At 59.3% G+C, this 57,671-nt stretch carries 52 protein-coding genes (2 of these 52 running past the window's edge); 11 read left to right on the forward strand and 41 right to left on the reverse strand.

Annotation, left to right across the window (positions count from 1 at the left end; genetic code table 11):
• The 7 genes from ACVZUB_RS31040 to ACVZUB_RS31070 form a co-directional block, all read right to left on the reverse strand.
• Positions 1–4,076 carry the 5' portion of an AMP-binding protein gene (locus ACVZUB_RS31040; protein ID WP_482628880.1) on the reverse strand. Its footprint begins 214 nt before the window's first position, so the window shows 4,076 of its 4,290 coding nt (coding positions 1–4,076); the start codon lies at positions 4,074–4,076; its stop codon lies off the left edge, out of view.
• Positions 4,077–4,095: 19 nt separating this feature from the next.
• Positions 4,096–4,341 carry a phosphopantetheine-binding protein gene (locus ACVZUB_RS31045; protein WP_482628881.1) on the reverse strand — a complete coding sequence of 82 codons (246 nt, stop codon included), beginning with the start codon at positions 4,339–4,341 and terminating at the stop codon, positions 4,096–4,098.
• A complete protein-coding gene (locus ACVZUB_RS31050; RefSeq protein WP_482628882.1) occupies positions 4,338–5,465 on the reverse strand; it encodes a glycosyltransferase 87 family protein in 1,128 nt (375 codons plus the stop codon). Before ACVZUB_RS31050 ends, ACVZUB_RS31045 begins: the two co-directional genes overlap by 4 nt.
• Before the next feature lie 163 nt (positions 5,466–5,628).
• Positions 5,629–7,164, reverse strand: coding sequence for a long-chain-fatty-acid--CoA ligase (locus tag ACVZUB_RS31055; RefSeq protein WP_482628883.1), 1,536 nt, complete (start codon positions 7,162–7,164; stop codon positions 5,629–5,631).
• Positions 7,164–7,727, reverse strand: coding sequence for an FcoT family thioesterase (locus ACVZUB_RS31060; protein WP_482628884.1), 564 nt, complete (start codon positions 7,725–7,727; stop codon positions 7,164–7,166). Before ACVZUB_RS31060 ends, ACVZUB_RS31055 begins: the two co-directional genes overlap by 1 nt.
• Positions 7,728–7,731: 4 nt before the next feature.
• Positions 7,732–8,622 carry a (3R)-3-[(carboxymethyl)amino]fatty acid oxygenase/decarboxylase gene (gene scoE, locus ACVZUB_RS31065; RefSeq protein ID WP_482628885.1) on the reverse strand — a complete coding sequence of 297 codons (891 nt, stop codon included), beginning with the start codon at positions 8,620–8,622 and terminating at the stop codon, positions 7,732–7,734.
• Between the two features lie 159 nt (positions 8,623–8,781).
• Positions 8,782–9,798 carry a thioesterase domain-containing protein gene (locus ACVZUB_RS31070; RefSeq protein WP_482628886.1) on the reverse strand — a complete coding sequence of 339 codons (1,017 nt, stop codon included), beginning with the start codon at positions 9,796–9,798 and terminating at the stop codon, positions 8,782–8,784.
• Between the two features lie 253 nt (positions 9,799–10,051).
• Between ACVZUB_RS31070 and ACVZUB_RS31075 the strand changes: the two genes are divergently transcribed.
• From ACVZUB_RS31075 to ACVZUB_RS31090, 4 genes are read left to right on the forward strand one after another with little or no spacing between them, the layout of a single operon-like run.
• Entirely contained in the window at positions 10,052–11,389 is a 1,338-nt protein-coding gene (locus ACVZUB_RS31075) for a lipopolysaccharide biosynthesis protein (RefSeq protein ID WP_482628887.1), read from the forward strand.
• Positions 11,386–12,294 carry a glycosyltransferase family 2 protein gene (locus ACVZUB_RS31080; RefSeq protein WP_482628888.1) on the forward strand — a complete coding sequence of 303 codons (909 nt, stop codon included), beginning with the start codon at positions 11,386–11,388 and terminating at the stop codon, positions 12,292–12,294. Before ACVZUB_RS31075 ends, ACVZUB_RS31080 begins: the two co-directional genes overlap by 4 nt.
• The gene (locus tag ACVZUB_RS31085) at positions 12,287–13,300 is read left to right on the forward strand and encodes a glycosyltransferase family 2 protein (protein WP_482628889.1); all 1,014 of its coding nucleotides are present in this window, start codon (positions 12,287–12,289) and stop codon (positions 13,298–13,300) included. Before ACVZUB_RS31080 ends, ACVZUB_RS31085 begins: the two co-directional genes overlap by 8 nt.
• Before the next feature lie 52 nt (positions 13,301–13,352).
• Positions 13,353–14,363 (forward strand): thioesterase domain-containing protein, encoded by a 1,011-nt coding sequence (locus ACVZUB_RS31090; protein WP_482628890.1) that lies wholly within the window; start codon positions 13,353–13,355, stop codon positions 14,361–14,363.
• An 88-nt stretch (positions 14,364–14,451) separates the two neighbouring features.
• On the opposite strand, the gene ACVZUB_RS31095 is transcribed toward ACVZUB_RS31090, so the two are convergent.
• The 8 genes from ACVZUB_RS31095 to ACVZUB_RS31130 form a co-directional block, all read right to left on the reverse strand.
• On the reverse strand, positions 14,452–15,120 hold the full coding sequence (locus tag ACVZUB_RS31095; protein WP_482628891.1) for a DUF5134 domain-containing protein: 669 nt from the start codon (positions 15,118–15,120) through the stop codon (positions 14,452–14,454).
• The gene (locus ACVZUB_RS31100) at positions 15,110–16,684 is read right to left on the reverse strand and encodes a PepSY-associated TM helix domain-containing protein (protein ID WP_482628892.1); all 1,575 of its coding nucleotides are present in this window, start codon (positions 16,682–16,684) and stop codon (positions 15,110–15,112) included. Before ACVZUB_RS31100 ends, ACVZUB_RS31095 begins: the two co-directional genes overlap by 11 nt.
• Positions 16,685–16,798: 114 nt before the next feature.
• Complete coding sequence (locus ACVZUB_RS31105; protein ID WP_482628893.1) at positions 16,799–18,280, reverse strand: class I SAM-dependent methyltransferase; 1,482 nt, start codon at positions 18,278–18,280, stop codon at positions 16,799–16,801.
• Positions 18,281–18,388: 108 nt separating this feature from the next.
• Complete coding sequence (locus ACVZUB_RS31110) at positions 18,389–19,174, reverse strand: glycoside hydrolase family 16 protein (RefSeq protein WP_482628894.1); 786 nt, start codon at positions 19,172–19,174, stop codon at positions 18,389–18,391.
• A 62-nt stretch (positions 19,175–19,236) separates the two neighbouring features.
• On the reverse strand, positions 19,237–19,461 hold the full coding sequence (locus ACVZUB_RS31115) for a hypothetical protein (protein WP_482628895.1): 225 nt from the start codon (positions 19,459–19,461) through the stop codon (positions 19,237–19,239).
• Positions 19,458–21,614 (reverse strand): hypothetical protein, encoded by a 2,157-nt coding sequence (locus ACVZUB_RS31120; RefSeq protein ID WP_482628896.1) that lies wholly within the window; start codon positions 21,612–21,614, stop codon positions 19,458–19,460. The genes ACVZUB_RS31115 and ACVZUB_RS31120 overlap by 4 nt, the downstream gene beginning before the upstream one ends.
• A gap of 41 nt (positions 21,615–21,655) precedes the next feature.
• Complete coding sequence (locus ACVZUB_RS31125) at positions 21,656–24,043, reverse strand: glycosyltransferase (protein ID WP_482628897.1); 2,388 nt, start codon at positions 24,041–24,043, stop codon at positions 21,656–21,658.
• Positions 24,040–24,948, reverse strand: coding sequence for a glycosyltransferase family 2 protein (locus tag ACVZUB_RS31130; protein ID WP_070386777.1), 909 nt, complete (start codon positions 24,946–24,948; stop codon positions 24,040–24,042). The genes ACVZUB_RS31125 and ACVZUB_RS31130 overlap by 4 nt, the downstream gene beginning before the upstream one ends.
• 236 nt (positions 24,949–25,184) lie before the next feature.
• Here ACVZUB_RS31130 and ACVZUB_RS31135 point away from each other — a divergent pair, with 236 nt between their 5' ends.
• Positions 25,185–26,363, forward strand: coding sequence for an acyltransferase family protein (locus tag ACVZUB_RS31135; RefSeq protein WP_482628898.1), 1,179 nt, complete (start codon positions 25,185–25,187; stop codon positions 26,361–26,363).
• Here the strand turns inward: ACVZUB_RS31135 and ACVZUB_RS31140 are convergent.
• The 5 genes from ACVZUB_RS31140 to sigC all read right to left on the reverse strand — a co-directional run bounded on the left by ACVZUB_RS31140 (position 26,336) and on the right by sigC (position 31,224).
• Positions 26,336–27,103, reverse strand: a complete 768-nt coding sequence (locus ACVZUB_RS31140) for an ABC transporter ATP-binding protein (RefSeq protein WP_482628899.1) — start codon at positions 27,101–27,103, stop codon at positions 26,336–26,338. The two genes, ACVZUB_RS31135 and ACVZUB_RS31140, sit on opposite strands and share 28 nt — an antisense overlap.
• Positions 27,100–28,146, reverse strand: coding sequence for a FecCD family ABC transporter permease (locus tag ACVZUB_RS31145; RefSeq protein WP_482628900.1), 1,047 nt, complete (start codon positions 28,144–28,146; stop codon positions 27,100–27,102). Before ACVZUB_RS31145 ends, ACVZUB_RS31140 begins: the two co-directional genes overlap by 4 nt.
• 6 nt (positions 28,147–28,152) lie before the next feature.
• Positions 28,153–29,232, reverse strand: a complete 1,080-nt coding sequence (locus ACVZUB_RS31150) for an ABC transporter substrate-binding protein (protein ID WP_482628901.1) — start codon at positions 29,230–29,232, stop codon at positions 28,153–28,155.
• Positions 29,233–29,337: 105 nt separating this feature from the next.
• Complete coding sequence (locus ACVZUB_RS31155) at positions 29,338–30,411, reverse strand: hypothetical protein (RefSeq protein WP_482628902.1); 1,074 nt, start codon at positions 30,409–30,411, stop codon at positions 29,338–29,340.
• A 240-nt stretch (positions 30,412–30,651) separates the two neighbouring features.
• Positions 30,652–31,224, reverse strand: a complete 573-nt coding sequence (sigC, locus tag ACVZUB_RS31160) for an RNA polymerase sigma factor SigC (RefSeq protein ID WP_482628903.1) — start codon at positions 31,222–31,224, stop codon at positions 30,652–30,654.
• A 61-nt stretch (positions 31,225–31,285) separates the two neighbouring features.
• Between sigC and ACVZUB_RS31165 the strand changes: the two genes are divergently transcribed.
• Positions 31,286–32,071: a zf-HC2 domain-containing protein gene (locus ACVZUB_RS31165; protein ID WP_482628904.1), complete on the forward strand. Its 786-nt coding sequence runs from the start codon at positions 31,286–31,288 to the stop codon at positions 32,069–32,071.
• A 43-nt stretch (positions 32,072–32,114) separates the two neighbouring features.
• A complete protein-coding gene (locus ACVZUB_RS31170) occupies positions 32,115–34,373 on the forward strand; it encodes a heavy metal translocating P-type ATPase (protein WP_482628905.1) in 2,259 nt (752 codons plus the stop codon).
• Positions 34,374–34,441: 68 nt separating this feature from the next.
• On the opposite strand, the gene ACVZUB_RS31175 is transcribed toward ACVZUB_RS31170, so the two are convergent.
• The 3 genes from ACVZUB_RS31175 to ACVZUB_RS31185 form a co-directional block, all read right to left on the reverse strand.
• Positions 34,442–34,618, reverse strand: a complete 177-nt coding sequence (locus ACVZUB_RS31175; RefSeq protein WP_482628906.1) for a hypothetical protein — start codon at positions 34,616–34,618, stop codon at positions 34,442–34,444.
• A 221-nt stretch (positions 34,619–34,839) separates the two neighbouring features.
• The gene (locus ACVZUB_RS31180; RefSeq protein ID WP_482628907.1) at positions 34,840–35,421 is read right to left on the reverse strand and encodes a vitamin K epoxide reductase family protein; all 582 of its coding nucleotides are present in this window, start codon (positions 35,419–35,421) and stop codon (positions 34,840–34,842) included.
• Entirely contained in the window at positions 35,418–36,161 is a 744-nt protein-coding gene (locus ACVZUB_RS31185) for a DsbA family protein (protein WP_482628908.1), read from the reverse strand. Before ACVZUB_RS31185 ends, ACVZUB_RS31180 begins: the two co-directional genes overlap by 4 nt.
• Before the next feature lie 329 nt (positions 36,162–36,490).
• Here ACVZUB_RS31185 and ACVZUB_RS31190 point away from each other — a divergent pair, with 329 nt between their 5' ends.
• Together ACVZUB_RS31190 and ACVZUB_RS31195 are read left to right on the forward strand one after the other, a co-directional pair.
• Positions 36,491–36,724: a hypothetical protein gene (locus ACVZUB_RS31190; protein ID WP_482628909.1), complete on the forward strand. Its 234-nt coding sequence runs from the start codon at positions 36,491–36,493 to the stop codon at positions 36,722–36,724.
• An 82-nt stretch (positions 36,725–36,806) separates the two neighbouring features.
• Positions 36,807–37,130, forward strand: coding sequence for a hypothetical protein (locus tag ACVZUB_RS31195; protein ID WP_482628910.1), 324 nt, complete (start codon positions 36,807–36,809; stop codon positions 37,128–37,130).
• A 203-nt stretch (positions 37,131–37,333) separates the two neighbouring features.
• Here ACVZUB_RS31195 and ACVZUB_RS31200 read toward each other — a convergent pair whose 3' ends face one another.
• The 11 genes from ACVZUB_RS31200 to ACVZUB_RS31250 all read right to left on the reverse strand — a co-directional run bounded on the left by ACVZUB_RS31200 (position 37,334) and on the right by ACVZUB_RS31250 (position 48,221).
• Complete coding sequence (locus tag ACVZUB_RS31200; RefSeq protein ID WP_482628911.1) at positions 37,334–37,825, reverse strand: Rv2732c family membrane protein; 492 nt, start codon at positions 37,823–37,825, stop codon at positions 37,334–37,336.
• 115 nt (positions 37,826–37,940) lie between these two features.
• On the reverse strand, positions 37,941–38,312 hold the full coding sequence (locus ACVZUB_RS31205) for a MerR family transcriptional regulator (RefSeq protein ID WP_482628912.1): 372 nt from the start codon (positions 38,310–38,312) through the stop codon (positions 37,941–37,943).
• Positions 38,313–39,210: 898 nt separating this feature from the next.
• Positions 39,211–39,522, reverse strand: coding sequence for a WhiB family transcriptional regulator (locus ACVZUB_RS31210; protein WP_482628913.1), 312 nt, complete (start codon positions 39,520–39,522; stop codon positions 39,211–39,213).
• A gap of 578 nt (positions 39,523–40,100) precedes the next feature.
• Positions 40,101–40,979, reverse strand: coding sequence for an alpha/beta fold hydrolase (locus ACVZUB_RS31215; protein ID WP_482628914.1), 879 nt, complete (start codon positions 40,977–40,979; stop codon positions 40,101–40,103).
• Between the two features lie 43 nt (positions 40,980–41,022).
• Positions 41,023–42,645: an MFS transporter gene (locus ACVZUB_RS31220; protein ID WP_482628915.1), complete on the reverse strand. Its 1,623-nt coding sequence runs from the start codon at positions 42,643–42,645 to the stop codon at positions 41,023–41,025.
• A 74-nt stretch (positions 42,646–42,719) separates the two neighbouring features.
• Entirely contained in the window at positions 42,720–43,040 is a 321-nt protein-coding gene (locus ACVZUB_RS31225) for a non-heme iron oxygenase ferredoxin subunit (protein WP_283568479.1), read from the reverse strand.
• Positions 43,041–43,124: 84 nt separating this feature from the next.
• Positions 43,125–43,679 (reverse strand): 3-phenylpropionate/cinnamic acid dioxygenase subunit beta, encoded by a 555-nt coding sequence (locus tag ACVZUB_RS31230; protein WP_283568480.1) that lies wholly within the window; start codon positions 43,677–43,679, stop codon positions 43,125–43,127.
• Positions 43,676–44,974: an aromatic ring-hydroxylating oxygenase subunit alpha gene (locus ACVZUB_RS31235; RefSeq protein ID WP_283568481.1), complete on the reverse strand. Its 1,299-nt coding sequence runs from the start codon at positions 44,972–44,974 to the stop codon at positions 43,676–43,678. The genes ACVZUB_RS31230 and ACVZUB_RS31235 overlap by 4 nt, the downstream gene beginning before the upstream one ends.
• 62 nt (positions 44,975–45,036) lie before the next feature.
• Positions 45,037–46,263 carry an NAD(P)/FAD-dependent oxidoreductase gene (locus ACVZUB_RS31240; RefSeq protein ID WP_482628916.1) on the reverse strand — a complete coding sequence of 409 codons (1,227 nt, stop codon included), beginning with the start codon at positions 46,261–46,263 and terminating at the stop codon, positions 45,037–45,039.
• A gap of 7 nt (positions 46,264–46,270) precedes the next feature.
• Positions 46,271–47,146, reverse strand: a complete 876-nt coding sequence (locus ACVZUB_RS31245) for a VOC family protein (RefSeq protein ID WP_283568483.1) — start codon at positions 47,144–47,146, stop codon at positions 46,271–46,273.
• A 283-nt stretch (positions 47,147–47,429) separates the two neighbouring features.
• Positions 47,430–48,221, reverse strand: a complete 792-nt coding sequence (locus tag ACVZUB_RS31250) for an IclR family transcriptional regulator (protein ID WP_283568484.1) — start codon at positions 48,219–48,221, stop codon at positions 47,430–47,432.
• Positions 48,222–48,624: 403 nt separating this feature from the next.
• Here ACVZUB_RS31250 and ACVZUB_RS31255 point away from each other — a divergent pair, with 403 nt between their 5' ends.
• Complete coding sequence (locus ACVZUB_RS31255) at positions 48,625–49,377, forward strand: alpha/beta fold hydrolase (protein ID WP_283568486.1); 753 nt, start codon at positions 48,625–48,627, stop codon at positions 49,375–49,377.
• A gap of 8 nt (positions 49,378–49,385) precedes the next feature.
• Here the strand turns inward: ACVZUB_RS31255 and ACVZUB_RS31260 are convergent, their stop codons facing one another.
• The 6 genes from ACVZUB_RS31260 to ACVZUB_RS31285 all read right to left on the reverse strand — a co-directional run bounded on the left by ACVZUB_RS31260 (position 49,386) and on the right by ACVZUB_RS31285 (position 53,549).
• A complete protein-coding gene (locus tag ACVZUB_RS31260) occupies positions 49,386–49,937 on the reverse strand; it encodes a winged helix DNA-binding protein (protein ID WP_283568485.1) in 552 nt (183 codons plus the stop codon).
• Between the two features lie 815 nt (positions 49,938–50,752).
• Entirely contained in the window at positions 50,753–51,304 is a 552-nt protein-coding gene (locus tag ACVZUB_RS31265; protein WP_482628834.1) for a class I SAM-dependent methyltransferase, read from the reverse strand.
• A 446-nt stretch (positions 51,305–51,750) separates the two neighbouring features.
• Entirely contained in the window at positions 51,751–52,200 is a 450-nt protein-coding gene (locus ACVZUB_RS31270) for a MarR family winged helix-turn-helix transcriptional regulator (protein ID WP_482628917.1), read from the reverse strand.
• 57 nt (positions 52,201–52,257) lie between these two features.
• Positions 52,258–52,674: a PPOX class F420-dependent oxidoreductase gene (locus ACVZUB_RS31275; RefSeq protein WP_482628918.1), complete on the reverse strand. Its 417-nt coding sequence runs from the start codon at positions 52,672–52,674 to the stop codon at positions 52,258–52,260.
• 49 nt (positions 52,675–52,723) lie between these two features.
• On the reverse strand, positions 52,724–53,116 hold the full coding sequence (locus ACVZUB_RS31280; protein WP_482628919.1) for a nuclear transport factor 2 family protein: 393 nt from the start codon (positions 53,114–53,116) through the stop codon (positions 52,724–52,726).
• Positions 53,117–53,162: 46 nt separating this feature from the next.
• Positions 53,163–53,549, reverse strand: coding sequence for a VOC family protein (locus tag ACVZUB_RS31285; protein ID WP_482628920.1), 387 nt, complete (start codon positions 53,547–53,549; stop codon positions 53,163–53,165).
• 183 nt (positions 53,550–53,732) lie between these two features.
• Between ACVZUB_RS31285 and ACVZUB_RS31290 the strand changes: the two genes are divergently transcribed.
• Complete coding sequence (locus ACVZUB_RS31290; RefSeq protein ID WP_482628921.1) at positions 53,733–56,351, forward strand: excinuclease ABC subunit UvrA; 2,619 nt, start codon at positions 53,733–53,735, stop codon at positions 56,349–56,351.
• A gap of 552 nt (positions 56,352–56,903) precedes the next feature.
• On the opposite strand, the gene ACVZUB_RS31295 is transcribed toward ACVZUB_RS31290, so the two are convergent.
• Positions 56,904–57,671, reverse strand: partial view of a hypothetical protein gene (locus ACVZUB_RS31295; protein ID WP_482628922.1) — the 3' portion only. 30 nt of this gene lie beyond the right edge of the window; the window shows 768 of its 798 coding nt (coding positions 31–798); the start codon falls outside the window, past its right edge; the stop codon is at positions 56,904–56,906.

The following is a 57,671-nucleotide window of genomic DNA, read 5'->3' on the forward strand; positions in this document are numbered from 1 at the left end:
TCTGTCAGTGCAATCCACTCGATACACGTTCCGTCCGGATGCAGACCGTCGACGACATCGACGAACTCCGAGCAGGTGCTCGGCCCCAGCTCTACAACCCGGAACCCTCGCTGCTGTTTGACGACCAGGTCGACGATGCGCTCGGCGACGTCGTCGACGCATGAAAGTGGTTCTACGAGATCTACATCAGGGAATGCGCCGATGGCTCTCGATGCCTCCAGCACGGAGAGGAGCGGGTCATGCTGATTTCTGGGTCCTCCCGCTCGTGGGCCGAGAACTCTGCCCAGCCTGATGACAGACGCTGCCGAGGCTCGGGGTCCGAGAATATTCGAAACGAGATGTTCGGCAACCGATTTCGATGCACGATAGCCATCGGAGAATGTAGCGGGATCTGCCAGCCGTTGCCCTGTTTGAGGACTCGGCGATGCGCCGACGGTGGAGATCTGATGAAAGTTGGCAGTTCTCGCTGTCGTGCTCAGTCGCAGGAGGGAAGCCACCGCAACGACGTTGACCTGTCGCAGGCTCTCGTATGTACGTAGGGCGCTCACCACGGCAGCGCAGTTGACGATATCCGTCACGTCAGCCGCCAGCGAGTCCCACTCTGCCCCAGTCAAACCCAAGTCCGGTAGTGCAAGATCTCCGGTCACTATGGATACTCGATCACGCAAAAGGTGATGAAATCTGTCTCGGTCCGCTGCAGCGGAAATTCCCAGTCTCTCTGTTATGCGACGTTCGGCATCTGCGGGTTCTTTCTGACGCGTGAGCAGCACTATCCGCAGGTCGGTGGTCCGTAGGAGGGATGCAAGTACGTGGGATCCGATGTATCCCGTTGCTCCGGTGAGGAGGACCTTTCGTCGAGTTGGCGCTCCGCTCGTCCATTTCTGGAGTGAAATAACCTTCGAGAGCGAAGACAGATCTTCACCGACGCGGGCGGATACCGCGGTTGTTCGTCGGGTTGCGGCAGTGTGATCGATCGTGTTGGTTATGGCGTCAGCGAGCGATTCCACGGTGGGATAGGCGAATACGAGGTCCACGGGAACATCGAACCCGAACGCGATACTGAGCCTGTTGGCCACTACAACAGTGTGCAGGGACCCACCGCCGAGATCAAAGAAGTCGGCGGCGTGGTCGATGGCGGGCAGCGCGAGCACTTCTTTCCACACTTCTGCGACTCGCGTCGCGGTGTCGCCGCCGCGGCCTTCGTCCTGGACGCGCAGTCCAGGCGACAGGGGGGCCGTCTTCTGTATCTTTCCCGATCTCGTTCGTGGCAGTTCGGGAGTGGTCACTATCGTCAGGCCCACCGCGTGCACTGGGATATGCGTTTCGAGCGCCTTCCTGATCTCGGCCGATGGCAGTTGCGAGACCACGGTTACGGAGATGGTGGCGCTGATCTGCGATCCCGCGTTCGCTGTCACGGAAGCGTCGTCGATGCCGGGATGGGCTCGGAGATGCTCTTCGATTCCCCGCGGCGAAATTCGGTAGCCGGCAATCTTCACCTGGTCGTCACGGCGTCCGTGATAGCGCAGCGAGGCGTCGCTGGCGACGGAGACTACATCTCCCGTGTGGAAGACGTGGACAGGGCGATTATCGATCTCCAATTCCGAAAAGCCCGTTGACCTGACCTCTCCCAGGTAGCCGCGGGCAACAGGGGGGCCGGAGATGATCAGTTCTCCCTTGTCCGGGTCGGAAGAGAGGTTGTCGTAGTCGACGAACGCTCGCACTCCCGGCAACGGCTTACCTATGGGTGCGCTGTCGAACTGTGCGTATTTCTCGGTGTCGAGGTCGTGGGCGGTTACCGCGACGGTTGTTTCGCTCGGGCCGTATGTGTTGAGTACTCGTACATGGGCAAAGTGTTTCAGCCATTGGCGAGTCCGAACAGCTGATACTGCCTCGCCGCCGATGATGACAGTTCTGATGGTTTCCGGTAACTGCAGTGCGCCGGTGTCGAGTGCCAGCACGAGTTCGTGCCATAGCGCTGTGGGCAGGTCCAGAGCCGTCACCGACTCTGATCGACAGAGATTGAGGAGCTCGAGCAAAGACTTCCGGCTGTCGGCGGGGGCGATGACGAGCGTTGCGCCGACGGTCAGTGTCACGAAAATCTCTTCGACGCTGGTGTCTGCGTGGAGTGGTCCGAATTGCAGCACACGATCCGCTTGTGAAAGTCCGTACCGTTGTCGTGCGCTGGCGGCGAAGTGTGCGAGGGCCGAGCGTGAGATCGGTACTGTCTTCGGTTCGCCGCCCGAGCCCGAGGTGAGAACGACGTAGGCGTCGCGCTCGTGTCGTTCTGGTGTCTCGTCCGGCAGGTTGCGCGCTGCAGAATCGCCACCGAGTTCGGCCGATCGAGCAATGTCGATCAACATGACTTTGTCGGCGAGAGACGTTCCGAGAAGAGCGGAATGAGTTGCATTCGTGGACGTGTCGTCGACCAGGATCACATCTACTGATGCGCGTTCGATCATTCGGCCCAGCGTTTCGGAGGATCCTCGGTTGTCGAAGGCGACATAGGCCGCGCCGAGGCGGTGGAGCGCGAGAACGACGAGGATGTCGGAGCCGCGGCGGATCGGGAAGAACCCGACGCGGTGTCCGCCGACGACGCCGAGAGCGCTCAAGCTCGCGGCGAGTTCGGACGTAGCTGCACGAAGTTCTCGTCGTGACCAGGTTTGTCCACTGCTCGGGTCGGTTACTGCGGGTGCATGCGGTGACGTGTGTGCGAGGGTGTCGATCAGGCGCGAGCAGTCCTGCACCTGTGTCGTGAGCGGCTCTTCGGGCAGTGTGTGGAGGGACCTACCGAGCCGTGCCAGGAGGCAGTAGGGGTCGGCGATGATCTCGGTGAGCAGTCCGGTGAATTGTCGCGTGATGCTCTCGACTTCCTCGCTGCGGTATCGGCGAGGATTGGCATCGACACAAATTTCGAGGCTGGAGTCGAGGCCGCGGTGATAGACATCGAACGAGATGTCATCGACGGGGCCGGGGGTGAGGTTGTGGACGCGTGTCTCGACGTCGTCGATTGACAGGTGGTAGTCGAATGGCATGACGTTGACCACGGGGCCGAAGAGTTTGCGCTGTCCGCCTAGCATTCCGAGGTCACGACGTAGGTGCTCGTAGCGGTAGCGCTGGTGGGGCCGGGATTCACGCAGAAAGCGACTGATTCGCTGGGCGAGGACCGAAATCGTGTCCTCGGCCATGATCTGGATGGGAAGGGCGATCGCGTTGAGGTGGTTGCACGGTATGTCGAAAGCTACCTCTCCCAACCTGTTCATGACGGGCAGACCCAGTACCACGGTGTCGGAGTCCGTGTACCGGGACAGGTGCACCGCGACGGATGCCAGAATCATCTCTGGCCAGGTCACCCGTGCAGCTGTTGCTACTTCTCTGAGTAGTTCTGCCTGGTCTGCATCGATCGTCGTGCGGATGCGGTGGATCGTTGGTGCGGGCAGCGCGAACGTATCGGAGAACGAGGGAACGTTGTCCATGCCTCGCAGTCGATCCACCCAGAATTTCCGGTCTGCTGTTTTCCGGTCGCTGTTTTCGTAGTGTTGGTCCTCTGCGAGGACATCGGCGTATCGAGATCTGCTGAGTTCTCGCGGTGTCCGGGACTCTCGTGCAGTTGAATAGAGTTCTGCTACTCGGCGAGCGATGAGAGCGAACGAGTATCCATCCAAGGCCGCGTGGTGGGTCCGGTGGTACCACCAACACTCGTGCTGATCGATGCGATAGAGCACGTGCCGGGTGAGGTTGTCCGCTGTGAGATCGCGGAACACGCTCAGGTCGGAGTTCATCTGTTCGAGCGCAATGTCACGGGCAGCGTGCTGATCGGACAGGTCGATGTATTCGACGATTCCGGTGGCGTCACGGTGAATTGTCTGTTTGATTCCGTCAGCGGTGTCCACGAATCGGATGCGCTCGGCGTCGGTCTCGGAAACCATGGCCTCGAGCGCCGCCATGAAGGTGTCGTCGTCGACCGTTCCACGCAACTCGATGTACTCTCCGATGGTGAATGCTGGGTTGTTCGGCGCCAGTGTTTGTGCGTCGATCAGTCCTCGCTGGGCTTGTGTCACCTCGTGAATCGACAGCACAGGAATCTCCGTTCGTGGTTCATGTTTGCGCGATATCGTGTTCCGTGCACAGAACCGAGTACCAGTGTTCGAGCGTCAAATCCCTTCCGAGGGTGCCGAAGTCAACTGACATACCCGCGGCCCGCCACCGATCCACCAGCATTTGCAGCCGGATCGATTCGAGCCCGAGGTCGAGCAGATTCGTCTGGGGGGTCAGGTCCTCGGCATCGACGAACAGAACCTCGGCTATATCGTGGTCGATGCGTTTGCGCGTGAAGTGATTCATGTGTTCGATGATGTCAGCCCTGCCTGCGGACTCCGAGTTCGGAGCGGCGCACGAGCAGAGGTGTTCACGGGTGGGCTCGCAATGCACATCCACACCAGCACCAGCATCAGTCCGAGGACGTAAGCCGATCCGCCTATCGACTGCCACAGCGGGCGGTCGTACTGATAATTCGAGGTCTGAACGAAGAGCATCAGTTCGACGTACCAGGCAACGGTTCCGAGAATCCAGAGAGCTGCAAGGATTTTCCCGACTCGGGTGTGCCGCATCGGGCCATGCATGATCCATATCAACAAGGGGATGATCCACACCCAGTGATGGCTCCAGGCAAGGGGACTCAGTGCGCAGGTAGTGAGCTGAATGACGATCAAGGGTACGAAGTCGTCGTATCGATGTCGGTAGATCGCGACGATGGCGAGTGCGACAAGTGCGGTGGCGGCAAGAATCCACCACGTTCCTTGCCCGGCATCGTGTCCCATGAAGCGGCTCAGGGTTCCCCGGAGCGATTGATTGGCGACTGTTCCCACTCCACCGACCCGTTCGGGTACAGAAGCGATACCACCACCGAGGAAATAGTCGAACGTGTTCTGCGGCGAGATCGTCGTCGCTATCGCGATAGTCGCCGCGAACGTCACTGCAGCGGTCACCGCGGCCCCTACCCTTCGCCGAAGGAGGAAGTAGATTCCGGTCACAGCTGGTGTCAGTTTGAGTCCTGCCAGAAGGCCGACAATGATCCCCGACGTCGTATTCGCCCGAATGTATACGGCGACGAGTACTCCCGCCATGATGAAAACGGACACTTGGCCCTCGTAGAGGGTATGCCGGACGGGTGCTGTCCACAGGGCGGCGGCGGTCCACAGCAGCGAGATCGTCACCTGCGAGGAAGTCGTGAGTCTGTGATTGGTCACCAGCTTCAGGGCGAGCCAGATCGACGTCCACAGTGCAAGTCCCGTGGCGACCGACCACCCGATGGCAACGACGGGTAAGGGGATGAGCTGCAGAGGTCCGAAGATGATCGCAGCGAACGGCGGGTAGATGAACGGGATCAGAGTTCCGCCGTCACCGATCGGAAACAGTGACGTGTACAGACCTGGTTCCTTCAGCAGTCGACCGCCTTCGACATACACTCTCAGGTCGCCTGTGTAGAACGCTGGTGCTATCGAGTACATGAGCGCGGACAGCGCTAGAACCGAAGCGGTCAGGGCACTCAGTGCTACCGGGAGACTCGGTAGCCGTTTCCCGGGCCGCTGCGTTGACTCCGCATTCTCGAGAACATGACTCGGCACGGCGTCAATTGACCTGTCTGACTCGGTCCGACCAGAATTCGTCACGCAAGATTCTGCGAAGAATCTTTCCGCTCGGATTTCTCGGAATCTGTTGTACGAATTGATATCTGGTCGGGAGTTTGTACGATGCCAGATTCCCGGTCAGGTGCTTGGCCAAGTCACGCGTGGTGATTGTGGTGGTGGGTTCAGCGACGACGAACGCCAGGATCGTCTCTCCCCAACGCTCGTCCGGGATACCGATCACAGCTGCATCATGTACTGAAGGATGCGATGTCAGATGGTTCTCCACCTCGGCGGGGTACACATTTTCTCCGGCGACGATGATCATGTCTTTCACGCGATCGCAGATGAAGAGGTACCCGTCGCTGTCGAGATGCCCTGCATCCCCCGTACGTACCCATCCGGAAACGAGTGTGGCTGCCGTTTCTTCAGGGCGGTTCCAGTACTCGATCATCTGTGCCGGAGACCGTAGATAGACTTCGCCGATTTGTCCTTGTTCGACCGGTACGCCGTTCTCGTCGAGTATCTGGATGTCCACGCCGGGGTACGGCCGTCCAGCTGCGGCGATGCGAATCATGTCGACGTGGTGTTCCTCCGGTGGAAGACACAGTGCGGTGTTGCCGGTTTCGGTGAGTCCGTATATCTGAACGAGCTCGCAGTCGAAGGTTTCGATGGCACGGGCCAGGAGTCTGTGTCCGACAGGTGAGCCGCCGTAGACGATTTTGCGGACGGTCTCGAAGTCGGAGGGGTGCGCGTCCGGTTCCGAGAGCAACATCAGCATCATCGCTGGAACGAGGCACGTTGTCGTCACTGAATGTCGACGAATGGCCGCAAGTGCTCCTGAGCCAGTGAAGGTAGGAAGAAACACGTTTGATGCTGCGGCGTTCAACCCTTGAGTTGCCCACCAAAGGCCGCCGATATGGAAGACAGGGAGAGCGTTGAGGCTGATGTCGTCAGCTCTCCAGTCGATCCAGTCCAATTCATCCGATTTCAGCTGGTCGGCGATCGCGGTGAAGGTCCGCTCCGCCAAGACGACCCCTTTGGGTCGACCCGTGGTTCCGCTCGTGTACATCTGTGCCAATGGCGTTTCGGTGTCGTTCGATGAACGAATCGGCATCGACGAGGGTGTGTCTCGCCAGCGTTCGTACTCAGCACCGAGGTCGATGACCGTCTCGGGCCACGCAGACGTTGGAGCGCTGACCGCCTTGTCTACAAACAAGATTCGAGCGTCGCTGTCGCGGAGTATCTCGTCCAACTCGAGGGGCGCGAGTTTGGTGTTGAGCGGGACGGCGACCGCTCCGATCATGGAGCAGGCGTACAGCAGGTCGAAGAACGCTGCGGTGTCTCGTGCGAGGTACGCGACTCGATCTCCTCGCGATACCGATTGTGTGAGGAGCGAATTGGCAGCGCGAACGGCGCGTGCGTGCAGCTCACCGAAAGTCACTCGTTCGTGATCGTCGACGATTGCCACCCGATGTGGGACGGCGAGTGCATTTCGCGCGAGAATACCAGCAAGAGTGCGTGGTTGATCGTGTGTCATCAGAAGTCTTGTGCGCGTGGGGGGTCGAGGATGACGATGGACACGTCTCCCGATGCCTGCCCTCCGTTGTCGTCACTGAACTGGATGCGAGTTTCGACGGTGATCAAGGGTTGTGATCGATTTCGGAATCCGATGTCCATGATGGTCATCTCGCCGAAGTAGTTGCGTGAGTTGATCGGTTTGGAGTACTTGCTGCTCATTTTGTGTATCAGGATGTTCGGAAGTTGACGTGGCCAGTAGTCCGCGAGGGACCACCCGGAGAATTCCGGCAAAGTGGAATCCCGAATACACGCGGCCAGCGTGTAGTAGAAGAGCTGATTGTACGAGATATTGAATTCGACGGCGTTGAAGTGACCGGTCTCTTCGATGTAACACGACTCGGCGATCGAGAATTGTCCCCTCCCCACAACATGGGCATCGACGATGTCGACGCTGCTGCCTTTGAGGTAGACGCAACCTTTGCCGGCGTATGGCCGCATGGTTCGGTCGAGCAGTCCTTGATCCGAGATGGAACGGTCATCCTCGTTCACGGTCGAATCGAGTGATGGGAAATCAATCGTCATGGTCTCAAGCCGCCTTCGTAGGGGCCGAAAGCGGGTGGGCGTCGTGCACGGTGACACGGAAGGACACGGTCGCTTCGGGAGTGCTGGTATGGAGAGCGCGATGAATCAGAGTCCTGTTGTCCCACAGCAGGATGTCTCCGGGTTCATAGGACTGGAGGAAAATATTGGGGTGGGTGAACGTGAGGTCGAGTTGTCCGCTCGCCTCCAGCAGCTCTGTGAGGAGTTCTTTGGGCAGCGAATCGCCGCCTCGCCCCTCCATCGCGTACGTAAATGCTTCGGTGACGTAGAGGATCGGTTCTCCGGTGACCGGGTGACTCAATACCGTGGGCCACAACTGCGCCGGGGTCTTTTCTTCGACTTCTTCCATGATTTCACCGAGGGGCCGATATACATCGGTCGGGCGGATTTTGACGTAGCGGCGGGAGGAATTCCACGAATACGTGGAATCGACAGCGGCTTTCAGATCTGAGTTGAGACTGTTGTACGCCTGCGCCATGTCGATGAAGTACGTTCCGCGGTTTTGCGAGGGCAGGACCTGGGGATAGATCAACGTGATTGCGTACGGATCGGGCATGAACTGGTAGTCGCTGTGCCAGAACTTGCCGGTTTTGGGGACACCGACAGGCTTCCCTTCGGCGGGCACATTGGACGAGACGAAGATCTCGTCATGCTCTGGGTGGTGATACATCGGTTCGTAATACACAGAGGGAGTTCCGAATTCACGTCCCAGCGCGATGAAGTCGGGTGGGCTGAGCGCCTGCTCTTTAAGAAGTACGATCTTGTCGCGGTAGACATGGTTGCGCAATGTTGCATAGTCCGCGTCCGACGCTGTTTTCGGGTCGAATCCATGCACCTGGACACCCCGTCGAACATTCGGTTGCGGCGTGACGAGCATCGAACACCTACTTACTTGAGATAGTTCGCTCGGAGCCGGCTGCGCCCAACCTGGCCCCTGAACGGGTGAAGTCTGTCAGTGCAGTAGTCGACGGACTCGGCGGAATGGTTCCACCCCATCTGGTAACGATTAGATAACGAGCACTTGTTGCGGCGCCGACTACACGAACTTGGAGGCCAGTATGTCGAGGACTTCCGGATTTGCGATCATCGACAGGTGATCGCCGGGTACGTCGATGATCTCGCCGCCTCCAGCGAGGAAGCTCGGCCAAAATTCACGCTGTTCACGGGTGTGTTTCGTCAACAAAACCGTCGCATCCCCGCCCCACGGACGTAGGTGATGCCGGCGCTGGGCCCGTACGGCCAACTCCCAGAAAATATGCTTCTGAGTGCCCAGTCGATATCTGAGCATTCCCGCTCCCGCGAGTCGTGCATGTACTCCAATTCGCTGCCCGAGACTACGGATTCTCCCGGCGGTGGGCACAGCAGTATCTACGGCGTGTAGCTCGTTCACGAACGAGTCGTCGTGCTCTGTCCACGCTTTCAGAGAAGCATCTGCGTCGACGACGGTGTCGAGCATGATCAGCTCCGCGACCTGTTCACCGGCTTCTTCCAGCGCTCGAGCAACTTCCAACGCCACAATGCCGCCGAATGAATGCCCGAGCAGCAAGTACGGTCCGTGCGGCTGTACAGCACGCACCTCGCGCACGTGGCGCCGCGCAGCATGCGCTACCGTTCGCGTCGGCAATGCTCGGCTCTCTATTCCGTGCGCCTGCAGCGAATAGACCGAGATCGCCGCAGGAAGCGCCCTCGCCAAGGGAACGAAGTACGCACTCGTCGAACCGGCACCGGCAAAGCAGAAAACCGTCGGAGCGCGTGTGCCGTGCTGCAACTTCACGCAAGCGCTGGCACGTTGTGTAAAGCGTGCCCTGTGCGACGAATCGAGGCGCTCGGCCAACTCCGCCACGGTCGGATCATCGACGAAATCAGCGGCCGCGATCGAGGTAGGAAGCCTCGATCGAGACATGGCGATCATCGACTCCGCGGCAAGTGACGTCCCACCGAGATCGGAGAATCGGTCACCGGGACCGATCGGAGCAATCCCGAGCACCTCACTCCAGATACGTGCGATCTCCTGCTCTGTGAGATTCGGTTCGCTGTTAGAATTGACGGCCATATGACCTCCTGGTCACGAGAAGTAAGAACGTGCCGGCAGACCGCCACAGCACTGACTTCGGTGCGAATCATCTTGAGCCCGTTTGGGGAATCCCTGTCCGGGTATCGGCGCCGAGCACCTGTGCCATACACTACCCATGCGCCCTGCCGAGATTTCTTGCCCCGGAATACGAACTCGACAGACCATTCTGCCCGAGAGCTCCGCCGAGCATATGCGTGCTCCTGCGCTCTCCGCACTATGAAGGACCTCCTTGATGCCGAGCATCGACGGACAACATCGATCACGACCTTCCGCACCGCCGGAGCCCTCTGCTGCACGTCCGCGAATTTCCAACATGGAGATCGATTCCGGATCATTGATGCTCGCCAGCGTCGTCAATGGCTTACTCGGACTGGTTTTCTGGGCGGCCGCCGCGCGTTTGTACCCGACTGAGGAAATCGGACGCGCGACCACCGTGATCAACGCAGCGGTGATGATCGGAACGATTTCGAACCTGAGTCTCGGCCCACTCTACGAGCGTTTCCTCCCGCAATCCGGGGAACGGGGTGGTGCGTTGATCGTCAAAGGTCACCTTGTCACTGCATTGATCGCGATCATCCTCAGCGGTGCGTTCCTCGTATTCGGGCCGACCGAACACCTCTTCACCGATACGCTTCAGATGGCGCTGTTCCCACTGTGTTCAGTGGTGCTCGGAGCCTTCGCACTCGACGACTCGATTCTCGTCGGGCTCCGACGAGGACGGTGGGCCGCAGCGAAGAACATCTTCCACGCCACCGCGAAGCTGGTTGCCATTGTCGCCCTGTCCCATTCGGTCGATTCGACATTGATCGTCTCCGGCTGGGTGGTGCCAGCAGCCATCGCAGTCTGTGTCATTCAATGCGCAATCTTCTTCCGTGGCGGGTTTCTGCGACACCACCGCTCACTACAGGATCGGATGCCGTCGCGTGGTTCGCTGCTCAAGGATTTCGGTTCGCTGTACGGAATAGTCATCATCAACTCACTCGCACCGTTCCTCCTTCCTCTCCTGGTTGTGTCGACGTTGGGAGTGACAGAGGCAGCGTATTTTGCAATGTCGTGGACGATGATCTCGGCGGTGACGCTTGTGATGGCCATGATCTCAGGCCCCTTCGTCGCTGAAGCTGCCGCCAACCCCGAGGACCTTCGTGATCTGCTCCTGCGCCAGCTACGACTGTTGGCCGCCGTTGCGCTGGCAGGGTTCGTCTTTCTCGCCTTCATCGCGCCCTTCGCTCTGGGCCTGGTGGGGACGGAATATGCCGACCACGGGGCAGCTTTGCTCCGGTCCATGGCAGTGGTGCAGATACTGTCGATCCCTGGATTCGTCTTCGGCGGACTCGCACGGGTCTATCGGCGACTGGGATACGCCCTTGCCCTGCAGATCACCATCGCCCTTGCTGTCGTCGTGTCGGCCTGGCTGATGCTGCCGCACTTCGGTATCTCGTCAGTCGGCTACGCCTACGTCGGCGTCGAATTCCTCATGATCCTGGGAGTTGCTCTGCCCCTTCGCAGAATGGTGGCGGACGCCATGCACACGCCGTCTCCGCATCCCCATGTGACGATTGGAAACCGATGACAAAATCATCGCCTCATATCAGCGTTGTGATTCCGGCATTCAACGCCGAAGAATTTATCGTGCACGCCATCGAAAGTGTAGTGCGGCAGTCCTACTCGAACATCGAGATCATCGTCGTCGACGATGGGTCGCACGACGGCACTCGAGCGGCAGTGAACAGTTTCGGCGATCCTCGGATCCGGGTCATCACCCAGGGGCACCATGGTGTCGTCTCAGCGGCCAATCGTGGTTTCGACGAATCACGAGGCGAATACGTCGCTCGTGTGGACTCCGACGACGTGATGATGCCCGGGCGCTTGGCGGCGCAGCTTGGTTTTCTCGAGTCGCATCGCGATACGGCAGTGTGTGGCACCGCCTACGAGCTGTTCGGCGCAGCGTCGGGCTACGTCCGGATGCCTCTCTCGGACCGAGCGTGCCGTCAGCGACTTCTGCTGGCCACGTGCTTTGCTCAGTCTTCGGTCATGCTGCGAAAATCCGTCCTGGACAAGAACAGCCTGAGTTACCGTGCGCACACTGACGGGCTTGGCGAGGACTATCAATTGTGGTGCGAAATAAGCGAACACGGCCGAATGGCCAATCTCCCTATGCTCGGATTACGTTATCGCGTGCATCCGCACCAAGCCAGCACAATCCATTGGAATCGGCTGGTGTCGAACTATATTCGAATCTCCACCGAACACGCTGCACGTGCCGGTCGTCGCCCGTTGTCGCCCGCAGATCTGATGGCACTGACGAAGCCGATGTCGAAGACAACCGGTGATACATCTGCAACCAATCCCTCGATGACCGGTGTCATCCTCGCCGCCGCCCGAGCCGTCCGCCGCGCACCGGGTGTCGAGACCACTCGCTTCACCGCTCGGTGCGCTTTCGAACGCTTCTCCGAACTGCGAGCCCTCGATGAGTGATCGGGCATGTCCGCCGAAAGCTGCATCGGTCGACGTGGTAATACCCATGCACAACTGTGAGCACTACCTCGACGAATGTGTGAACAGTATCCTCACACAAACTGTCGTACCGACCACCGTTGTGCTGGTTGACGACTGCTCCACCGACAATTCCTGCGAGGTCGCCGAGCGCCTCGCCCTGAATTCGCAGGTAGATGTAGTTGTTCTGCGACTCGAGTCCAACGTGGGCCCTGGCGCCGCCCGCAATATCGGCTTGACCCGGTGCTCGTCGGAATTCGTGTGGTTCGTCGATGCGGATGACCGTGCCGATTGCAACTTCATCAGCACGATGACTTCTTCCATCGGGCACGCTGACTTCGGGGTCTGCCGAACGCGCCGCATCGATGAAGGCGGAGGACTCGATGAAATCGACGAGCCCCCATTTCTCAACAATTCGGTTTCGGGTACCGGATATGCGCATATGCTGCTGACCGGGCGCGCTCGCGCCTATCCCCCAACCAAGCTGTTCAGGCGCTCGCGCCTCGGATATGCACCATGGGACGAGCGACGCTGCTACGAGGACTTCGCTCCGACGCTGCGCATGTCATTGGCCGCGCGCACAGTGTCACTGGTCAACTGCCCTTTGTATCAGTATCGGAGACGCTCGAACTCCTCCTCGATGGTCTTCTCCGAAAACACATTCGGATTGCTGGCCATGCACGAGGACGTCCTTTCGCTACTCCACGAGAGAGGACTGCGCACTCAATGGGATCGACAGGTGCTCGACTTCACCTACCGTGAAGTACTCATCCCGCTTGCGAATATGGCGATGCGCGCAGAACACAACGATCCGGTCAGTTCGGTTGCCCGACAACTGATTTCTCGTGCTCGCGCGGATGTTTCGAACAGAGTCCGGCTCGCCGACCTGATGAAGCTTGCGACAGCGGGGAAACCGGGCATCGCCATCCGCGGGGCGCTCCTGACCGCTACTCCTGGCATCTATTCCCGGATTCTCCGCTGGCGCTGATCCACACACTGATTCGCATCGATACCTGACGAACATGGGAGAAGGAGGACGGGTGGGGAACGATAGTCCTACCGCAACAGCGCTCGCGCAGATATTTGAAGATGCCCTGGGTGTCACCGATGTAGTTTCCACCGACACTTTCGTCGAACTCGGAGGCAGTTCCCTCCAAGTCGTCGAAGTGCTCGCGGCGATACAACAGAGACTGTCCGTACGTCCGACTATCGGCGACTTCGCTGCTCATCCCAGCATCACTCAATTGGCAGACCGGATCGACCAGCTGGCGGCGAAACGATTCGGCGACGCTGGATCGATAGCGACCGCACTTCGCGAGTCATCCGGCACTGCAGATGAACCAGCATTGTTCTGTATCGCAGGCTCCGGAGGCAGCGTGTGGTCCTTTGTTCCGCTCGCCGCCGGTGTTCCTCCCTCATTACCTGTCTACGCGTTTCAGCAGAAGGGGCTCGAGTTCCGAGCACTGCCAGACTGGACCATGCGTCAACTCGTACGCCGGGTGACATCGATGATTCGCGAGATCCAGCCGCACGGACCTTATCGTCTGCTCGGGCACTCGATGGGTGGTGTGGCTGCGCTCGAAGTAGCGAGGCGACTCGAACGGGAGGGCGAAAGCGTCGATTTCGTCGTACTTCTCGATGCCACTGTGCCCACACGAAGCCGAAAGTCCACACCTCTGGGGGCAAGTGCGGACCCTCGAGCAGACCGCTGTTGGGCTTCGAGGATTCGGTTGTACGGCGATCTTCTCTCCGCCGGCCTGATCCGCCGGCCGCTGGGACGGCAGCAAGAAGTGTTCTACGAACTCGGATTGCGCGTACAGAACAACCACGAACTCGCCCCCTGGAATGGGCGCGTACTCATGATCGGAACGGCCGACACGATTCATGATCGTTCCTTCTGGAACGGCATTCTCCTCGGCGACGTCGCCTTCATCGAAACGTCCGGCGATCACATGTCAGTCATCAGGGACGAAAAGACCGTGCACGTGATTGCCGATGAAATCGCCGCGCAACTTCGTCGACGAACAGATCTTGACGACCACGAAATCTGAGCACAGACCGCGGAACGCGTTCGCCGGGAGCACGGCAGGGCGCTCACTACGAACAAGCATCGAGATGGCTGAGACGATGCGGGCGTGCTCACACCATGGCGGCCATCATGATCGCCATTCCTGCCGCCATCGCTACCTCACTGATCGAAGCGACGGAGGGTGTCGTCCAGAATCCGGACGTCGGCCGCTGGCGCTCGGTGAAGTAGCGATACAACCAGACAACCGTGGCGAGAGCGAAGACTGCGGCGAGGATACCGGTGATCGCAGTGATCCACGCAGGCATCGACTCTGCGGCAAGGCTGTGCCCACTATGCTCGGCGCCCATGTCCATACCGGGCATGGGCTCCGCAGCCTCACCGGCGGAGCCGGAGCCGTGGGAGTGGCCTGTCGAGCCTGGCAGCCACCCTGCCATGGAGATGATCATCCACAGCATCGACGCCATCATCAACACGTGGTACCAGCGCACCCCCCCGAGGTGCTCGTGATCGCCCGAGGCGACCTTGCCGGAGCTGTTTCGCCTCATCGCCGAGACGAAAAACCAGGCGAGAGCCGCAGCGAAGAAGATCGCTTGGACAAGCGGAATTCCGAAACCGCCAGGCCACGCCATTGCTGCCATGGACACGCACATGATCAGGTGAATCCCGTGATCGATACGTGCTGTTGTCGGCTCGGTCCGAGTCACGCGATATGCGCTGTATACGCCGGCGAAGACGAAGACTGCCGTGATTACCCATCGCAGGGCAGGATCAGTGATCACGGTGCTCCTCGGAGAGTTCGTACTGCTCTCGAGAGGGGTCATGCGCAGTCGTCGACGGTATCTGGGATCCGGCTCCGGGCACGGAAACACGGCTTCGGCTTCGTAGTCCGAGAAGGACGTCCACGGCAACGAAGGCTGCCAAGGATATGCCCAGAAGCGGTAGGTACCAGCCGAGAACGGCAACAACCAGTACCGCTGACACTGCCGCCCACACCGGCATGCGAGTAAGTGCACCACGTGGCGGCACCGAGCCGAATGACAGACCCGCCGCTCGCGGTGGGCGTCGGAGCCACCACAGTCGGTACCCACGCACGATCACCGAGATCAAACCGATGGCAGTCAGTGCGAGAAGAATCTGGTTGACCAGGCCGAAGAGAATGCCCATGTGTGCATCGATGGTCCAGTTCGTCATCTTCGCCATCACAGGCCAGTCGGCGAAGTCGACACGGTCGACCACGTTTCCTATCGCGGGATCGACTGCGACGGAGTCGTATCGGGTGGGCCAGTCCCGCTTGCGTTCGGATACCGTCCAGGCCGTGCTCGAATCTGCGGGAGGAAAGATCCGCAGGGGGCTCTGCAGGCCGGCGCCCCGAGCGGCCGCGTCGACTCCGTTGATGCCGACACCGTCGGTCATGACCTCGTCGGATGCTGGCAGTGCCGCCAGTCCGCCATGATCACCATGTGCACCAGCACCCGATGCCGACACATCGGGGGTCAGCGCGGTGGTCACCGCAGGACTTGTCCAGCTCAGGGCGGTGCGGACGTCACCGATGGTCTCGCCGGCATAGCGCGACCAGGTCAGTCCAGTCGCGGAGAGAAGGAGCAGCGCAGCAACGATCCATACGCCGACTGCTCCGTGCCAGGAAAGCACCCGCCGACGCCCGCTTTTCGACAGGTCCGGCAGCATCGCAGCCCGCAGAGATTGCTTGCGTTGACGAATTCGGGCGATCCACAGTACTAGACCGCCGAGAGCAACTACCCACAGCCAGCTTGCCGCGAGCTCGCTGTAGTTGCGGCCTACTTCACCGAGGTGGAGATTGCGGTGCAGTTCGTCGATCCAAGCGCGGACCGGTAGCCATTCACCGTACGTTGTCAGCGCGCCGCGAACATCGCCTGTGTACGGATCGACGAACACCGTGCGCCCGTAGTCCGGGGGAACATCGTCCACGGCGAGTATCACCCGGGTGGTGCCGTCAGGGGACGTCGGTGGGCGGACTTCGGTGATCGTGCCCTCGGGGTGAGCTGTCCTTGCTGCGGAGACTTGGTCGCTGAGAGGAATTGCCTGTTGGCCGACGTTTTCGACGGTCAATTCGTGGCGGTGAACGATCTTCTCGAGCTGGGGCGTCATGGTGTACAACAGTCCGGTGACCGCTGCAATGAGCAGAAAGGGTCCCACCAAGATACCTGCGTAAAAGTGCAGTCTCATCACGAAAGGCCTGATCCGAGTCCATAGGCCCGGTTCTCGGGCGGTGCGGGGCGAGGTCGAACCGGGTGTCTCCGGCTGCGCGGGATCGAGATGTCCTGTGGACATGACGGCACAAACTTTCTGCTCTGCGCGCCACATTGCTTGGCGTCTGGTCGTCCCACAAGTCGGTGGGACGGGCAAAAAGTTCCAGCCCTCGAACAAAAATTTCGATTCCGCTCTCCGGCGACCTATGCGAGGAAGCGTTTCGGCGACTTACATCCCGTCCACGGATGCGTAGCTACGAAGATTGCGTTGATTGTCTTCGAAGTTTCGGGGCAGAAGGACAGCAAGACCGGATAGGAACAGCTCTTCCAGAGTCTCCGGGTCGGCGAGGTTCTCTCTTGCGATCACACGGATGCGTGAAAGTGTTCCGCAGTCTCGGGAGGCGAAATTCACGTCCGGGCTCGCGTACTGTCGCCGACGGACCAATGTCACACTCGCCGCGGTTTCCTCGACATGAAAAGCTGGACTGAAGCTCAACAGCTCAGGTGACAAGCGGAGCCGGTCGACATGATCGAAACCTCGGAAGCGGTCCTGATCGACCGCCAGTACGTTGATCTCGACGTCACGAGGGCTGGACACAGCTTCATCGACATCGCCGGATTCGAAATTCCATTGCGGCGATAACAGGTAATCCGCCGGGGCCCCGGAGACATCGAACCCGAGGGATCGGTCCGTGACGATTCGTCGAAACATAGGAACGTAATCGCGGATGTGCTCGAGGAAATTCTGGCTGTAGCGGTAGTACCGGTAGGGATCGATACGCAACGCGCCGCTATCCATCGCCCAGATGGAATCGAACAGCGTCCATCCGGTCCTATCAGTCACGCGTACTGCTTCCTCGATGAAGAACTTTTGTGCCGGGATTTCGGGCAGACAGGTGGAGGAGAACACCCCGTCGAAATATCCGTCGACGAACGGCCAATCGAATTGGACGTCATGGCATATGAAGTCGGCGTCGGTCCCGATGAGTTCTCGCACCACCAGAAGGTTGGTCAGCTGTCCATCCATGCAGATGAGGTTGTCCGGCTGCGGGCCTATGCTGCCGAGCAAGTTTTCGAACACTCCGTGCCCACAGCAAACTGACAGTACTCGGCCACCGATCGGAAGGTGCCGAAGTGCGAGAGCGGTGGCGCTGGCCCGGACGGAAAAGAATCTTTGCAGGTAGTAGGAGTGGAGTTGCTCATCTCGGTGCCCGGCGGGGTCCCGGCGACGCGTGAGTTGTCGACCTGCGGTGCGAGCTCGATGCACCAACTGGTGTGCTGCTCGCACCGACCGTGCATTGCTCGGGCGTCTCATGCGGTCTCCGAGTGATCGGCGAGTTCCGATGTCGCCAAGCACCTCGAAGTCCGCTGCCGCGGTCAGTTCGCGGTCGATGGCGGGCGCGAGAATTCGATCGAGGTCGGTCGCGAAGTCGAGGTAGGTCGAATAGTGCCCGTTGATGAGTTTGGCAACGATCGGTGCATGTCGTGCGATCCATTCTTTGAGTCCGTCTACATCTCCCGCCCGCAGGTGTTCGATTGCCGTGATCTGCAGTGCGGCGTGCGGGGTCAGTACGTCTTCAGGTCCGCCGTAGTTCTTCGCAAGACTGAGTAGAAGCACGCCGTCGACCACAGGGAATTCGAAACTTTCCGAGCGTACAAGCCCGTATTTCAGCTCATCCGCTTCGGTTTCCACTGCGTGCGATACGGTCATCTCACTGCCGGTGTAGGGGCAGCGAAGCTCTGTGATTGTCGAAAGCTTCATCGCGTGGCCTCGTATGCTCTCAGCGGTTCATGGCGTCTCAATGGGCGCAGCGTTCGGTCATGCTGGGGCATAGACGCTCACCCAGTCGATTTCTATTTTCGTACTCGCAGGACTGCCTGCGACAGGGCAGCCGGGGAGTCCGTTTTCGACGGCCTTCTCGCAACCTCCGGCTTGCGCCTGCAAACCCAGCCACATCGGGATGTCGGGAACTCTGTCGCCTCGTTCCACGCCCCAGACCGCACCATTGAGCGTGTACCGGATTTCCCCGGGAACCCATTCCACTCCAACGGTATTCCACTGAGTAAAGTCGCCTGAAACAGATTGCTGATTCTTGCGTTGGATGCCATGGTCGTCCACCCAGTGCACGAAGGCATCCAGGTGCCGCCGGGGGCCGCCGAAGCTCTCCGCGAAATCGATCTCCGGGGGCCACTGTTCGTTCTGAGGCCAGAGCAGGAAGTGTAAGGTGACATCGTCACTGGCATCGGCCCGGAATCGGACGTCCCACTTTCCGTACTTCTGGGCTCGTGGCCAGTTCGATACGCCACCGGTTACCGTGCGCCCCCCTAGCTTCGTGCTCTCGAGCGTCAACATGCCGTCTTCGACGTGAACCTGTTCCGGTGACCACTGACTGTACTGGTCACCACCCGGCGTTCCCGAGTACCTACTCCATTGCCCTCCGAGGGTGGGGTTGGTGAAGTCGTCTCGAAATATTTGGCGCCAGCCCGGTATATCGCCTTGTGGGGCTGGAACTCCGGACGGCGGCTCTGGCGCCGTATCGACAGATCCGGCGGCGGCGAACGATGGCAGCTTCAGGTCGCACGAGACGACGAGGAGAGCGGCCACCCCTACAGTTGCGAGAGCGGTGGCTATCCGCATCGACCGCCGCGAGAACCGCTCACGAGATATCACGTCATTGCTCCCATCCGTAAAACAGTGGCCACAATGCCGAGGCAGACTGACAGACCGATCGCCGAGTTGAGCACCGGATGCGACATCCGATACTTGTCCGCGCTCCCGTCGGCCGGCACGCTCCGCTCGCGCACGAGCGACGCCACTCCCAGGAATACCAGTGCAATCGCGAAAGCAATGGCACCGGCTGGCCCGATAACAATTTCCCACAACAACTTCAATTACCTCCCGTCGGTGTGAAGGTGATCCGCTCCAGAACGCGGACATTCGTGTTTTCTTCCTTGATGCGGTACATGCCGCTCTCGACAAGTTGGTCCGCGAAGTCCCACAGCCATCCGGGCGGCACCAGACCCGGAATCTCCAGTGCGGCAGCTTGACTCGAGGTCAAGAAGATGTAGTCGGCAGGAAATTGGGAGACGCAGTCGAATGTCCATACTCTGCATACGCCGCCGTCGGGCCACCTCATCTCGCCCACTCGGCTCATGCGCAGAACGCCTTCTCCGTTCGGCGGCAACATCGTCGTTCCCCTGGGCGCTTGGTCCAGCAAGGACCGAGCGGCAGAAACCACCTCGTGCGGGTTCCGTTCGAAAGCTGTGTTCAGGCCTCTGGTTGTCGTGAGCATTACGGAGGCCAGGAAGAGGGCTGCAACCAACCCCACGATGCTCAGCGTTGTGGTGCGTGGGATCACACGCATGATCGCTGCCGCGGCCAGGGGTGCAAGCACTGGCATCGAATAGACAAAGCAACGCAGGATGATTTCCCCGCCGTAACTCTGCGCCAGAACCAGGGTGAACGGCGCGATTACCAGTACAGCTGATGCCGGCGCCAGTTTGTGTCGACGGAGCAGCCACCATCCCGCGGTCGCGGTGAGCGCGATCGCGGCTGTCCATGCGATCCGCACGTATTGCATTTGGTGGTACGCACCGTCCCCGGATACTCGTGCACCTACACCGGACTGCAGCGACGAGCCCACCTTTCCCAGATCCCCCAGGATCACGTGTAAGTGGCCGGTCCAGTAGTCAGGCGCGCCGTAGCTGAGCCACCATACGAACAGGACTCCCACGGTGAGGGCGAGTGTGCGATACCGGATCATCCCTACTGCTGTCAGCAGTATCAACGTCACTATCAGCAGGACAGGTGTCAATTGGTGCGTGACCACCATCGCTGCGGCTATGACGACAAGTGTGCCCTCGACTGCGATCGTCCGGCCTGCACCGAGACCTGCGGGGCGCCCCGGTATTCGGCGCATCATCGTCGTCGCTTTCGCGCGCCATGTCAGCGCGGACGAGACGGGCAGTCTCGCGCTGTGCACGGACCACAAGAGCACGGACACGATGCTCAGGTACAGCACCATCGCGACTGCCTGCGGGGCGAAGTAGTCCTGCTGAAACCAGTTACCGCACAGGTACACGGGGACACCGACCCATGCAGTGCGGAGATTGTTCGTCACCATCGCGCCGACGATGTAGACCGGAACCATCATCAGCACGGAGAAGAAGAGCGGACTCCACAGCAGCAGTGCAGAGGCATCCGGCAATCCCGCGACGTCGACCAATGCTGCGCCGCCGTCGAAGAATCCTGACCAGCTGAATCGTGCATCAAGGCTCAGCGGGAGTGCGTGGAATTGACCGATGTAGTCGATGAAACCGACGTGGACCCAGGCGGTTCCGACCACTGCGCCGTCGTCGGCGACGCTCACACTCTGATACAGAATGGTGGCCAGGGCGATCGAGGACACTGCGCATACGATCGCGTCAGGGCCTCCGCGGCGGCGTACTCCGGCAGCAAAGCACACCAGGGTCAGTGCGAGCGCGCAGAAGTATCGCCACGACACCACGGCGATGAGTCCACGTGCGCCGACCGCGTCGAGGTCGATGATTCGTGTTTCCCATATCCACAGGGCCAGCGCGGTCAGCAAAGCGAACGTGCTGCCCAGGCGAAGCGTCGACGACATGGAGCTGCGTGTACCGGCGACCAACGCCGACCACAACCACGTGGGAGAGAGCTTCAGTGAATAGATTCGACTGCACACTACGGTCACGCACAGGGATGCGACGGTGATGGCGAAGCACATTCCGACTGGGGACCAGAAGCCTATTTTGATCTGCGCCAGGCCGGAGAGCAGATGCACAGCCAATGACACCGCCACGGCAACTGTCACCGAGATGGGTCTGTTCGGCAACCGAAGAAGTGCTGCCACTGGAACTCCGGGTACAAGAACCAGATAGATCACCGACAGGGCAACACGAAAACCGCCCCCCAGATCGGTGGCTGCAAGTATCGGGGTTGCTACTGACACAAGCACCGAGACAGCCAAGGTCCACGCCAGAAGGTACTCGTCCGGGGCTCGCGCCGGTCGAGGTGCACTAGACATCGAGGGGGAGTCGGCGCCGCCGCTGTGTTCGCTGAGAGCTCTCACCGACCGATTACCATCTCTCGCGTCGTATTCGCTCTCGAATCCTCCGCTGGTGACAGACTGAGTGTGCCGTTGGGAAGTCGGCGTCTGTCGAGGACGAAGCCGATATAGCTCCTGATGAAATGTGCGGGCCCCAAGGCGTATCCGGCCAGCTCTATCACTGTCAGTGACACCGGGTAGGTCGGGGACTTCCCATGATTCTTCTCCGAACGCGGATCAGACAATTCGGCAATTCCACGCGGAATGCCCTGCACGACGTGAGCGAGTTCGGCTGGTCCACGAACGGCGTGTCGGAGCAGGTTGCAACACATACCTACCCCGTATGCGTACATCTGTCGGCGAAGCTCCCGGTAGCTGTCGCGGTGATGGTGGTAAACGACGGCTGCTGGAAAGTAGATCAGTGAGCTGCCGGACAACACCACTCGCCTGAAGATATCCAAGTCTTCCCCACCTTTTGCCGGGGTGCCCGTACCCAGGAGTTCGTCGAACCCGCCGTTCTCCAGTAACCATGTCCTACGGAATGCCATGTTGTTTCCGGAACCGAATTCACTTCCGGTATAGGGGTATACAGGTCCTCTGCGCCCATCGCGGGACAGTGGATCCGCACTCGAATCGTGATGGGGCCAGGCCATGGTCTGGAATCCCTTCTCGAACCCGGTGCTCTCTTCGAACCATTGGTGTGATCGGGAATCGATCGCCGCTGGAAGCACCAACCCGGTCACGCACGCAATGGTCCCCGTGGTGTCGGTGCAGAACACCCCGGTGACGCGTTCGACCCAGTGCGGATCAGGCTCGGCGTCGTCGTCGGTGAACAAGATGATCTCGTCTGTGGCTGAACGTATTCCGGCGTTGCGCGCGGCGGAAACACCGCGCCGGCGCTCGCGAACAACCGACAGGCGCGGGTCGCTGCATCCGCTGAGCAGCTCGTCCACTTTTCCGCTGTCCGGGTCGTTGTCCACGACGATGACACGAAGGGATGCATGTGACTGAGCCAGGATCGATCGGAGAGTGCTTTTCAGACGCGGTTCTCGGCCGAGCGTACAGACGACGACGGTCACTGGGATCGGCGGCGGAACCATGAACCTTGGGTTGACCGCGTGGTCTCGCAGTATGCTCAACTCGTGCGATAGTGCGCTCGCAGATTCGAGATCGATTTCTCGCGAGGGAAGTACGAGTTCGAGGTGCTCTCGTAGAGGGCCTCCGAACTCGGCCCTGACCGCGTTGAGGAACTGCGCGTGTCCATGCAGATCACTGCCTGACTCACCGACAGAGTGCAGAACACCCAACGGGCTTCCTTGCACTGTCACGAAGTAGCTGCAATCCCTGGCTTCGACGGCGCCGAACACGAATTCCTCTGGCAGTTCTGCGAGATCCACCGTTATACGGGGGATCGATTCGAATACCTCCGGTGTCGATCGGCGGCGCCGTCTAGACCGCGCCGTTGCAGCGTGGGTCTTTGATATTCGCGCAACGATCCACCCTGATGCTGTGGCCGCTACCCCGATAGCTGTCCATGCTGCACGCTGCAGTCCGTCGACATCGCCTCGCGAAACCTCGTAGGCGTTGCGGACGATACCTGCCGGAAGTGCCACCAGCAGGTATCGGCGTTCGCTGGCCAGTGCTCGTTCGGGTCCGACCAAACGTGACAACTCGAATTTCGATCGTCCCTCGTCGAAACAGCGGCGGACGAAGTATTTTCTCGAACACCGATCTGCGCTGACGTGGTGGGAGACTCGCGCTCCGCTGATCCGTACGACAGCGCCCGGAGAGGACGTTCCGTGAACGCGGATTCCCATGTCCGTTTCTTCGCAGCCGGCAAGGGCGGACCCGTTGCGGCCCAGGTCTGTGTTGAAACCTCCGACATCGGCCAGGCATGACCGCCGGATGGCCATGTTCGCGCCGATCGGATTGCGAATCGGGCGGCCGGTGGCCGGCATCCCGACGTAGTCGCACCCGACTACCCATCCGAACTCCGGGGGAAACCAGTTCGGGGGTCTTCCGGAGTTTGTCGGCCACGATGGTGCGACTTCACCACCGACCATCATCACGCTGTCATCGACAAATGCAGCGCGAATTCCGGACAACCACCTCGGATCAGGTATCGCGTCGTCGTCGAGAAATGCGATCACTGTCGACGTGGATTGTTCGATACCGATGTTGCGGGCACCGGACAGTCCTGATCTCTCACGGTTTTCGACAACTGTGACTCGTGGAAACGATGTGCAGGCGCGCTCGTACAGAGCCCGACAGTGATCGACTACGAGCACTATCGAATCGCCGGTGCGAAGTTGTTCTTGGGTGGCACGAATTCCATGCTCGATGGTCGCCCACCGCTTCTCGGTGTGGCAACACATGACTACCGATATCGACAGATCAGCGACGATCAAGTGGCCTCGCCTTGAGTGAGCATGCGCGCGTTGACAATCCCCAATCCCGATGTCGGTGGTGTTTCGCGATGTAGGCGCAGGGTGGAGAGCGCTTTTCGTCGTTCTTGATCGAGGTTTTGCAACGATTGCACTGTTGCCCCGTGTGAGCGTTGACGTCGCCTTTCGGTCAACAATGTCTTCAGTACTCGTTTCCCGTCTCGCCAGGCATCGAGGTTGCTCACTCCGTGGATGCGAGAGCATTCTCTGCTCGCTACTTCTCGAACGACCAGTCCGCTGCTGGCGATGCGGCAGTTGATGACTGTTTCGATTTCGAATCCATCGCCCCACTGCATGCCGGTACCGGCAGGGCCGCTGGTGGGTAGATCGAGGACCGGGAGCACGTCACGCCAAAATGCGTTGTACCCGTAGCACAGATCGGTGTAGCGGGTGCCTAGTATGCGGTTGGCCAGCACTGTCAGCGCCCGATTTCCTGCGCCCCGGAGCACGGTGATGTCGTCGCTGCCGCCGCCTGCGGCGCACCGTGTTCCTTTTGCGAAGTCGGCGCCGCTCATCAGCGTTGAGACGAAGAGGTCGATCTCGCGTGCATTTGCCGATCCGTCACCGTCGAACATGACGATGATGTCTCCTCGCGCGGCCTCGAATCCGCAGATCAACGCGTTGCCCTTGCCTGCGCGGGGTTGAGTCAACAGTGTTGCGTCCGGACGCATCTGACGAACAAGATCGACTGTGCCGTCGACGGATCCGCCATCGACGACGACGAGTTCGTACTCCCGGGGGATGGTGGGAAGAACTCGTATCAGGTTCAATTCCTCATCCTTGACAGGAAGAATCACGCTCACTGTCGGATTAGGTGTCGCTGAACGCGTGTGGCTCGCTGTCGCGACGCGGTCGTTCAGGGAATCCATCGGCCTACCTTCGGGGAACGTATGTGCACAACATGTTTGGCAGAATTGGGGGCAAGAGTGAATCCTCGAGCCTCGAGAGACAAGTCGGCCCGGTGTTGGCGAAAGTTCCCGAGAATCGACGTTTATCCGAGAATGCGGTATCAGTTGACTCTGTGGGGCGTGCGCCCATAGTCTGCGGTTCACGATCGTCTGGAATTGGCGATCGGTCGACGAAACTCGAGGAATCTTTCGACCCGATGACTTTTCTTCCTCTCAGCAACAATCGGTTACATTCCCGCATCCACTACGTGGATTCACTACGGGTGCTACTGATGTTTCTCGGTATTCCCTTCCATGCGGCATTCGTGTATTCAGGGCTGCCCTGGTACACCGGTGAAAACGGCAATCCTGTGATCAGTGCGGTCGCAGCTTTCATCCATTCGTTTCGCATGCCCGCTTTCTTCTTGGTGGCCGGGATATTCGCCGCGCGCGCGATCAACAAGACGACCTTGGGTACGTGGATGCGATTTCGGCTCCGCCGCTTGGCGGTTCCGTTCATCGTGGGCACGACGATTCTGGGTCCGCTTCAACTCTTGATCATCGCGAAGACGCAGACTGGCCCGCCTGATCTCGTAGGGCGGTGGACCCAAATGCTGGTATTTCCGTCGTTGTGGGTCTTCCAGCTGTGGTTTCTGTTGAATCTTCTGATTTACTCCGCAGTTCTGGCTGTGTGTGTGTTGGTTTTCGGGCATGCTCGCACCAGCGCCTTTGTCGACAGATTCATCGAGGTGTGCACTCCGGGTCGCGCGCGGATCTTCTTGGCACTGGCTGCGTGCGGCACTGTGGTCACTGTGCTTTGGGCTGCAACGGTATTCATCGGAATCGACAGTGTCGCGTTGGGCTTTGTCAGCACTCGTTTACTCCTGCTTGACGCGCCAACTTTCGCGTTGGGTGTCGCGATCGGATATCGAGACGACCTACTCGCGCGCTTCAGCTCGTGCCCTGCGACTACTGCGGCAGTGACTGTTGTGTCGGCGATGTTGTTGGCGTGGATCGCTGGAGTCGACAATTTGGTTGCCGAGTTCGGGGAGCATTTCATGATTCCTGTAGTAGGTATCGCTATGGCGTCGGTGCTGATGACGGCTGCGAGGAAGTTCCTCGGGGCCAGTACGCGCATCACGTCGTACCTCGCCGATGCTGCAATGACCGTGTACGTCTTTCACAATGTGCTCATCTTGGCTCTCGCGCTGGTACTGCTGAACTACGCACTTCCCGGCCCCGTCGAATACGTCGTCATCATCGTCATCACCACTGCCGCTTCACTTCTGATTCACGCAGTGATATCCCGTGTGGGCATCTTGTCCGTGTTGTTCAACGGCCGACGGAGGCGTCGCGGCTCTGCAGTGCCTCAGCCGGGCAGTGCCATCACCACATGAGGGTTTTTGGTGACGGGATGTGAGAGCACGTGGGCTTCCACGTCGAAAACCTGCCGGATCAATGTCGGCGTGAGTGTCTCTCGCGGGTTTCCGAAGGCCACGAGCTCACCGGATTGGAGTACCCCCACTGCGTCGGCATGAGCGAGGGCGTGGTTGAGGTCGTGGACAGCGAGTAGCACGGTGACGTTCAGGGCAGAGAGCAACGCAAGTAGTTCCAACTGCGCTCGGACGTCGAGATGGTTGGTCGGTTCGTCGAGGATGATGACCGGTGCTTGTTGTGCGAGTGCCCGCGCCAGGAGGACTCGTTGTCGCTCTCCCCCGGACAGTGATGAGAAATAACGGTCGGAGAAAGCCGAGACATGAACCGTGTTCATTGCATCTCGAACGATCTCGCGGTCTTCGTCGTTGTCGGTTTCGAAGTATCCCTTGTGCGGCGAACGTCCCATCGCCACGATCTCTCTGACCGTGAAATCGATTCCGTCGCCTTGATGTTGAGTTACCACTGCGCGGTGCTTGGCAACCGCTTTCACGGGGGTTTTCCAGATATCGTCCCGCCCGATGTAGACGGTACCCACGGTCGGTTTGAGTGCCCGATAGATCGCGCGGAGCAGTGTCGATTTTCCGGATCCATTGGGTCCCACCAGTGCTGTCAGAGAGTTGTTTTCAGCGACGATGCTGATGTTTCGAACCAGGGTGTTGTCGTCGATTTCGACGGTGACGCCTTCGGCGCTGACTTTCATGTGCGGCTTTCGGCTCGGCTGGTCTTGAGTAGCCAGAGAAAGAAGGGGCCTCCGATGGCGGCAGTGAATATCGTCAACGGATACTCGTTGGGTGGGTCGATTCCCCGGGCGACCAGGTCGATCAGCACCAGGAACGCGGCCCCGAAGAGCGCAGCAACCGGGAGTAGACGCCGGTAGTCGGCGCCGACGAGGAACCTCGCGATGTGAGGGATCATAAGGCCAACGAAACCGACTCCGCCGGCCATACTCACCGCCACTCCGGTTAGGATCGCGACGACGACTATCAACAAGATGCGCAACCGGTTCACGTTGACACCCAACGCTATCGCGTCGTCGTCGCCCATTGCGAGGGCGTTGAGATTGCGGCCTTGAAACGTCAGCCAGAGTGCACAGCCGATCACCGCGATTGCAGGCACGGCGAGCTTGCCGAATTCCGCGCCCGCGACGCTTCCCATCATCCAGAACAGTATTCCCCGTACCTCGGCAGGCTCGGAGTGCAACTGCACAAGGCTTGTACCTGCCAGGGCCACTTGTCCTACGGCAACTCCGGCAAGAAGTATTCGGGTTCCGGTGAATTGGCCGGATCGATGAGCGAACAACAGCACGATGATCAGTGTGATCATCGCGCCGCTGAAGGCTGCTACCGGAACCCCTACCGCTCTGAGGATCGGTGCCGTGCTCGAGGACATTGCGATGACGGCCGCCAGAGAAGCGCCTGAAGACACTCCGATGACGAACGGATCGGCGAGCGGGTTGCGGATCATTCCTTGGAGAACAGCCCCGGCGAGAGAGAGTGCGGCCCCCACGAGGGCCGCGTACACCACCCGAGGGAATCGTAGTTTCCAGACCACCATCTGGTACAGCTGATCAGGTTCGGGACCGATGCCGAGAACTTTGTAGCGCAGCACTGCCCAAACTTGATCGATGGGCACGGATATCGAACCGAAGCAGATTCCCGCCAGTGCTGCAACTGCGAGCAGAACGGTGCACGCGACGAGGACTATTCCGACAGGAAGGCGTGCCAGTTTTCCGGGTGCGGCCACGTGCTATCAGAAGACGTCAGGATGCGCTGCGCGAGCTATCTTTTCGACCGCCGCAGCATTGGCGGGACCGAGGTAGATTCCGTCGGACACCTTGACGTAGGACTTGTTCTGGGATGCGCTCCACTGGGGGTATGCCTCGAATAGCTTTGCGGCCTCGGCGTCGAGGTCCTCGTTCGGGCGGTAGGCACCGATAACGAGGACGTCGACATCGGCAGCTGCCAATTGTTCCGCGCTCAAACTCGAGGTAAGTCCCCATCCTCCGTCTGGGAATGTGGGTTCTCCACCGGCCGAGCGGATCACGGAGTCGTAGATGTTGCCGGAGAAGATCGCGGGAAGTCCGTTGGCGTTCATCACTGCCATGTCGGGGAACGCGATCAGCATGTTCTTGGCAGGAAGATCGCGCACTGCGGTTTTCACGCTGTCGATGCGCCCTCTGAGCTCGGCGGTAACCGTCTCCGCCTTGTCCGGCACGTCGAAGATCTGGCCGAGCAGGGAGATGAACTCCAACGACGAGTCCACCGATCCTTGTTCGTAGCGTTTCTGTTCTTCGTCGGTCACGCCACTCGGTTTGCCGTATGCGCAATTGACGGGGTTGACGATGGAGTTGATTCCGGACTCCGCCAACACTTCTCGGCTCGCGAAGCCGAACTTGCTATCGAATCCGCCTGAGAAGGTGGAGATGACAAGGTCCGGCCGTAGCGCCAGCGCTTGCTCGGCGGGCACATCGAACGCCGCATTGAGGGACAATCCACCCTTGGGCAGAGCGTCGACCTTCTGCTCCATGCCTGGAATATCGGAAACCCCGTAGTACTGCGTGTTGGCGATGACCGAATCCTGCAGTCCCAGTTCGATCATCGTTTCCGCCTCACCGACGGACGCACCTTGCAAGATCAGCACACGACTCGGGGGTTGAGTGAAAGTTTGCTGGTATCCGCAGTTGTCGATGGTGAGCGGATATGAGATGGAGCCTTCACCGACGCTCTGCTGGGGAGCAGTCGACGCAGTCTCGGTACTCGAACACCCTGTGGAGACAACAGCAACGACAACTGCCGTAACCCCCATGAGTTTCCAGGCGCGCTTGGTCATCAGACTTCCTCGGTTCGAATATCGGCGCAGATCACGCTCGGCAATAATGCTTTCGACCTACTAGTCGAGTTCGGTTGGTGATCAGTTCCAAACGCTTTATAACATTTAGGTCACGTCAGTGGTTGCGTCTCGACGCCTGCGCCGTCGCGATCTCCACCTGATCGCCACCGCGGCACCGAGGATGCAGGCCCCCGCCGCTACCATCTCCATCGAGGGGATGGCCCACAGCACTTGCTGTACCGGCGGTGCGACAGGCGGGTTGGGAACGTCGAAGCCGCTGACACGGTTGGGCACGAAAGCCACTCCGGCGCCGAACCGCACCAGCGGCCACACCCCCGCGATTGTCGCTTCGCCGGCGAACGTGGATTCCGGGACCAGTTCGACCAGCGCGAGCGCGTCAGGCGATGCGTCAATCCTGTGTGAGTAGAGCCCCTCCAATCCGGGAACGATCGTGCCTGCGACGGTCATGTTTCCCGAGTTCGTCACGGTGTATTTGATGTGTGCCGAACCTGGACCGATCCCGAGATCAGCGCGCGTGTATCGGGCTGAGACAAGATCTATGGTGACCTCGGGCTGAACAGGGCCCACCACTCGGGCGTTGATTCGCAGATACTGAACTTCCTGGGGAAGTCCTTCTGCACCAGAACTTTTGACGAAACGGGCTTCGAGCGCCATGGTCTGATCGCCGACATCGGCGTTGGGCGGCGCACTGATCGTGTACGAGATGACGGATCGTTCGCCACCGGGGATGGTCAACGATGTCGGAGTTTGGAAGTTGATCGAACTCTCGCGACCATCCGAAGTTTCGGGCGGCGCGTTCCACGTCAGCGCTCCGGCCTCGTCCGTCGAAGCCACGACAACACGAAGGTCAAGTCTGATCGGACTGGAGGTGAAGTTGGCGATCGCGGCATGATCGACGACATCTGAGGCGGGGACGAGCGCCTGATGCACGCTTACTCTGTCCATGACGCCGTCAGCGTCGGAAGGCATGATGGACCACGAAATCTGTTGCGGTTCCGAAGAAGTGGGAATAGACGGAATCTGCGCCGAGACTGAACTGGCACCTGGGACGAGAATTCCGATGATGGCCAGTGCGCCGAGAAGGGCACGAACAGGCTTGTTGGCGAGTAGATTTCGCCGTTGCACAGGCGCATCGCCTGTTGCGGTCGTGTTGCTCATTCATCTCACCCTGACGTCAGATCGGTTCCAGGGGGTTCACCGTTGTTTCAGTAAGCCACGACGTCTCGGTGGCGGTCCGCGTGCGTGGGCCACAGGAGGGGTCGGGTCTGAAGGCCAGAACCCGAGGAGAGGCTAGCGCACCGAGGTCAGATCGAACATCGGCGCGCATGCGGCGGGGATCTGACCACTCACGGTTCCTACGCGACGTACGGCCCGAATCAGGTCACGCACGCTGACGGGTCAGGCGAGTTCTTCTCCGGGCGCGCCCAATCGATTCGCGGCCACGAGTTCGCTACGGGCGCGCGCGACACGAGAGCGTACCGTCCCGATCGGACACCCCGCCACCTGCGCAGCCTCTGCATAGGACAACCCGAGGACCTGCGTGAGAATCAAGGCCTCACGCCGCTCGGGATCGAGCGCAGCCAAAAGCATGTTCACTTCGACTATCTCTTCGTACCGAGGCCCCGCCGAAGAACGCTGCTGATCGGCCGCTACCGTCCAATCGACACTGTGCGCGATACGTGGACGCGCCATTGCCGCGCGAACCTGATCGACAACCACACGACGAGCAATCGAGAGCAGCCATGTCCGAGCCGACGACTGTGCAGCGAACCGGGGAAGGCTCTTGATCGCCCGCAAGAACGTCTCCTGGGTGAGGTCGTCAGCACTGGACACCGTGCTCAGATGAGCGACGAAACGCCACACATCGCGCTGCGTCTCGCGGATGAACGCCTCCAACGCGCGTGCATCACCGCGTCCCGCTTCGAGAGCAAGCGCGGTCACCCGATCATCGATGTCCTGCTGATTCGCCACAAGCAGACAATAGCCGGGACCTACCGGGAACTTTCCGACCGCCCTACGCGACAATCTTCATGTGGACTGCGAAGTAGCTCGAGAGGCCCTCTCCGCGCGGATCGACGGAGAACGCGAGTTGGTGCCGTCGGCGAGGGTGGACGAACACCTGACGGAATGCCGCGAATGCTGCGCCTGGCACGCCAGTGCAGTCGAGATGGCTCGCCTGCTCAAGGTGCGCCCGTCAATGCACACTCCCGATCTGACGAAGGACATTCTTCAGCAGGCAGGTATACAAGCGCAGCAGCAACGCGCCCACCGTGTCCGAGACTGGATATCGGGCGGGATGCATCTTCGGGCGGTCCTGGTGACGATCGGCCTCGCCCAGACAGCGCTTGGTCTCGCTCAAGTATTCGGCGTGCACTTCGGGATGCTCGCCGGCCACGCACACAGTACGGACGGTATGACCGCTGCCCCCGACACGAGCGCTCATCTGTTCAACGAGAGTACGGCCTGGAACATCGCGATCGGTATCGCACTTGTGGTGGCCGGCGTTCGCACTCGAACGGTGTCAGGCTTGGTGCCCATTCTGTCTGTTTTCGTGATGGTGTTGACCGGTTTCGTGATCTCGGATGCGATCTCGGGTCAGGTCACGCTCTCACGGATAGCTTCTCATCTGCTCGTAGTAGCGGGGTTGGCTGCTGTCGTTGCAGCGAATCGACACTTCCGTCAGCAGGGCACTCCCCCACCCGGTCGTACTGTCAATTCGGTACCGACGCCGCTCTCCGAGCTCGCAGATCTACCGACTGGGGCGAAGTTCGGGCGTAGTCGAGGACATCTGAGGTCGGCCGACGACCCTGCTGCTTGACGCCGATTTCGATTCGCCACGCTTGGACATGGAGTTTTAACGAATGACCCTGGAAACCTCAGACCCCTTGGACATCGCGCGACCTGCACGGCGGGTCTCACTCAGCGTGTCCGGCATGACCTGCGGAGCCTGCGCATCACGCGTCGAGAGAAAGCTCAACAAGGTCGACGGGGTGGTCGCATCGGTGAACTACGCCACCCAGATCGCCACCATCGATGCACCGCCGACATTGAGCACCGAAGATTTGTGCGACGTCGTTGTAGTGGCCGGATACGGTGCCGCCGAATACGTCGATCGCGCGTCGATGACCACCGAGCCCGAAGAAGCACATATTCGTGATCTGTTTCGTCGGCTGGTCGTCGCGCTCATCCTGTTCGTTCCACTCGCTGATCTGTCCGTGATGTTCGCAGTGATACCGGGTACGCGGTTTCCACTGTGGGAGTGGGCACTGGTCGTTCTCGCTGCACCGGTCGTCCTCTGGTCGGCATGGCCATTTCACAAATCGGCATGGAAGAACGCCAAACATCGCACGGCCACCATGGAGACCTTGATCTCCACCGGAGTCATTGCCGCCAGCGCATGGTCGGTGTACGCGATATTTTTCAGAACCTCGACCTCGGTCGAACACAACGGGGTCTGGGCAGCGATCACCTCGAGTGATTCCATTTACCTCGAAGTTGCCGCCGGCGTGACGGTGTTCGTTCTCGCCGGTCGATACTTCGAGGCGAAGGCGAAGCTCAAAGCAGGTGGCGCGCTGCGCGCACTTGCGGCGCTGGGCGCCAAGGACGTGTGCATCATCACGCGAGACGGTGACGAATTCCGGATTCCGGTCTCCGAGCTCAAGGAAGGCCAGAAGTTCCTTGCCCGCCCTGGCGAGGTGATCGCGGCCGATGGTCTCGTCGTGCAGGGCAGCTCCACCGTGGACATGAGCGCGATGACGGGCGAATCCATCCCGGTCGAAGTGAGCGAAGGCGGGGCTGTCGTCGGTGGAACGATCTCGCTGAACGGGCGTCTGATCGTCGAGGCCGCGGCGGTGGGTGCCGACACCCAGCTCGCCGGCATGATTCGGCTTGTCGAGCAAGCGCAGACCGGCAAAGCCCAGTTACAGCGACTGGCGGATCGCATCGCTGGGGTGTTTGTCCCCACCGTGTTCGCCATCTCGTTCGCCACTCTGCTCACGTGGCTGTTGTTCGGAGCCACAGTGGACAAGAGCGTCAGCGCCGCACTCGCCGTGTTGGTGATCGCATGTCCTTGTGCCCTTGGCCTCGCTACCCCGACGGCGTTGATGGTTGCGTCCGGCCGCGGAGCTCAACTGGGCATCTTCATCAAGGGATATCACGCGCTCGAAGCAACGAAGAGCGTCGATACCGTGGTGTTCGACAAGACCGGGACGGTCACCAACGGCACTCTGACGATCGCAGACATCACCGTTCGTGAAGGCGATGACAGCACAGAATTCCTGCGACTGGTCGGAGCGGTCGAGGACGCATCAGAACATCCTGTTGCCATTGCGATCGCAGCAGCAGCCCGCTCGGGTGAGAGCGGCACGCTTGCTGCCGTAACGGGATTCATGGCTCTTCCGGGTCTTGGTGCGCGGGGCGTGGTGGACGATCACGTGGTCGAAGTCGGTCGCGCACGATTGTTCAAGGACCAAGGCATTGCTGTCCCTGCAGAGCTTCGGAGTGCGCAGCGGGCCGGTGAAAGCCTCGGGCATACGGTAGTTTTCGCGTCGATCGACGGTCAACTGCGGGGTGCGATTGCGGTCTCGGACACCATCAAGGCGTCGGCTCCGGCAGCGATCGAGCAACTGCAACGCTTGGGGTTGAGAACACTGATGCTGACCGGTGACAACGCGTATGCAGCGCAGTCGATCGCCGAGCAGGTCGGGATCGATGAAGTGATCGCCGAAGTCATGCCCGACGGCAAGGTCGACGTCGTACGTCGCCTTCAAGATCAAGGCTACGTCGTTGCCATGGTGGGAGACGGTATCAATGACGGTCCTGCTCTTGCCACCGCTGATCTGGGTCTCGCTATCGGGGCCGGCACAGATGTAGCGATCGGCGCCGCCGACATCATTCTTGTCCGCGACGACTTGACTGCCGTCTCCGATGCTCTCGGGCTTGCCCGCGCGACGCTGCGGACTATCAAGGGCAATATGTTTTGGGCGTTCGGTTACAACGTCGCTGCAATTCCGATTGCAGCGCTGGGGCTACTCAACCCTCTGATCGCTGGTGCGGCAATGGCGTTCTCGTCATTCTTCGTCGTCTCGAACAGCCTACGTTTGCGCAAGTTCAACGGGTAGAAACAAAACATAGTGCCGATGTTCGGTGTCCGCCGAACGCTATTGGGCCGAGAGAAGGGTCGATCCGATCAGGCGGGAAACGCTTTTCCTCCGTAGAGGAAGGCAACTGCGGCCGAGAGCAACACGAGGAACGTGACCGTCACCCAGCGTCCGTCCCTCCACCCGCTGGCTCCTTTGGAGACGAGGACCGCGGACATGAGCAAGATGATCATCACCGCAATGTAGAGATACTGACCGATGTTCATTTCCGAACTCTTTCTCCGCGTAGGGCTTTGAGCCGAGTCATCGGACAGCTTTCCCATGGCGCTCGGGCTGCAACGGTGTGAGTGGTGAGAGCGTCATTGTCTGGCCACCACCGGTGATCGTGGACAGACAATGCTGCCCCGTCCGCGGTGATCGATCACCAGGTCGGTCATTGCGGCAAAGTCGCACTCGTTCGACCACCGACAGTCGTTGTCCCAGTTCACTAGAGGATCGTCATCCAGTAGTCCTCGAAGCGGACGAACACCAGGACGAACACCAAGGCGAACCACAGCGCCACAATCGTCCATCGCCAGTTGATCACCGAACGCACGGCCACGTTTGGTGCGTGTCCGAGAGCAGTGCGGGTCACGATCGCGAAGATCGGAACAGTGACAGCCCACACGACCATGCAGTACGGGCAGAGTGCGCCTATGCGATACAGACTTTGGAAGATCAGCCACTGAATGAAGACGACCCCGAGCGTCGTGCCGGCGAGCAGCGAAACCCAATACCACCGGGGCAACGTCACACCGCCCAACGTGAGTACACCGGTAGTCACGACGATGGTGAAGGCCACGATCCCGATCAGCGGATTGGGGAATCCGAAGGCTGCTGCCTGCGGGGTGATCATCACCGAGCCACAGGAGAGGACCGGGTTGATGCTGCAGGAGGGGACGTAGTTCGGATCCGCCAGGAGCGCGAACTTCTCGACGGTCAGTATCAGTGCAGCGGTCAGTCCGGCGGCGCCGCCGAGGGCGAGAAACCATGCTGCTCCCCGCCCGAGCGCGGGAGGTTTCTGATTCACTGCTGTGCTGCGGTTACCGCAGCTTGCAGCCCGCTCGGTGAAAGGTCGCTGACTGCGCTGCCGTTCACCTTCACCGTGGGAGTACCGGAAATTCCCTCGTCGAGCATGGAATTGGTGTTCGCCGACACAGTCTCCCGGTATCTGCCTCCGGTGATGCAGTCCGCTACATCGTTCGACGACGCACCTGCGGATTTTGCTATCTCCACCAGCTGCGGATCGGTCAGTCCGGATCCGCCCTCCGGCGGTTGTTGCGCGAACATCGTCGTATGCCATTGTTCGAATACTGCGGAGTCGGTCGCCGCGACGCAGTAGGCAGCGTTGGCGGCCCTCGACGAATATTCGGTAGAGGACATGCGGTCGAGAATGGCAATCGGGCGGTAATCCACAGCAACGGATTCCGTACTGTTGGCTATCTCACTCAGGGTTGTTCCGCTCTGCGCCTCGAACTGTTTGCATGCCGGGCATTGGAAGTCTTCGACTGCTTCGACGACAACCCTCGCGTCGGCTGGACCGATGCGGATGGAACCATTCTCGCTCACCGCGGTCGGTTGCGGGGCGGAACTCGCATCGTTGGCGGATTTCTTTGCCACGACGCTGATTCCGATGGCCACGACAAGTCCGATGAGCACTGCTGCCACCGCGATCTGGATCAGTATGTTTCGCCGTCGGTCTGCACGACGATTCTGTTCGACGAAGCTGACGCTTGCACGTCCAGTGTTCTTTCCGGTGTTCTTGCTCAACGGGTCGACTCCCGATCCAAGGGGGTGGTCATGCTTCTGTCGTACACAAGTCGGTTCAGTGCGCGGAAAAGTTCCCACGAGTTGACCTGCACTTTCGCTGCGCTCGGAGGGTGTATTTCCGACTACGCGCAGTAGTAGCCTGCTTTCGACAGACCCTTGTCGTGGGACCAGCAGTTGATGCCCGCCGCAGGTGCCGGAAGTATCCCGGATCGATGGAGACGAAGTGAACGAGTCGGATCACGCCGTGCATGATCGTGTGCCGAAACCCGCGGCGACAGTTCAGTATCTGCTGTTCGCGGGGGGTGCTTGCGTGCCTGATCGTCGCGACTGTGGTGATGCTTGCCGGCGGTGAGCCGTACGCCGCGGCAGGGAACTCCGATCCCGGACGTGCCGCCACTCTGGCGTATGCGTTTCTTCGTCTGGTGGCGGTGCTGGCAGGAAGCTTGACGTTGGGTTCACTTGCTTCGCTGTCTTCTTCGCTTCCCCGACCTCTGCGTGGAGGGTCGATTCCGATGGGTATGCGGGGGCTCTCGTTGCCGAGCGTGCCTCAGCAATCTGGTTGATCGCAGCGATTGCTCTGGTTCCGGTTTCCGCAGCGGATTCAGCCGGAATGACGACGAGTGAAGCGTTTCGGCGCGGTGCGGTGTGACGCTGGTCGAGGCGACGGAGAAGCCGGAAGCATGGATCGTCGTGGCGGTCCTGGCCGCGTTCGTTGCCGAGGGGACCAGGACCGCGCTGTCGTGGAATTCGTTGCTCGGGCTTGCGGGGTTCTCGGCAATCGCCGTCCTACCACCGATGTTGGTCGGGAATGCAGGGGAAGGGCCGAACCACGATTTGGGAAACGGTGCCGTAATCGTGGTCCCCATTGCCGTCTCTGTCATGACGAGGGTGAGTTGGTCGGTATTCACCCATGTCAGACCGGCGGCAATCACGTCGAGCTTGTTGTCCGAAGATACTGCATTGCACTGACTTTGGCCTATATTGAATCTGTCGTGATGGCAATGGTCCTGGGCTGGAACTTGATCCCGGCGAGAAATCCCACGATTCCGATCTCGATGCCTACAACGCGACGCTCACGAACTTGTCACAGAATCGATGACAATTTTCGTATTCGCTTCACATGTAGAGCATTTCGCGGACTTATGTTAGTCCCGGGATAGCGCAGTTGCGATCTACGGACCTCGGCGAGGCACTGATTCTGCGGCGATGTAGAGCCACCGGACCGTCATGATCGACAGCGTCGAGGTACAAATCAACAGTCCGATGTTTGGTACATCGCCGAGTGCGCTCTCGTCTCGCGAATCGAGTGACCACACCGCGAGTACCCCGAAGACGATCGACAGCGGACACACACACGTGGCAACTATCATTCCCACGTTTCGGCCGGTCGCTCGCGCAAGAACGGCAACGAAGACCGCAAAAGTCGCCGCGAAGAAGACCGACGTATAACTCAAGACCCGAAGTGGTTGCTGCTCGACGCCGCACACATTCGCTATCCATCCCCACATCGCGCTTGATCCTGGATGCGGCATGACGAGCACGACAGCTATACATCCGAGAGCAAAATGAAATAACGTCCGCGTCAGCCGTGGATACGCCTGCTTGAGAACGCGTCTCTCGATCTCGGCGAGCACATCTCGGTACTCGATCAAATTTCCGTCCACGACTCCCCGCTCTGCTGTGGCCTTCTCGGAAGTAGCACGGCACCATCGACCGTCGAGTGTTCTGCAATCGTGGACAGCAGTCGTTCCCGGTCACGCCAGTCAGGCTTCGACCAACTCAGCTTGCGCGCGCATGCTCGACGACCAGTTGGGATCGCACGCGAGAAACCATCTGTCTCTGCTGATTTAAACGAATTATTGCCGATTCGAGTTCTCGATCAAGTTCGTCGAGCAATCCGTTCCCGCTGGTGTCTCCGGCGACCAATTCGGCCATGCTGCTCAGCGGAATTCCCAGCGCGGAGAGTCGTTTGATCCGGAGAACGTGAATCAGGTCGTGGTTCCCGTAGTGTCGATAGCCGTTTGCCAGCCGAGGAGGTTCGGCGAGAATTCCTATCTGATGGTAGTGCCGCAGAGTAGGGACTGACACACCAGCTCTGTGGGCCAATTGAGCGCTGTTCATCGGGAAAGTTTCGTCCTCTCTGGATCGCATCGCCTTCAATGACAGTGGTCGACAATCGGAGGACGAAAGTTCCCGAAACCACCGAACACCCTCGATGATGCTGCGGAGAGAACCTTCTTCTTCAACTGTCTCAGGACATCTCGATACTCCGAAGGCCGTCTTTCAGCTGTCCAGTCGCTTCGACTCGTCGCTATGCCGTCCGTCGGGGCGCGCTCAATAGTGGTCGAACACATGAGGACTAGGCTCCCCGTCACCGGCAATTCAATCGACGCGATCACACCATCACAGGGTCTGCGGCCGCAGAAGGTCCCGTCGACTCGGAGGGTCGACGGGACCTTGACGCATCCATTGCGAGCGGATGCGATACGCAGAATACAACGGAAGGGAGTCCGAGCGGATGGTCTGATTCCTGCCCTAGTGACTGCACACGCAATCAGAACACGCAACGCAACGTCGAATCGAAGCCGGTCAAGAAGCTCACAACTATACAAAGCAGAGTGACGTGAATGACTGCGAACCGCACCACCATGGCGTTCAAATCGATGATCACCGCGCCGAACATGGGGAAGCGCTTCGAGCCCATACCCCTCGCCAGGGCCTACGATGAATGGAAAACGCAGCCAACAGGTCGGTAAATGAACCCGAACGGCCCTCGTCCTCGACTTCGCAGCTTCCCTTGACTCGGTACACCGTCATCTAATAAAACTCGGCGTGAGATTCTCGTTGGCGGTCGTGACAGTCGCACAGCATTCGATATTCGCGAAGGCCGCCGGCGGCGAACATTCTCCTGCCCGCGATCCACGATCGCTGCTGTCGGCTCACCAGCTACCTGACAGGTCCCGCGATACGCACGAAACACCCCTCGGCCCGGACTCTTCGCACTCATACCCCAGGAGGACATTGCCCCGCCGTGAGCTATAACCCGAATCTACGGTTGTTGCGCTGCAGTCGTCTTCCTTCCACCGCAACCTCGGCGGCGATCATTCTCAGCGGTGCCGCCCCACACTCCGTATGTGTTCGGCACCAGGGAGGCAAAATCCAAACACTGGATCCGAACAGCGCACAGATCGCAGATCTGTTTGGCCGCGCGTTCCCGGCGTACCCGTGCGTGAGCAGTTTCATCCTTATCGTCAGGTGCGAAGAAAAGCTCGCCCCCAAAAAACCGGCATTCCGCCTCGGCTTGCCATGCCCATCCCTCTGGGATCGGACGCAGTATTCGTGAAGTCACGGGACGCACCATAAGAGCACTATTCCTTTGGAACAAAATGCAAATCGAGGGCTCATGTCTGCTTTTTCACCAATCGCGCAGTGAATCACCGAGACGCAGAGCAGAATCGATCGCACGCTGAGCTCGATCGAGAACAACCATCCTATCGTTACCGAACGCAATAATATGCCGATGTCCTAGCCCACAGTAGTAACCTTCCACGTCGGCGTCGGGGAGGAACAGTCCCGCAGATCGGTCTCGAAAATTCAGGGTCGTAGTCGTCGAATCGACAAGAACCACTCCCTCACTAACAACTGCTCTGCGTTCGGTAATAACATCAAGCTGGTCCGAACCGTTGCGAATTGGAGCGTTCTCTACTGACGCGTCGGAGAATGCGGATGCAAACCGCACTGCATTTTCACGGTTATCGAATACTTCATCGTGCAGGAGTTCAAGACTCCTAACAATATAAACGGTGGGCGCCCTCAACGACGCGCTGTAATTCACATCCGCACCTCTGTAATATTCGGTGGAACCTCGGTTTATGAAATTACCAGAGCGGTGAAATTCGTCTGTTAATGCGATCCCGAGGAGATATTTCTACGCTTCTTTCACAATCCCGAGCTGATATGGTCGACCAACCATCGAGTCGTGATCTTATTAAAATCATCAGCCAATTCATATTGAACCCAATGGCCACAGTTGCGGAAGACATGCAGTTCACTGTTTGGATAATTCCGCATCAGTGAAGCACTGCTGTCAAAGGACGAAAACCGATCGTGCGCGCCATAAAGAACAAGGACAGGATGGGGCACTGCGCCCAACTGCGACGTGTAGTCCACGTGGAGAGGTTGACTCTCCACGATGGCTGCGCGCTGCCCGCGCGCATCGGCCTCCGAAGCGTCTTTCCAACGGATATCGACGAAGTCATCGTCGGCAATCGATTCGTCGAAGAAGAAGAGTCGCATCACTTGCTCCATCTTCTCCCTGGTTGGGTGTCGAAAAATGTCAAAGAGCAGAACAGTGCCCGTCGCGGGCATTGGGTCGAAAATGGAAGCGCCGGCATGACTACCCATGAGGACTAGCGCCTCCAGCTGCTCGGGGTGATGAACCGAAAAAGCGATTGCATCCATGCCCCCCTTCGAATTCCCGACGAGCGAGGCTTTCTCAATTCGCTTCTCTTGAAGGAATCGTGACAGAATTTGTGCGTCGAACTGCGCGACATCAACGTCGGTTAACACTATCGAGTCCGAGCCACCATAGTTCGGCATATCTATGAGAATGACATGAAATTCTTCAGAGAAGGGTTCTATATTTCGGTGGAAGTTGAACCAACCGCTGGCACCAAGACCTCCACCGTGGAGGAATACCACCACTCGGCCATTGGTAGTTCCCGCCTCGTGATAGTGAATTCGGAGGCCATCGATATCGATGTAACTCTCAGTGTTTTCATATGTCAGCAAACCGCTTTGCGTATTGGAATGAAACATTTTCTTTTTCTCAATTCTTTGGACATCAAAGGGCGACCATGATTTATTCTATAGGGGTTTTGTTCTCACGTTTACAGGAGGGAACCTCGTCCAATGATGGAGAAGACATGGAAGGTTTTACCTCGTTCACGCAAACAGTAGGAGACACGGAATATTTTGATCTTAAAAAGACTGTAGCTACAAGCAGCGCTACTAGGCTCACGATCGCGCCAGCAACGGCGACCCAGTGGAAACCTGTTGTATACGCACGCTGAATATGAGCCACAGCTTGGTTCATCGTTTCAGCCGGCATGATGGATCGAATGTCTGCTAAGGCTGCGATCGGAGAACTATAGGTGGCTTCGGCTCGATCCGCGTCGGGACGCGCGATTTCCGAGTGATAGGCGGTGACGGCTAAGCTACCGAACACCGCTACTCCCAGAGCATTGCCCAAATCTCGCGAAATGTTGGTCATCGCGGCTGCTCCGCCCGATCTGCTCGATTCTGCAGACGCTGTCATCACCAGACTGGTTGTCAAAGGAACTATCAGGGACATACCGATAGAGAAGACAGTGACAGATATACCGAACATATAGTAGCTAGAATGAGCGTCGAGCAGTAGGAAGGATCCAAACCCGAGAGCACAGAAACCAGAGGCCACGACTGCGGTCAGTCTTCCACCTAGAAGATTGACTATTTTCGGTGTCGCAGGTGTCAGTGCCATAACCACGACTGCGTAGGGTAGCAATGCGAGGGCTGACTCCAAGGGCGAGTAATCAAGTGCCGTCTGCAACCACAACAAACTGACGTACAGCACTCCGTAGTACGCAACGAACACCATCATCATCATCCCAAAACCTACGCTGAATCGCGCATCGCTAAACTGATCCAAGGCGAGAAGCGGATTCTTCGCCGCTCGTTGCCATGCGATGAACAAGGCCAGTAAGGCAAGCGCAACGGTTATTGTGATCAACGTCTGCGGTACCAACCATCCGACATGTTGAGCGTTGATCAATGAATACACCAGAAGACCAATTCCGGTCAATGACAGCAACGTACCGAAAAGATCGATGCGTTGATGTATCGATCCCGGCATGCGGGGCACCACTACTCCGACCCCGATAAGAGAGGCAATGACCAGCGGAACCAATATCAAGAAGACAGACCCAGGCCAAAAACGAGCGAGGAGCGTTCCGGAGACTATCGGTCCGAGTCCCCCGGCGAGGCCGGTGAAGCTAGTCCAAATTGCAATCGCGGAGGCCCTGCGATCCGGAGGGAACACTTGCACCAGGGTCATCAGCGTCCCCGGCATGATCAACGCCCCACCGACCCCCATAACACACCGCGCGATCACCATATGATCGGGTGAGGTCACAAACGCCGCCGCCATGGTCGCACCGAGAAACATCAACAAGCCGAACCCCATGATGGCGCGGGTTCCATAGCGTTCTGCGAGTTGGCCGCCAAGTAGGATAAAGGCGGCCAAAAACAACGAATAGCCGGCGAGAATCCACTGCAATTGAGAATTGGTTGCTTCGAAATCTCGGCTGATCGCGGGGAGAGCGACGACCAATGTCGAGTTCGCGCCGAATGCAATCACCAGGTTGATGGTAAGGACAACCAAAATTGCGCGTCGCCTTCGGGGCGGCGGATAGTCCCGGTCGCATTCGGCTGTCAAATCATGCACTTGGGGCATGCTGAATAACCTCGGTTCCTTTCCGGGAATTGCTGATTCAAGCCTCATCGAGCGCGACAAGATTGTTAGATCGGCTGCGCAGGGAGGTCGACGTAAACGTCCCCGTCAATCACCTCGACATTATAGGTAGCGAGAGGCACCGCAGCCGGTGCGCCAGGGGCGCCGGTCCTGATGCAAAACTGGGCGAGATGTAGACCACATTCAATCCGATCACCGTCGAGATATCCGTCGGAAAGCTCCGAATTACCATGGGTACATATATTTGATGTAGCGAACACTTCGCCGTTGACCAGGTAGGCAGCAATGGGGGGATCGGATGACGCCTTGATCACGTCGCCCTCTTTAAGATCACTGAATGAGCACAAGCGTGCTTTAGTAGATTCCATCGTGACTCCTACGATTTGATTCCCACTTCGCCTGCAACTGGCTTGCAGCAGGCCTGACGTCGATACGAACGATTGTTCGAGCGATCAGAAGAAAACGCTGAGATTTTTGGACAGGACGACATTTTGCTCAAGTAGGATAGTCCTGCGTGCGATCAAGAACCCATCGGTCGTCTTTCGGAGGATATCTTTCCGCTCGCCGGCCCAGAGGTCTTCTTCAACATCCATTCGATTTCGATAGACGATAAAGTTGGATCGAACTCCGATCTCGTCATCGCCTCCAGCCGTGGCGTCCACCTGCACGTTGCACACCAAGTGGCGAGCTCTCGACGGTGGTTCCTCCGCCCAGTTCTGACCAGTCTTTCGCTGCATGATGCGCATTTGCATGCGAGAGAGATCATCATCGAAATGCGCGAGGTAGGCGCCGCGTGGTTCATCGTCGGGCTTGGACTGCCGCCTGAGTCTGTTCGTGCGAACAGGCATGTAGTAATGAATATCTTCTGCGAGGAGCGCAAACCAATTGTCCCAGTCCCAGTTGTCGAGCAGGGCGGCTTCGTTGTACAGGAACTGCTCAACTTGATACTGCAAGACTATCTGCGTTGTGAGTTGGTCAGTAACAGGCAAAGGCGTGCTGGGGGTCATCGAGCTTCCTCGGTAGTAGCGGATGTCTCAAGCGTGGGGAGATGCGGCCACTGATCACTGGTCATGTATTCGAGCCACCGACGGTAGAACGATCGTTGCGGTCCTTCACCGAAATATCGTGACCCGAGCCGACCGGGGAAGTCGTTGTGAACAGCATCCTCATGGTTGATACCCATTTGGTAATTCCACGCCATTTTCCGGACTTGCGTGCCTTGCTCCAGCTGCCGTCCAATGAGATCCCAATTTTCTCCGTCGTCAACTTCCACTACTCCGGCAGCACCTTCCGTCATCCCTGAGGTGCGTTGGACTTCTTTTCGCACATCATCAGGTGCATTCTTGTCAACAATGCAGAACTTCCAAATTTCAAATGAATTTGGACCTTTCGGATGCCACACTCGAAAGTCGTTCCCGTTGAGCAGTCCCGAAAAGTTGGGAAAGACATTGTAGTTGCCAACCAGCGAAATACGTTCGCCTACTCGATCGAGGCCCACTTCCTTACGGGTGTCATAATAGGCTTGGAGGGATTCGTTATCGAAGCGTGCATCTTCGTTGAACATATAGGACACGCCGTGCCCTTCCGGGAAGCTCGCTTGCCCGCCATTGACCGGGTTAATCGAGTCCCGCATCTGCATAATGGACGATGCATGCGTCGTTACAGCATGGTATCCGTCTCCTGCGAACTGTTCGGCGGCAAGTTTCCAGTTGCTGTGGATCGTCCATTTAATGACGCCCGGCAATACTTCGATTCCATCCGGAGAGTGATCGCTGATTCCGTCGATGAAAAATTTCATTTCACCTAGATAGTCGATAAGCGGCGGTGCAGATGCGTCGAAGGTCCCGAAAATAAAGCCACGGTAACTCTCGACTTTAGCTACCGGAATGAGCCCGTTTGCTGTTGTGTCCAACTCATCGAAGTATGCGTCATCGAGGTGGGGCACATTGGTGAGTTTTCCGTTGCTGTCATACGCCCATCCATGGTATGTGCAAGTGAAAAATTTCGCGTTTCCGTCCTCGGCTCGACAGACTCGCATTCCGCGATGCCGGCATGCGTTGAGAAATGCGCCTACGCTCCCGTCCGGGCGCCGGGTTACCAGAACGGGGTCACCGCCCATGTAAGTAGTGAAGAAATCATGGACATTGGGAATCATGCTGTCGTGAGCAAGGAAAAGCCAGGCTCTACCGAATATTTTTTCTTGTTCTTCTTTGTACAAATCTTCGTCGATGAAGAGTTGCGGGCTGATGAGACCCTCTTCCCAATTTACCATGGATTTCAATGAACCCTCGTCGTATGTCATTGGATCCCTTTCTGTAAAGCGGATTTTCTAACGTGTAAGCCGGAGTTTTGCAAGAATTGAGTTCAGGTGGATCGTCCAGTGGCCATCTTTCGTAAGTCCATACCTGCGTCTTGAAGTTCTTCGATCGTAGGCTGTGCACCACTTTCGATGAGTCGCATCGCTCCGCGTGTGTCGCGACCTGCGTTAAGTCCGAAGGCACCGACTACTTTTCCGTTTCGCAGGTAGAGCGCGCAAAAATTCTTGCTGTCTCGGTTGCCTCGGATAATTGATGCCTCGGCGTCGACACAGTCGCCGGCGACTTGGATGTCGTGGTCGTATTGATGCGACCATGCCCACGGTGTCTCCGTCGTATCAGGGATGGCTCCGAGAAGCGCGTCGGCAAGCCGCAGGGCTTGATTCTGGGCAGAGAGCCAGTGCTCGGAGCGAACAGATCGACCGGAGTTTGGGTCGAATCTCCTTGCTACGTCGCCGATTGCAGCGACCTGCGGTATGGACGTGATGCCGAATGGGTTGACATGGATGCCGTCAGTGCAAGTCAGGCCCGCGGAGCTTGCCAATTCATCGTTCGGTTCCATGCCGATACCGATGACAACGAGATCGGCTTCGATGTGCAACCCTCCTGACAGTTCGACGAACTGCACGTGGGTATCCCCGCCGAATCGCTGAATATGGCGTCGACACAGGACTCGCACTCCGTGATCGCGGTGAATTTCCTCAAGCACATCGCTGATGTCGGCGGGCAATACCCGAGGCAGCAGTCGTGGAGCCTGCTCAACTATGGTGACTTGCTTGCCCATTATTCGCGCCGTTGCCGCGATCTCCGAGCCGATGAAACCGCCGCCGACCACCACCACGGAAGCCGCATCAATCAGCCTCTCTCGGAGAGAGTTCGCGTCTGCGATGCTGCGTAGATATGACACCCCCGCAAGTTCTGAGCCGCTCAACGACAATCTGCGCGGACGTCCGCCCGTTGCGAGTACCAGCTGGTCCACGGCGATAGACTCACCATCGCTCAATCGGATAGCGCCCTCGCCGATCGCAATGTGATCAACCGTGGAGCCTGTCCGCAGATCGATGGCGTTGTCCTCGTAAAACGTCGGCTCGTGCAGCCAGATGTCACTCGGCTTGTTTGTGCCTATCAGATAGTCCTTCGACAGGGGTGGCCTGTCGTAGGGCAACTCGGGCTCGTCGCCGACAAGATGCAGAGCGCCGTCGTATCCGCGGTGTCGCAGTGTGCGCGCCAATGTGACACCTGCCAAACCGGCGCCGATGATTCCAATAGATCGCATCGTTTTGTCAGATCACGGGGCCAGTGCCGAGGACTTCGTGTCCCCAGATGCTCGGTCGGTCGAATCTCTTCACGGACCACGATGCGTCGTCGACCTCGAGGCCCTGTGTTCCGAACTCGATCTCGAAGTTCGAAGGAGACCGCATGTAGAACGACAGCATCTGATCGTTGCTGTGGCGACCCAGAGTCTGCGTCACCTCGGCCGCGCCCTTCTGCACCTTGTCGTAGGCAATGCCCACGGCATCGATGTCATCGACCTGAAGCATGAAATGTGCAAAGCCCCCAGGATTGCCGGGAATGTGCCCGAACGCCAGGCTGTGATGGCGTGCATTGACTCGGGTGAAGAAGACGCGGACATCTTCGGACATGACGACCACGTCGCTTAGCTCGAAACCCAGAGTACGCATGTAAAATTCACGCGCAGACTGCTCGTTTTCAACTAACAAGACGATATGTCCTAAGCCTTGTGTGCCGGTGACGAAATGATGGCCGAGCGGTGAAGTGAAGGGCTGTTCCTGTACTCGAACACCGTAGAAAAACTCGAGCGCGTTGCCATCCGGGTCCAAGCAGGTCAGTAGTCTTATGACACCTCTGTCTTTCGCAAGCTCGGTGTCTTCTTTGTAGGCGACACCGCTCGACTGCAGTCGATCGGCGAGCCGCTCGAGAGCCTCCTCGTTCCGCACCTCCCATCCAGCATAGGAGAGAGAATCGTTGTCGGAAGCCATGATTCGGAGGCGCCACTCGCGCTCATCGACTCTCAGGGCGAGAATGTTCGGCTCGGTTTCGACGATCTCGGCACCTAACACATCGCGGGCAAGCGTTCGCCAGCTTTCCAAGTCCGTCGTCGTAATGCCCAAGTATCCAAGGGCAGAGATCTCACTCATCGGTTCTCCACTTCGTCAGGCCGGCTTTTGATTTCGGCAGGTTCGGGTGTGCACCAAACCGTCGTGTTCGTCTTTCTCGGTGCATCTGTGAGCTGTGTTCACCACGATCACTTTCATCTGACCACTACATGAACAGTTGCAACTTTCCCGACATTCATCAACAGGCAGTTCCACTGAACGAAACTTCAAATATGTTGCACCACTGGGTCATAGTATTTTTCTCCACAATTGCAGCTGCGACTTACCTCGTGTAGCACAATCGGCCCAGGACCGAGCATGAGAACTAAACCGTCCGAAATACAGGGTTTCGGCTCGCCTCTTTACCAAGTGCATAAGCAGCCGTGCGCAAAGCGTGCGCCAAGCCAGGGGACGCAACCTCGTCCGTGCGAGCACTAACGGACAGCGCCGCGATCGCGGTGCCCTCGTCTATACGGATAGGTGCCGCAACGCAAGCTACTCCCAGCCCGGATTCCTCGCGCTCGTATGCCATCCCGTTACCACGAATGGCCGACAGCTGAGCCCGGATAACATCGCGGTCGGTGAGCGTATGCGGACTCAGGCGCTGCAATTCGGTTGCGAGAAGTCCGTCAACCACTTGGGGTGCAGCAAAGGCGAGCAATGCCTTACCGACTGCAGTAGCGTGGGCGGGCAAGCGTCCTCCGATTCGTGATGCCATGGGCGGGGGGTCCTTTCCGTGCAAAATTGCCACGTAGACGACTTCCGCACCGTCCAAAACCGCCAAGTGGACAGTTCGACGTGTCGTGTTGCGGAGATCGAGCATGCGAGTCACGCTGAGTCGTCGCAGTTCCTGCGGGCGGGCTGCGCGCTGGCCCAGTTCAAAAAATCGGATTCCCAAGCGCACCGCCGACCCGGAACGCTCGAGGAGATTCTGATCAATGAGCTCTGCGACGATGCGAGAGACGGTGGCTTTGGGTAGTCCGGATCGGCGCGCAATATCGGTTATTCGTTGCTCGTCGGTGGATGCCTCGACGAAACCACTGAGCACGCGAGCCACCCTGCCGATCATCGTCGCCGGGCTGACCGAGTCGGCAACTTGCGGGTAGAAGGGGTGCATTTTGCAGAACTTCCTTTGTTGAAAGGTCGAATCAACGCTCAGCGACTACGTATGAGTAAGCCGTGCAATAAGAGACCAGTGCGTCGGTTTAGGTGGCATACCCGGCCGTCCGGCTGATCGTGACGTTCATCACCACTTTAGTTGTACTCGAAAGTCGATTGAATTTCAATTGCGGATTGCACTACGCATCTGAGCTGGGGATTTGTTCCGAGGAGTGAAACAAAATTCGCATGTGGCTCTGCGTGAGATGGAGCATGGTCGAACCCAGCATCAGTCGTAATCGGCTGAACCTACGCCTACGAACGAAAGGCCAACCGTGGACGAGACCAGCTCAAGCCGAACCTTGAAAGTCGGCACGAACCGCATCCACTTTCACGATTTGGGCAGTGGTCCGCCCCTTCTGATGAGTCAAGCTTTCGGTCCATTGCCCGGGACCACCGCCTGGCTGACGTACAGTCGCATCTTGCCCACACTGGCCAAGCATTTTCGTTGCATCCTCATAGACCACCCCAACTTCGGCCGAAGCAGCCCCCGAGTGTTTCACGAACCGTTTCATGACGTGTGTGCCCGAAACGCTTTCGCAGTGATGGACGAGTTGGGCATCGAACAGGCATCACACCTAGGAGTATCGATGGGCGCTACCGTAGCCATCGACATGGCACTCGCTCGGCCAGATCGCGTCGACAAACTAGTTCTCGGTTCCTGTCACGCGTCATCCGGAGGCGATCCCTACACATTGTCACCATTTCCCAGCGAAGGAATGCGACTATGGTTTGAATGTCAAACAAGCAACCCTGACAGGCGGAATATCCATCGACTACTGACGTCGATGGTCTACGATCCCGCTATTATCACCGACGACCTGGTCGAAAAAATGTTCCGACTCCGAGTCGACGAGCCTGCTCACGCCGAGGCGATGAATGCGAGCACCCCCACTCCACACAGCAATCTCGCCGATCTTCACAGAATCGAAGCCCCGACCCTTATCGTGCACGGCCGCCATGATCGGCTTGTGCCGATCGAACAAGCATTGCTTCTCACCGGATATATCGAGTCGGCCGATTTGGTTGCCCTCAATCGTTGTGGCCATTGGGCCCCTGTCGAGCGGCCGGACGCTTACCTAGCAGCCGTGTTGCCGTTTCTTCTAGCGTCGTAATGCCTGACCTACGAGTTGTCGCGGTCACCGAACAGAGAAGCCGGATCCATACCGGCGACTTCTCGGGCAGCGGTGTCGTATCGACCGGTCAAGGAGTGCAGTAATTCGGTGGCCTGTTGGAGCCTCTTCTGTACATCGACGATGTCTCCCATGTTTGCCACGATAATTTCGCGTCTCAACTCTGCGTAGCGATCTGTCGCCACGACCCCTGCATCGGTGATCTCGAAAAGTGTCGTCGCACCGACACGAACTTTACGGACCAGCCCCAACGCCGCAAGCTTTCGCAAGCTGTACAACACATTCGGCAAATCATCGCGGTTGAGCAGTCGAGTGAGTGTGGTGGCGTCCTTAGCCCGCTCCTGCATGCGAACAATATGCAGCAACACTCCCTCGCTGAATTGAATGTTGGCATCCCCAACGATCCGTTGTATCTGCACCACGGACCGTTGGAATGCTTCGAAAGTCTGAATTAGTGCAAACTCGAACATCGTCACGGCTGTATCATCGCCATCAGTCGCTAGATGCCAGTTCGACCCTGCAGCTCCGGCCCTCGCGTTCATCAGCTCATCTCCTCGCACCTTGTAAGTGTGCCAGTCGAGCCGACACCGCAACTTGTTCGGAGGTTAGGACGCGCGCATGGGTTTGACTTGAAAATCACTCGTTTGTTGAGGCTATCGTAGGCAATGCCATATCCGAGTCCTCCACTTGCTTCGAAACCAGCGCGTTCTGATCGGCGACGGAGCCCACACAGACCGTGTCAGCTTTACGTAGAAAGACATCGTCGCACATTCTTCCAGCTAGGACATGCTTTATTGCTCCCAATGCGGAGTCGTTGCAATACACAGTGTTCCGGGGCCAGGCGCGTGCGATGGGATTCGAAACGAGCTCGATGACAACAAGTTCCGTGCATGTCCCACCTTCCGATTCGATCGAGAAGTATGGGAACTGCTATTACACAACGCCATACATCTAGTTGTTGTGGGTAGGGACGGTGTTGACGCAGGGCTGTAGTAGACGGGCTGGGCGTTGGTGAGGGAGGCAATTGCGACACAGACCCTTCTCGACCACGAAGGACCAGCCCGCCCTGTGCCACACCGTTATGCTTCGCTGACAGTGGAGAGAAGGCTGCGGCCCGTCGCATGATGTCGAACTCGTCGGGTAGCCATACCGCTGCCTGAGATAGACATCTCCCGCCTGTGCCTCGAAGTGAGTCAACCGAACTCTCCCGGGTGGGCTACATCCCGCAGACCTTCCCCCACCGCACCCCGACGGTGATATCGATGTCGACGCCTTCATGCCGCCGAGAACGCCGATAGCCGCAGCTATCGTGACCGCGTCAGCTCTCGCATTGCCGGCGGCAGTGGGGCTCGGTCGTCTAGTTGACGGCCGAGAGCACCACCCCCTCCGGGAAGCTTTGAGTTGCGACATCGGAGAAGCCAGCGCGACGGAACAAGTGCTCGAATCCGGCGGGAGGACCGCCGGAGGGCGGCGTGAACGCCGCTACCATCACGGCGCCATCGTGCAGAACTCGACGTAGTTCAGACAACCCGGCTCCTGGATCCGGCCAGAAATGCAGATTGTCCACCGTCAGCGCCGCATCGTAAGAGTTATCGTCGAATGGTAAGTGGGCGACGGTTCCCCGTACGAGGGTCATCCGGCCGTCTTCGATTGCTGCCGCATTGCGTTCCGTGGCCCGCCGATGCATCAGCTCCGATGGGTCCACGCCGGTAACATGGCCGTCGGGGACCTCCCGGGCGAGAAGCTCGAGCGCCAATCCCGGGCCGAAACCGATCTCGACTATTCGATTGTGCCGGCGCGGAGCTAGCACCTCGACAACGCGGCGAGCCATCTTTCCACCCGCCCGGACCATGAGGTCGGCGCCTCGCTCACCCGCTTTGCCTGCGGGGATCACGAACATGTCTTCCATGGAAATATTGTCTCCTCTGTAGCCGGCCACGGTCGGATTAGAGTTTCATCGACGATGTCCGAGTCCTCCTCAGGAATCGGTTCCGCATCGACGGCGGCGCTCATGGACGCGCTTCGTCCGTTCACAACCGGCACAGCTATTTGATACTTGAAGCAGTCGGCGAATCCGTGAGGTGTACGCGACGAATACGGTGCGGTCACCGGCGAAGTCACAGATCCGGACAGGGCTGCAGCCAAACAGTCAGCGCTACGCTGAAACACCGAACTGCTCACCCCTGATCACATCGTCACATTTATGCGCCGATGAGGAGCGAACACGACGACGATCGCGACCACCGTCAAGCCCTCGGTGCCCGGAAGGTCTGTCATGTGCCAGCCGCGCCGAAGCCTGCGAGTCGCCGTCGGTAGCGGGAAGGCGCTTCGACCACTGGGCCGTCAAACGTGCTGCTACTGACCGAGTGCAGCAACTCTCCCTGCTGCCCGTAACGCTGCAAGCGCAGAGCTGACAGCGTGAATGGTGTCGCGGTCGAGTACCGAGCCGATGCGCTGGTCGAGTTCGCGATCGAAGACGATTGCCCCTGCCGCAAGGACCTGACGCCCGGTAGATGTCAGCGCAACAAGGGAGGATCGGCGATCGTCGGGGTTGGCGTGGCGGGCGCAGTAGCCGGCGGCTTCGATGCGGTCGACGACTTTGCTTGTACCTCCCACGGTGATGGCGAACTCGGCGGCGATGTCCTGCACACGAGCACCACCGTCGTGGGCAGAAAGCAATCGAAGGATCTCGAACCAGGTCAATTGCAGCCCGCACTCCGCCCGCAGTGCGGCATCGATCGCGTTCCACAAATCGATTTCGTACCGGACGAGGTTGTCGTACAAGGCTGTGAGGTCGTTCGTCATTACCGTTCCGTGGGGTGTGGGTGGGTGTGCAGGTGTGAGCGCACCCCAATGCTCAGTTCAATCGGCGACGCCGTCGAACGCGATGACTGTGTCGATGTGGCCGTGCACGGTGACGATGCCGGATCCTCCGTTGCGGTCGGCGTACTCCTCCGCCCGATCCTCACCCATGTAGCGTGCGCCGAGCCTGCCGGCCCAGCGTCGCGCCTCGCCTGGGTCGGAGTCGATACGGGCGGCGCCCTGAAACATGACGAACGAGTACGGCGGCCGCTCATCGTCGACAATGAGCGCGAAACGAGGATCCCGCGCGAGATTACGGCCTTTGACTGAGGCGACCTCGGTCTGGAACACCAGTTCATCACCGTCGAGAACGAACCAGAGTGGTGCGACATGGGGACTGCCGTCGACTCGGACCGTGGCAAGTTTTCCGGTGCGCGTTCCGGCGGAGACGAACGTGCGCCACTGGTCGTCGTTCATGATGGGCATGGTGTCGAGTTCCTGTCGTCGCGCGAGCAGTGGCGGTGGTTCAGTGTCCCCAGAATGCGTCCTCGGCTGCGGCATCGGTAGAGAACAGCCACATCTCGGTGATCTTGCCGTCGGTGATGCGCAGCAGATCCACCCCGTCCATGGCCATGGCCATCTCACCACGGCGGCCGGAGAAGTGAATAGATGCAGCGACCAGGTCACCGTTGTCCATGTACGAGTGGACGGCGTCGATCGCGAAGGTGCCGGCGCTGGCTTCCATCATGGCGCCGAGGAGGGCGAACACCGCGTCGCGACCACGGTGGTCGCCGGAGAAGCGATGCGCACCCGGCTGGTGCCAGACGATGTCCTCGGCCAGCAGATCACCGAGTGCGGGCATGTCGCCGGCCTGTACGGCGGTGAAGTAGGTGCGTGCGAGATCGATGGTCGTGCTCATGAGTGTGCGTCCTTGGTTCGTGTGTCCACAGAAGATGTTCGGGCGGTCAGTTCGCCGGAGCAGGGGCAGAGAACACCCCGAAATGGTTGCCTGTGCTGTCGCGAAGACGTGCGAAGGTGACTCCGGAGGCGTCGGTCAGCGGCTCCATCAGAACTTCGGCACCGAGCTCGGTCGCGCGGGCGATGGTCTCGACGACGTCGGCGACGAGCACGTAGAAGATCGCGTAATCGGGGAACTTACCATCGGACTCGAAGATGCCGCCGCCGGGCCGAGGAGAACCCGGGGTGCTCGCGGCGTGGTAGCTGACGCCGGGAAGATCATGATTGGGGGTGAAGGTCCAGTCAAACAGTCGGCCGTAGAAGCTCTGGATCTCCGCGGATTTGTCGGAACCGAATTCGAACCAGGCTACGGAGTTCAGGGCAGGAGCAGTCATAATGCACAACCTTCGCGTCGTCGTGAATGACCCCGTGCTGGGGGCCACTCCATCACCATGGCATATATATTCCTTGGAAGCAAATTCCTTGTATGTGTAATCTTGAGTCGAGATGGTGGACGAGCCCCGGGCATCCTCGGGCCATTCGGGCATGTCACTGCACCGCCCGACGAAGGAGAAGTAATGACACGCGACGAGATCCCCGCGACCGTGGTCCATATAAGCAGTGACGCACAGGCTCGGCGGGTGCCTGTTGCCACGTGCGAGCAGCCGACGGCGATAGAGGTGCGCGGTGCGAAGGTTCACAACCTCGATGACATCAGCCTCTCGATACCACTGCGCATGCTCGTCGCAGTGGCAGGAGTGTCGGGATCTGGTAAGTCGTCGTTGGCGATGGGGGTTCTGTACGCGGAGGGCTCGCGCCGCTACATCGAGGCCCTGTCGACTTACACGCGCCGCCGAATGTCGCAGTCTCCCCGCGCCGCCGTTGACAGCGTCGAGCACGTTCCGGCCGCACTGGCCCTGCGCCAGCGGCCCGGCGTGCCCGGAGTGCGCAGCACGTTCGGCACGTCGACCGAACTGCTCAATGTGCTGCGACTGATGTTCTCCAGGTTGGGCTCTCACTGCTGCCCCAACGGCCATCGCCTCAACCCCACAGTCGAAGTCGCCCTCGATCACGACCTGACCTGTCCGGTCTGCGCGGTGACCTTCTATCCCCCGGGTGCCGAGTCGCTCGCCTTCAACTCCGACGGCGCCTGCCCACGGTGCTCGGGCACCGGGGTGGTGCGTGAGGTGGACGAGACCATGCTGGTCCCCGATCCGAGCCTGACGATCGACGCCGGCGCGGTGGCTCCCTGGTCGATGTTCGGTCTCACGGTGATGCCCCGTGTGGTCGCCGAAATGGGCGTGCGCACCGACGTCCCCTACGAGGAACTTCGCGCCGAGGAGCGCGACATCGTGATGCACGGCCCGGAAGAGAAACGGCACATCACCGTTCCCACGAAGAACGGCAAGCTGTTCGAGATGGACTTCACCTACCGCAATGCCGTCCGCGCGGTGGAGGAAGCACTGAACAAGGCGACCAGCGAGAAAGGACTGTCACGGGTCGACAAGTACATCAGTACCAACACCTGCCCGAGTTGTCACGGTGTCCGCCTCAGCGACGCAGCCCTCCAGCCGCATATCGGCGGGATCGATCTCGGCCAGGCCACCGCCAAGACTCTCGACGACCTCACCGACTGGGCCCCCACCATCGAGAAGTCACTGCCGTCTGACATGAGGCAGATGGGCCGCAACCTCGTCGACACACTCCTCGAGATGGCCCGCCGCCTCCTCGGCCTCGGCCTGGGTTACCTGACGCTCGATCGCGGAAGCTCGAGCCTGTCCACCGGCGAACGGCAACGCGTCCAACTCGCTCGCGCAGTACGCAACCGGACGACCGGGGTGCTCTACGTTCTGGACGAGCCCTCCATCGGACTGCACCCGTCCAACGTCGATGCCCTCCTCGACATCATGCGAGACCTACTCCTCGACGGAAACTCCGTGGTCTGTGTCGATCACGACGTCCAGGTCCTCCGTGAGGCCGACTGGATCGTCGAGATGGGTCCCGGCGCGGGCAGCGACGGCGGACGCGTCGCGGCGACCGGCACACCCGCCGATCTGGGAGACGACCCGGCTTCGCTGCTCGGTGGATTCCTCGTCGGTCGTGAGGACGTCGTCGTACGCGACCGCGCCCCGTCCGATCAGGTGTTCGCTCGCGGACGCATACACCTGACCACCCTGCCCCTACATACCGTTCACGCTCTTGCCGTGGACATCCCGCTGGGGCGGATCACCGCGGTGACCGGCGTCTCCGGGTCCGGAAAGACCACCATAGTTCTCGAGAGCCTCGTGCCGACGCTGAGGGCCCGCGGTGCCGGCGAACGCCCACCTGCACACGTCACAGGTCTCGACGCACCGCACATCACGCGCGTGAACGTGGTCGATGCCACCCCCATCGGTGTCAACGTGCGATCCACCGTCGCGACCTACAGCGGGATCCTCGACGACCTGCGACGCGCCTTCGCCTCGACACCCGCAGCCACAGAGCAGGGACTGACCGCAGCCGACTTCTCGTACAACACCGGATCCCTGCGCTGCCCCCGTTGCCAGGGAACCGGCCAGATCTCACTCGACGTGCAATTCCTGCCGGACGTCGACATCGACTGCCCGGACTGCGCCGGCACTCGTTACGCCCCCACTGCCCACCAGATCCGCCGCACCACCCCCCACGCCACTGATTCGGGCGGCATCTCACTCCCGGACATCCTGTCCCGCACCGTTATCGATGCCCTAGCCCTCACCACCGACCTGAGGCGCGTCCGCACTCGCCTCCAGGCCCTCATCGACCTCGGCCTCGGCTACCTCACTCTCGGAGAAGCCACACCCGCCCTCTCAGGCGGAGAAGCGCAACGACTCAAGCTCGCCACCGAACTCGGCCGCGACCAAGCCGACACTCTCTTCGTCTTCGACGAACCCAGCGTCGGACTCCACCCCCTCGACGTCCGCACACTGCTCACGGTCATCGATCGCCTCAACGGCAACGGAGCCACCGTCGTCGTCATCGAACACGACCTCGACATGATCGCCAACGCCGACCACATCATCGACATGGGCCCCGGAGGCGGCGATGCCGGCGGGCGCATCGTCGCCACCGGCGCACCCGACGACGTTGCCGCCGACCACGACAGCATCACCGGCCGCTACCTGGGCACGCACCTGCGAACCCGGCCGGTCCTGGCTCAGACCTACTCTCGCGACTGAACAAGCCACACCGACAACGTGGAACGATCCACGTGTCACCAGCCTTGGCAAATTCCGGCTTCGGTGCGCCGACATTTCGACAGCGAATATGCGCGTCGTCATCAACAGCCTGCTTAGGTCGGGGAGTACAGCCTGAATGCGGCACGAGACAACCGACCGCCTCAGGTACGGGGAGCGTGGCGGAGATCGAGTTAATGCGACGAAGCCGGAAATGGTCGGTCTCGCGAATCACGTCTGAACTGTCTATCGACGGCATCGTAGTTGGTCGGCGAACCGTCACGACAATCCTGCGGAACTAGGTATGCAAGGCAGTCGCTGTCATTCGGGTGCGTTGCGTGGGGAGTGCTTTTTCTCCGGATAGGTGAACAGTCGACAGACGTCAATTCCCTACAACTCAACACTTGCAGGGTGCACGGTGCAGCAACTGAACCAGAAACGGCCCGCTGATCGGGACACTCGGCACCAGCCAAATCTTCACCACCTCAGCCTCAGCCTGAGGCTCTACGAGCGCCATCCCCAGTCCTACCCGGCTAATCGAGGGGCAGGGCAGCTTTATGTCCAGTCGATGTGGACGGATTCGATGGAATCGAAGTGGAAACCGAAAGTGTCGCCGTACTGGTCGAAGCCCTTGTTTTCGGGGTAATCCATCGTGGCGTGACGTTCGAGGATGGCAACCACCCGGGCATGATCGTCGCCTGCCAAAGCCATGGCGAGTTCTCGTGTTTCGTCGAGACTGAAGGGGCTGTCGGAGTTCGCGAAGTCGAGGGTACGCACTCGGTAGTCGTAGCCTTCTTCGGAGCCGTTGCGGACGGACACTCCCCCGCGGACTCGGATGGTGGCCTTTTTGGGTTGTCCGTCGGGTCGTAGTACGCCGGCGCGGTCCATGATGTCGCGGGCTTTGACGTTTTTGAGTTTCTTTTTCGCGTCTGAGCGTAGTTCGTTGGTTTCGCCGGAGCGGTAGCGAGAGACCGCTGATCGTGAACGGCCGATTTTCTTGGCGACAGCATCGATTCCGCCGAGGCGTTCGATGGCTGCTCGCCGTTGGGCGCGTTCGGTGACGTCGGGGTGTGGGATTCGTCCTTGCTGCGCCCAGCGGCGCAGTGTTCGGTCAGAGGGGGGCTTTCTTCCGGCGTCGACAGCTGCTTGCCGTAGGCCTTCTTTGCCGATTTCGGTACGGAGCTGGCGTACGGAGACTTTGCTGGTGAGTCCGGCTAATCCCCCACTTTTGACCGATTTCGATTTTTCGACACCGCTGGTCGCTGCTGTCGAGACGGATACGTTGAGTCCGTCCAAGCCGACGGTCTTCTGTGCGGGTTTGGT

It is taken from the genome of Rhodococcus sp. OS5 (assembly GCF_056837585.1).

Excerpts from the sequence above, each read along its gene's own strand:
- ACVZUB_RS31045 (WP_482628881.1), bottom strand. The coding sequence starts at position 4,341 with ATGAATCACTTCACGCGCAAACGCATCGACCACGATATAGCCGAGGTT.
- ACVZUB_RS31055 (WP_482628883.1), bottom strand. The coding sequence starts at position 7,164 with ATGACACACGATCAACCACGCACTCTTGCTGGTATTCTCGCGCGAAAT.
- ACVZUB_RS31060 (WP_482628884.1), bottom strand. The coding sequence starts at position 7,727 with ATGACGATTGATTTCCCATCACTCGATTCGACCGTGAACGAGGATGAC.
- scoE (WP_482628885.1), bottom strand. The coding sequence starts at position 8,622 with ATGCTCGTCACGCCGCAACCGAATGTTCGACGGGGTGTCCAGGTGCAT.
- ACVZUB_RS31070 (WP_482628886.1), bottom strand. The coding sequence starts at position 9,798 with ATGGCCGTCAATTCTAACAGCGAACCGAATCTCACAGAGCAGGAGATC.
- ACVZUB_RS31075 (WP_482628887.1), top strand. The coding sequence starts at position 10,052 with ATGCCGAGCATCGACGGACAACATCGATCACGACCTTCCGCACCGCCG.
- ACVZUB_RS31080 (WP_482628888.1), top strand. The coding sequence starts at position 11,386 with ATGACAAAATCATCGCCTCATATCAGCGTTGTGATTCCGGCATTCAAC.
- ACVZUB_RS31085 (WP_482628889.1), top strand. The coding sequence starts at position 12,287 with ATGAGTGATCGGGCATGTCCGCCGAAAGCTGCATCGGTCGACGTGGTA.
- ACVZUB_RS31100 (WP_482628892.1), bottom strand. The coding sequence starts at position 16,684 with ATGTGGCGCGCAGAGCAGAAAGTTTGTGCCGTCATGTCCACAGGACAT.
- ACVZUB_RS31105 (WP_482628893.1), bottom strand. The coding sequence starts at position 18,280 with ATGACCGTATCGCACGCAGTGGAAACCGAAGCGGATGAGCTGAAATAC.
- ACVZUB_RS31120 (WP_482628896.1), bottom strand. The coding sequence starts at position 21,614 with ATGTCTAGTGCACCTCGACCGGCGCGAGCCCCGGACGAGTACCTTCTG.
- ACVZUB_RS31130 (WP_070386777.1), bottom strand. The coding sequence starts at position 24,948 with ATGGATTCCCTGAACGACCGCGTCGCGACAGCGAGCCACACGCGTTCA.
- ACVZUB_RS31135 (WP_482628898.1), top strand. The coding sequence starts at position 25,185 with ATGACTTTTCTTCCTCTCAGCAACAATCGGTTACATTCCCGCATCCAC.
- ACVZUB_RS31140 (WP_482628899.1), bottom strand. The coding sequence starts at position 27,103 with ATGAAAGTCAGCGCCGAAGGCGTCACCGTCGAAATCGACGACAACACC.
- ACVZUB_RS31150 (WP_482628901.1), bottom strand. The coding sequence starts at position 29,232 with ATGACCAAGCGCGCCTGGAAACTCATGGGGGTTACGGCAGTTGTCGTT.
- ACVZUB_RS31155 (WP_482628902.1), bottom strand. The coding sequence starts at position 30,411 with ATGAGCAACACGACCGCAACAGGCGATGCGCCTGTGCAACGGCGAAAT.
- ACVZUB_RS31170 (WP_482628905.1), top strand. The coding sequence starts at position 32,115 with ATGACCCTGGAAACCTCAGACCCCTTGGACATCGCGCGACCTGCACGG.
- ACVZUB_RS31175 (WP_482628906.1), bottom strand. The coding sequence starts at position 34,618 with ATGAACATCGGTCAGTATCTCTACATTGCGGTGATGATCATCTTGCTC.
- ACVZUB_RS31205 (WP_482628912.1), bottom strand. The coding sequence starts at position 38,312 with ATGCGATCCAGAGAGGACGAAACTTTCCCGATGAACAGCGCTCAATTG.
- ACVZUB_RS31210 (WP_482628913.1), bottom strand. The coding sequence starts at position 39,522 with ATGGTGCGTCCCGTGACTTCACGAATACTGCGTCCGATCCCAGAGGGA.
- ACVZUB_RS31215 (WP_482628914.1), bottom strand. The coding sequence starts at position 40,979 with ATGTTTCATTCCAATACGCAAAGCGGTTTGCTGACATATGAAAACACT.
- ACVZUB_RS31225 (WP_283568479.1), bottom strand. The coding sequence starts at position 43,040 with ATGGAATCTACTAAAGCACGCTTGTGCTCATTCAGTGATCTTAAAGAG.
- ACVZUB_RS31230 (WP_283568480.1), bottom strand. The coding sequence starts at position 43,679 with ATGACCCCCAGCACGCCTTTGCCTGTTACTGACCAACTCACAACGCAG.
- ACVZUB_RS31235 (WP_283568481.1), bottom strand. The coding sequence starts at position 44,974 with ATGACATACGACGAGGGTTCATTGAAATCCATGGTAAATTGGGAAGAG.
- ACVZUB_RS31240 (WP_482628916.1), bottom strand. The coding sequence starts at position 46,263 with ATGCGATCTATTGGAATCATCGGCGCCGGTTTGGCAGGTGTCACATTG.
- ACVZUB_RS31245 (WP_283568483.1), bottom strand. The coding sequence starts at position 47,146 with ATGAGTGAGATCTCTGCCCTTGGATACTTGGGCATTACGACGACGGAC.
- ACVZUB_RS31250 (WP_283568484.1), bottom strand. The coding sequence starts at position 48,221 with ATGCACCCCTTCTACCCGCAAGTTGCCGACTCGGTCAGCCCGGCGACG.
- ACVZUB_RS31255 (WP_283568486.1), top strand. The coding sequence starts at position 48,625 with ATGAGTCAAGCTTTCGGTCCATTGCCCGGGACCACCGCCTGGCTGACG.
- ACVZUB_RS31260 (WP_283568485.1), bottom strand. The coding sequence starts at position 49,937 with ATGAACGCGAGGGCCGGAGCTGCAGGGTCGAACTGGCATCTAGCGACT.
- ACVZUB_RS31265 (WP_482628834.1), bottom strand. The coding sequence starts at position 51,304 with ATGGAAGACATGTTCGTGATCCCCGCAGGCAAAGCGGGTGAGCGAGGC.
- ACVZUB_RS31270 (WP_482628917.1), bottom strand. The coding sequence starts at position 52,200 with ATGACGAACGACCTCACAGCCTTGTACGACAACCTCGTCCGGTACGAA.
- ACVZUB_RS31275 (WP_482628918.1), bottom strand. The coding sequence starts at position 52,674 with ATGAACGACGACCAGTGGCGCACGTTCGTCTCCGCCGGAACGCGCACC.
- ACVZUB_RS31280 (WP_482628919.1), bottom strand. The coding sequence starts at position 53,116 with ATGAGCACGACCATCGATCTCGCACGCACCTACTTCACCGCCGTACAG.
- ACVZUB_RS31285 (WP_482628920.1), bottom strand. The coding sequence starts at position 53,549 with ATGACTGCTCCTGCCCTGAACTCCGTAGCCTGGTTCGAATTCGGTTCC.
- ACVZUB_RS31290 (WP_482628921.1), top strand. The coding sequence starts at position 53,733 with ATGACACGCGACGAGATCCCCGCGACCGTGGTCCATATAAGCAGTGAC.